Annotated in this window: 38 protein-coding genes, 1 tRNA gene and 1 pseudogene (1 of these 40 running past the window's edge); 28 read left to right on the top strand and 12 right to left on the bottom strand. The window is 71.5% G+C overall.

Features of this window, described 5'->3' with window-relative positions:
• Positions 1 to 335 carry the 5' end (the start) of an ArsA-related P-loop ATPase gene (locus tag ABZ453_RS15550; RefSeq protein ID WP_359015378.1) on the bottom strand. It extends 643 nt beyond the left edge of the window, so 335 of the gene's 978 nt are visible here — the first part of the coding sequence; its start codon is at positions 333 to 335; its stop codon lies off the left edge, out of view.
• 72 nt (positions 336 to 407) lie between these two features.
• On the opposite strand from ABZ453_RS15550, the gene ABZ453_RS15555 reads away from it, so the two are divergent.
• The 4 genes from ABZ453_RS15555 to ABZ453_RS15570 all read left to right on the top strand — a co-directional run bounded on the left by ABZ453_RS15555 (position 408) and on the right by ABZ453_RS15570 (position 2,788).
• A complete protein-coding gene (locus ABZ453_RS15555; RefSeq protein ID WP_003991873.1) occupies positions 408 to 566 on the top strand; it encodes a DUF4177 domain-containing protein in 159 nt (52 codons plus the stop codon).
• The gene (locus ABZ453_RS15560) at positions 566 to 1,030 is read left to right on the top strand and encodes a RidA family protein (protein WP_133044220.1); all 465 of its coding nucleotides are present in this window, start codon (positions 566 to 568) and stop codon (positions 1,028 to 1,030) included. The genes ABZ453_RS15555 and ABZ453_RS15560 overlap by 1 nt, the downstream gene beginning before the upstream one ends.
• Positions 1,031 to 1,091: 61 nt before the next feature.
• A complete protein-coding gene (locus ABZ453_RS15565) occupies positions 1,092 to 1,961 on the top strand; it encodes an NUDIX hydrolase (protein WP_359015381.1) in 870 nt (289 codons plus the stop codon).
• Positions 1,958 to 2,788 carry an MBL fold metallo-hydrolase gene (locus ABZ453_RS15570; protein ID WP_359015383.1) on the top strand — a complete coding sequence of 277 codons (831 nt, stop codon included), beginning with the start codon at positions 1,958 to 1,960 and terminating at the stop codon, positions 2,786 to 2,788. Before ABZ453_RS15565 ends, ABZ453_RS15570 begins: the two co-directional genes overlap by 4 nt.
• A 17-nt stretch (positions 2,789 to 2,805) precedes the next feature.
• Here ABZ453_RS15570 and ABZ453_RS15575 read toward each other — a convergent pair whose 3' ends face one another.
• Together ABZ453_RS15575 and ABZ453_RS15580 are read right to left on the bottom strand one after the other, a co-directional pair.
• Positions 2,806 to 3,624, bottom strand: coding sequence for a nucleotidyltransferase domain-containing protein (locus tag ABZ453_RS15575; protein WP_359015385.1), 819 nt, complete (start codon positions 3,622 to 3,624; stop codon positions 2,806 to 2,808).
• 36 nt (positions 3,625 to 3,660) lie between these two features.
• Positions 3,661 to 4,335 (bottom strand): Crp/Fnr family transcriptional regulator, encoded by a 675-nt coding sequence (locus tag ABZ453_RS15580; protein WP_058924095.1) that lies wholly within the window; start codon positions 4,333 to 4,335, stop codon positions 3,661 to 3,663.
• Between the two features lie 276 nt (positions 4,336 to 4,611).
• Here ABZ453_RS15580 and nth point away from each other — a divergent pair, with 276 nt between their 5' ends.
• The 3 genes from nth to ABZ453_RS15595 all read left to right on the top strand — a co-directional run bounded on the left by nth (position 4,612) and on the right by ABZ453_RS15595 (position 7,816).
• Positions 4,612 to 5,586, top strand: coding sequence for an endonuclease III (nth, locus tag ABZ453_RS15585; protein WP_359015388.1), 975 nt, complete (start codon positions 4,612 to 4,614; stop codon positions 5,584 to 5,586).
• Positions 5,587 to 5,824: 238 nt separating this feature from the next.
• Positions 5,825 to 6,520 carry a CoA pyrophosphatase gene (locus tag ABZ453_RS15590; protein ID WP_133044225.1) on the top strand — a complete coding sequence of 232 codons (696 nt, stop codon included), beginning with the start codon at positions 5,825 to 5,827 and terminating at the stop codon, positions 6,518 to 6,520.
• A gap of 96 nt (positions 6,521 to 6,616) precedes the next feature.
• A complete protein-coding gene (locus ABZ453_RS15595; RefSeq protein WP_359015390.1) occupies positions 6,617 to 7,816 on the top strand; it encodes a MarP family serine protease in 1,200 nt (399 codons plus the stop codon).
• A gap of 27 nt (positions 7,817 to 7,843) precedes the next feature.
• Here the strand turns inward: ABZ453_RS15595 and ABZ453_RS15600 are convergent, their stop codons facing one another.
• The 6 genes from ABZ453_RS15600 to ABZ453_RS15625 form a co-directional block, all read right to left on the bottom strand.
• Positions 7,844 to 8,026: a hypothetical protein gene (locus ABZ453_RS15600; RefSeq protein ID WP_133044227.1), complete on the bottom strand. Its 183-nt coding sequence runs from the start codon at positions 8,024 to 8,026 to the stop codon at positions 7,844 to 7,846.
• Between the two features lie 127 nt (positions 8,027 to 8,153).
• On the bottom strand, positions 8,154 to 9,107 hold the full coding sequence (locus tag ABZ453_RS15605; protein WP_359015392.1) for an alpha/beta hydrolase: 954 nt from the start codon (positions 9,105 to 9,107) through the stop codon (positions 8,154 to 8,156).
• Complete coding sequence (locus ABZ453_RS15610) at positions 9,104 to 9,619, bottom strand: phage holin family protein (protein ID WP_359015394.1); 516 nt, start codon at positions 9,617 to 9,619, stop codon at positions 9,104 to 9,106. The genes ABZ453_RS15605 and ABZ453_RS15610 overlap by 4 nt, the downstream gene beginning before the upstream one ends.
• 77 nt (positions 9,620 to 9,696) lie before the next feature.
• Positions 9,697 to 11,133: a Na+/H+ antiporter NhaA gene (nhaA, locus tag ABZ453_RS15615; protein ID WP_359015396.1), complete on the bottom strand. Its 1,437-nt coding sequence runs from the start codon at positions 11,131 to 11,133 to the stop codon at positions 9,697 to 9,699.
• A gap of 184 nt (positions 11,134 to 11,317) precedes the next feature.
• Positions 11,318 to 13,273 (bottom strand): acetate--CoA ligase, encoded by a 1,956-nt coding sequence (gene acs, locus ABZ453_RS15620; protein ID WP_359015398.1) that lies wholly within the window; start codon positions 13,271 to 13,273, stop codon positions 11,318 to 11,320.
• Between the two features lie 220 nt (positions 13,274 to 13,493).
• Positions 13,494 to 16,148 carry a SulP family inorganic anion transporter gene (locus ABZ453_RS15625; RefSeq protein WP_359015400.1) on the bottom strand — a complete coding sequence of 885 codons (2,655 nt, stop codon included), beginning with the start codon at positions 16,146 to 16,148 and terminating at the stop codon, positions 13,494 to 13,496.
• A gap of 332 nt (positions 16,149 to 16,480) precedes the next feature.
• On the opposite strand from ABZ453_RS15625, the gene ABZ453_RS15630 reads away from it, so the two are divergent.
• Positions 16,481 to 17,752 carry a hypothetical protein gene (locus tag ABZ453_RS15630; protein ID WP_359015402.1) on the top strand — a complete coding sequence of 424 codons (1,272 nt, stop codon included), beginning with the start codon at positions 16,481 to 16,483 and terminating at the stop codon, positions 17,750 to 17,752.
• Between the two features lie 15 nt (positions 17,753 to 17,767).
• Here the strand turns inward: ABZ453_RS15630 and ABZ453_RS15635 are convergent, their stop codons facing one another.
• A complete protein-coding gene (locus ABZ453_RS15635) occupies positions 17,768 to 18,748 on the bottom strand; it encodes an ATP-binding protein (RefSeq protein ID WP_359015404.1) in 981 nt (326 codons plus the stop codon).
• A 101-nt stretch (positions 18,749 to 18,849) separates the two neighbouring features.
• On the opposite strand from ABZ453_RS15635, the gene ABZ453_RS15640 reads away from it, so the two are divergent.
• On the top strand, positions 18,850 to 19,674 hold the full coding sequence (locus ABZ453_RS15640) for an oxidoreductase (protein WP_359015406.1): 825 nt from the start codon (positions 18,850 to 18,852) through the stop codon (positions 19,672 to 19,674).
• 339 nt (positions 19,675 to 20,013) lie between these two features.
• On the opposite strand, the gene ABZ453_RS15645 is transcribed toward ABZ453_RS15640, so the two are convergent.
• Complete coding sequence (locus ABZ453_RS15645; RefSeq protein WP_359015408.1) at positions 20,014 to 20,847, bottom strand: HAD family hydrolase; 834 nt, start codon at positions 20,845 to 20,847, stop codon at positions 20,014 to 20,016.
• Between the two features lie 575 nt (positions 20,848 to 21,422).
• On the opposite strand from ABZ453_RS15645, the gene ssd reads away from it, so the two are divergent.
• The 7 genes and pseudogenes from ssd to ABZ453_RS15680 all read left to right on the top strand — a co-directional run.
• Positions 21,423 to 22,535, top strand: coding sequence for a septum site-determining protein Ssd (gene ssd / locus ABZ453_RS15650; protein WP_359015410.1), 1,113 nt, complete (start codon positions 21,423 to 21,425; stop codon positions 22,533 to 22,535).
• Positions 22,499 to 23,731, top strand: a complete 1,233-nt coding sequence (locus ABZ453_RS15655) for a TadA family conjugal transfer-associated ATPase (RefSeq protein WP_359015456.1) — start codon at positions 22,499 to 22,501, stop codon at positions 23,729 to 23,731. Before ssd ends, ABZ453_RS15655 begins: the two co-directional genes overlap by 37 nt.
• Positions 23,724 to 24,584, top strand: coding sequence for a type II secretion system F family protein (locus ABZ453_RS15660; RefSeq protein ID WP_359015412.1), 861 nt, complete (start codon positions 23,724 to 23,726; stop codon positions 24,582 to 24,584). Before ABZ453_RS15655 ends, ABZ453_RS15660 begins: the two co-directional genes overlap by 8 nt.
• 94 nt (positions 24,585 to 24,678) lie before the next feature.
• On the top strand, positions 24,679 to 25,470 hold the full coding sequence (locus ABZ453_RS15665; protein WP_359015415.1) for a type II secretion system F family protein: 792 nt from the start codon (positions 24,679 to 24,681) through the stop codon (positions 25,468 to 25,470).
• A 105-nt stretch (positions 25,471 to 25,575) separates the two neighbouring features.
• Positions 25,576 to 25,785, top strand: coding sequence for a DUF4244 domain-containing protein (locus ABZ453_RS15670; protein ID WP_359015458.1), 210 nt, complete (start codon positions 25,576 to 25,578; stop codon positions 25,783 to 25,785).
• The gene (locus ABZ453_RS15675) at positions 25,772 to 26,143 is read left to right on the top strand and encodes a TadE family type IV pilus minor pilin (protein ID WP_359015417.1); all 372 of its coding nucleotides are present in this window, start codon (positions 25,772 to 25,774) and stop codon (positions 26,141 to 26,143) included. Before ABZ453_RS15670 ends, ABZ453_RS15675 begins: the two co-directional genes overlap by 14 nt.
• A 176-nt stretch (positions 26,144 to 26,319) precedes the next feature.
• Positions 26,320 to 26,610 (top strand): annotated as a pseudogene (locus ABZ453_RS15680) (Rv3654c family TadE-like protein); the annotation flags it as partial.
• Positions 26,611 to 26,650: 40 nt separating this feature from the next.
• Here the strand turns inward: ABZ453_RS15680 and ABZ453_RS15685 are convergent.
• Positions 26,651 to 29,110 carry a DEAD/DEAH box helicase gene (locus ABZ453_RS15685; RefSeq protein ID WP_359015419.1) on the bottom strand — a complete coding sequence of 820 codons (2,460 nt, stop codon included), beginning with the start codon at positions 29,108 to 29,110 and terminating at the stop codon, positions 26,651 to 26,653.
• Between the two features lie 161 nt (positions 29,111 to 29,271).
• Between ABZ453_RS15685 and bldG the strand changes: the two genes are divergently transcribed.
• From bldG to ABZ453_RS15745, 12 genes are all read left to right on the top strand, one after another.
• Positions 29,272 to 29,613, top strand: coding sequence for an anti-sigma factor antagonist BldG (bldG, locus tag ABZ453_RS15690; protein WP_003975386.1), 342 nt, complete (start codon positions 29,272 to 29,274; stop codon positions 29,611 to 29,613).
• Between the two features lie 118 nt (positions 29,614 to 29,731).
• Entirely contained in the window at positions 29,732 to 30,163 is a 432-nt protein-coding gene (locus tag ABZ453_RS15695) for an ATP-binding protein (RefSeq protein ID WP_359015421.1), read from the top strand.
• Between the two features lie 306 nt (positions 30,164 to 30,469).
• Positions 30,470 to 32,878, top strand: a complete 2,409-nt coding sequence (locus ABZ453_RS15700; protein WP_359015423.1) for a sodium-translocating pyrophosphatase — start codon at positions 30,470 to 30,472, stop codon at positions 32,876 to 32,878.
• 206 nt (positions 32,879 to 33,084) lie between these two features.
• Positions 33,085 to 33,681 (top strand): small secreted protein, encoded by a 597-nt coding sequence (locus ABZ453_RS15705; RefSeq protein WP_133044244.1) that lies wholly within the window; start codon positions 33,085 to 33,087, stop codon positions 33,679 to 33,681.
• Between the two features lie 43 nt (positions 33,682 to 33,724).
• Positions 33,725 to 35,254, top strand: a complete 1,530-nt coding sequence (locus ABZ453_RS15710; RefSeq protein ID WP_359015425.1) for a class I SAM-dependent methyltransferase — start codon at positions 33,725 to 33,727, stop codon at positions 35,252 to 35,254.
• Positions 35,255 to 35,435: 181 nt separating this feature from the next.
• The gene (locus tag ABZ453_RS15715; RefSeq protein ID WP_359015427.1) at positions 35,436 to 37,817 is read left to right on the top strand and encodes a protein kinase; all 2,382 of its coding nucleotides are present in this window, start codon (positions 35,436 to 35,438) and stop codon (positions 37,815 to 37,817) included.
• A 130-nt stretch (positions 37,818 to 37,947) separates the two neighbouring features.
• Positions 37,948 to 38,145, top strand: a complete 198-nt coding sequence (locus ABZ453_RS15720) for a hypothetical protein (RefSeq protein ID WP_359015429.1) — start codon at positions 37,948 to 37,950, stop codon at positions 38,143 to 38,145.
• A 258-nt stretch (positions 38,146 to 38,403) separates the two neighbouring features.
• Entirely contained in the window at positions 38,404 to 41,229 is a 2,826-nt protein-coding gene (gene topA / locus ABZ453_RS15725; RefSeq protein ID WP_359015431.1) for a type I DNA topoisomerase, read from the top strand.
• A gap of 144 nt (positions 41,230 to 41,373) precedes the next feature.
• On the top strand, positions 41,374 to 44,613 hold the full coding sequence (gene tmk / locus ABZ453_RS15730) for a dTMP kinase (RefSeq protein ID WP_359015433.1): 3,240 nt from the start codon (positions 41,374 to 41,376) through the stop codon (positions 44,611 to 44,613).
• 219 nt (positions 44,614 to 44,832) lie between these two features.
• A complete protein-coding gene (locus ABZ453_RS15735; protein WP_359015435.1) occupies positions 44,833 to 46,038 on the top strand; it encodes a DNA polymerase III subunit delta' in 1,206 nt (401 codons plus the stop codon).
• Between the two features lie 142 nt (positions 46,039 to 46,180).
• The gene (locus tag ABZ453_RS15740; protein WP_359015437.1) at positions 46,181 to 47,767 is read left to right on the top strand and encodes an alpha/beta hydrolase; all 1,587 of its coding nucleotides are present in this window, start codon (positions 46,181 to 46,183) and stop codon (positions 47,765 to 47,767) included.
• A 107-nt stretch (positions 47,768 to 47,874) separates the two neighbouring features.
• A tRNA-Thr gene (locus ABZ453_RS15745) sits at positions 47,875 to 47,951 on the top strand.
• Positions 47,952 to 48,192: the final 241 nt, after the last annotated feature.

Raw genomic sequence — 48,192 nt, forward strand, 5'->3', positions numbered from 1 at the left:
CCCGGGGCGATGGTGGTGGCGAAGTCGATCGCGCCGAGCTTCTTCAGCGCTCTGCCGGCACCCCCGAGCTTGTAGAACATCTGGAGATAGTCCAGAAGGGCCAGTTCGGGATCGATGGCGAGGGCGTACACCTCCCCGCCCCCGGGAGCGACGGCGATCTTCCGCTCCTCATAGGGCAGCGCTTCCGTCTCGAAGAGCTGCGCGATGCCCTGGCGCCCCTCGACCTCGACGAGAAGCGTCCGCTTCCCCTCGGTCGCGAGGGCCAACGCGAGAGCGGCGGCGACCGTGGTCTTTCCGGTCCCGCCCTTGCCGCTGACGACCTGGAGCCTGCTCACGTCTTCGAGCCTAACCAGTACGCCCGCGACCTACGCGGCGGCCTGTGGATAACAGCGGATACAGTCAGCCACATGACCAAGTGGGAATACGCAACCGTGCCGCTGCTCGTCCACGCCACGAAGCAGATCCTGGACACCTGGGGCGAGGACGGCTGGGAGCTCGTCCAGGTCGTGCCGGGGCCCAACAACCCCGAGCAGCTGGTGGCCTACCTGAAGCGGGAGAAGCAGTAATGGGCGCGGTCGAGGAGAGGCTCGCCGAACTGGGCCTGACGCTTCCCGAGGTCGTCCCGCCGCTGGCCGCGTACCAGCCGGCCGTCCAGTCGGGTGTGTACGTCTACACCGCCGGCCAGCTGCCGATGGTCGAGGGCAAGCTGCCCGTCACGGGCAAGGTCGGCGCGGAGGTCACGGCGGAGGAGGCCAAGGACCTGGCCCGCACCTGCGCCCTGAACGCCCTGGCGGCGGTCAAGTCCGTCACCGGCGACCTGGACCGGATCGCGCGCGTGGTCAAGGTCGTCGGCTTCGTCGCCTCGGCCGCGGACTTCACCGGCCAGCCCGGTGTGGTCAACGGCGCGAGCGAACTCCTCGGCGAGGTCCTCGGCGACAAGGGCGTGCACGCGCGCAGCGCGGTCGGCGTGGCGGTGCTGCCGCTGGACGCGCCGGTGGAGGTCGAGATCCAGGTCGAGCTCGTGCCGTAACGGCCGCTCTGACCTCGGGGGACCTCTCGAACATTCGCGCGCCACGGGATAGCCTCCGCCCATGGCGAATGGGCAGTGGTTTCCGCAGGACTGGCCGGAACGCATCCGGGCGCTCGCCGAGGGCACCCTAACTCCGGTCGTCCCGAAGCGCGCGGCGACCGTCATGCTCCTGAAGGACACCGCCGGCGGTCCCGCCGTCCACATGCTGCGCAGACGCGCCTCCATGGCCTTCGCCGGAGGCGCGTACGCGTATCCGGGCGGTGGCGTCGATCCCCGGGACGACGAGCGCCAGATCCGCTGGGCGGGCCCCACGCGCGCGTGGTGGGCGGACCGGCTCGGCGTCGACGAGGCGGCCGCGCAGGCGATCGTCTGCGCGGCCGTGCGGGAGACGTACGAGGAGGCGGGCGTCCTGCTCGCCGGGCCGTCCGCGGACTCGGTGGTCGGCGACACCACGGGCGAGGACTGGGAGGACGACCGCGCGGCCCTGGTCGCCCGCGACCTCTCCTTCGCCGAGTTCCTGGACCGCCGCGGTCTTGTCCTGCGCTCGGACCTGCTGGGCGCCTGGACGCGCTGGATCACCCCCGAGTTCGAGACCCGTCGCTACGACACCTGGTTCTTCGTCGCCGCCCTGCCGCACGGCCAGCGCACCCGCAACGCCTCCACGGAGGCCGACCGGACGGTGTGGATCCGGCCTCAGGAGGCCGCCGAAGGCTACGACAAGGGCGAGCTGCTGATGATGCCGCCCACCATCGCGACCCTGCGCCAGCTGGCCCCGTACGCCACGGCCGACGAGGCGCTCGCGGCGGCCCCGGGCCGTGACATGACCGCCGTACTGGCGCGGGCCCGGCTGGCGGACGGCGAGATCGTGCTGTCCTGGCCGGGCCACGACGAGTTCACCAAGCACATCCCGACCGGTGGAGCCCCCGCATGACCGACGCAGCAGCCCTCCCCGGCCGGCCCCGCGGCGGGGTCTCCTCCGGGCCCGCCACCGCCCGGGCCGTGAACGTGCTGGCGCCCAACGCCTCCCCGATGACCCTGGACGGCACGAACACCTGGATCCTCGCCGAGCCGGACTCCGAGCTCGCGGTGGTCGTCGATCCCGGTCCGCTGGACGAGGGCCATCTGCGCGCGGTCGCCGACACCGCCGAGAAGGCCGGCCGGCGTGTCGCGCTGACCCTGCTGACCCATGGCCACCCGGACCACGCCGAGGGCGCCGCGCGCTTCGCCGAGCTCACCGGCACGAAGGTACGGGCCCTGGACCCGGCGCTGCGGCTGGGCGACGAGGGGCTGGGCGCGGGGGACGCGGTCACCGTCGGCGGTCTGGAGCTCAGGGTCGTACCGACGCCCGGGCACACCTCGGACTCGCTGTGCTTCCACCTCCCGGCCGATCAGGCGGTCCTGACAGGGGACACCGTCCTGGGCCGCGGTACGACGGTCGTGGCGCACCCCGACGGCCGTCTCGGTGACTACCTGGACTCACTGCGCCGGCTGCGCTCCCTGACGGTCGACGACGGCGTCCACACGGTCCTCCCGGGCCACGGCCCCGTCCTGGAGGACGCGCAGGGCGCCGTCGAGTTCTACCTCGCCCACCGCGCCCACCGCCTCGCCCAGGTCGAGACGGCCGTCGAGGACGGCTACGGCACCCCGTCCGAGGTCGTCGCCCACGTCTACGCCGACGTCGACCGCTCCCTGTGGCCGGCGGCGGAGCTGTCGGTGCGCGCCCAGCTGGACTACCTGGAGGAGCACGGCCTGATCTAGGGCCTGTAGACAGGCCCTCAGGGCCGGGGCGTCTTCACCCCGTGCACGCGCGCGTACTCGTCGGCGAGCCACGGTCCGAGCTCGTCGACGTACGACCGCAGCACGGCCGGATCCCCGGTCGGCTCGTGGCCGAGCAGCGCCGCCGCGCGCATCTGCTCGGCCCGCTCGGGGTGGTACGCGGCGAACGCCTCCGCCATCTCCGCCAGCTCGCTGGTCCAGCCGCCCCAGCGGGGCATGACGAGCGTGAACCCGGTGCGCACGAGATGGCGTGACATGAACCGCACGAGGGGCCTTCGGGCCGCATCCGTGTCGTCGGCGTCCGCGATCCGCCGCCGCCAGCGGGGCAGCAGCTCGGCGAGGTCGCCGTTGGTCTCCCGGGCGAGCCGGGAGTCGGGCCGGTAGCGCGGCAGGTACTCGGCGAGATCCTCCCCGAGCAGCGGGGTGCACATACAGGCCACGAACCACCCCAGGTCGTACGTCTCCGCCGCGCTCAGCAGCCGCGCCCGGCCGTACAGCAGCGTGCCGACGCCGTCGATCTGCGGGAACTCCTTGTCGAGCGCCTCGCCCAGCGCCCGTACGGCGTCGTGGTCCGCGTCGGTCGGCTCCTCCCGCAGGGCGACCAGGAGATCCAGGTCGCTGCGTCCCACGCGCGCGGTGCCTCGCGGAAGGGACCCGTAGAGGTACGCGCTGTGCAGCCGCGCCCCGAAGAGGTCCAGCAGCCGGTCACGAGCGGCGGCGACGACGGGGCGGAAGGCGTGCGGAACGCGCCCGAGGGAGCCCTCGCGCTCGATGTAGCCCTGGGGATCGAGGCCCTTGGAGAGCACGTTGTCGGACATGGCTCCACTACATCAGCCGGAGCTCCCAAAGGAGCGTCAGCGAGACCGCTTGGCGAGCCTCTCCACGTCCAGGAGGATCACCGCACGCGCCTCCAGGCGCAGCCACCCGCGCTGGGCGAAGTCCGCCAGCGCCTTGTTGACCGTCTCGCGCGAGGCACCGACCAGCTGGGCCAGCTCCTCCTGCGTGAGGTCGTGGACGACGTGGATGCCCTCCTCGGACTGCACGCCGAAGCGGCGCGAGAGGTCCAGCAGGGCGCGTGCCACACGGCCGGGGACGTCCGAGAAGACCAGGTCGGACATCTGGTCGTTGGTCTTGCGCAGCCGCCGCGCGACGGCGCGCAGCAGGGCGCCGGCCACCTCGGGCCGTACGTTCAGCCAGGGCTGGAGGTCGCCGTGGCCGAGACCGAGCAGCTTGACCTCGGTCAGCGCGGTGGCCGTGGCGGTGCGCGGGCCCGGGTCGAACAGCGACAGCTCGCCGATCAGCTCGCCGGGGCCGACGACGGCGAGCATGTTCTCGCGGCCGTCGGGGGAGGTGCGGTGCAGCTTGACCTTGCCCTCGGTGACGACATAGAGCCGGTCACCGGGGTCGCCCTCGTGGAAGAGCGAGTCACCGCGCGCGAGGGTCACCTCACTCATGGAGGCGCGGAGCTCCGCGGCCTGCTCGTCGTCGAGCGCCGCGAAGAGCGGGTTCCGCCGCAGAACGTCGTCCACGAGTTCTCTCCTTGTCGACCTGCTCAGGGGATCTTGCTCCCCCTTGGTACCAGGGGTCCGTGTTCCCCATCTTGCCGGACGGTCCAAACAGTGTGATCTGTCACAAGGATGCCGCACAGGTGTCCCGGGGTGGGCGGCAGGGGTCCAATTGGCGGCCGATCCCCTGGGTCCGGGGCGGATGTCGGTGGCGGGCTCTAGGCTGGCCGGGTGTCCAAATCGCCGGTGAGAGCACAGGCCAAGGGAGCTGGGCGGGTGGTTGTACGTCGTGATTCCGCTATGGGCGAACAGAACTCCGGTGGCGGAAAGAAACCGGCAAAAGCGACAGAAGCAATTCCGGTGAAGAAGGCGGCCGCGAAGAAGGCCGTGAAAAAGTCGCCTGTGAAAAAGGCGGCTGTGAAGAAGGCGGTGGTGGCGCCCAAGAAGGCGACCGCCGCGGTGCCGGGCGCCCAGGCCGCGAAGACCGTCGCGCCACCGAAGGGCGAGTCGCACACCGCCCTCGTGCGCCGTGCCCGGCGGATCAACCGCGAACTCGCCGAGGTGTACCCGTACGCCCACCCGGAGCTGGACTTCGAGAACCCCTTCCAGCTGATCGTCGCGACGGTCCTGTCGGCCCAGACCACGGACCTGCGCGTGAACCAGACGACACCGGCCCTGTTCGCCAAGTACCCGACGCCCGAGGACCTGGCCGCGGCCAACCCCGAGGAAGTCGAGGAGATCCTCCGCCCGACCGGGTTCTTCCGGGCGAAGACCAGGTCGGTGATAGGGCTGTCGAAGGGGATCGTCGAGCAGTTCGGCGGGGAGGTGCCCGGCCGTCTGGAGGACCTGGTCAAGCTGCCCGGCGTGGGCCGCAAGACCGCTTTCGTGGTGCTCGGCAACGCGTTCGGGCGCCCCGGCATCACCGTGGACACGCACTTCCAGCGGCTGGTCAGGCGGTGGCAGTGGACCGCGGAGACCGACCCGGACAAGATCGAGGCCGCCGTGGGAGCGCTCTTCCCGAAGAGCGACTGGACGGACCTGTCGCACCACGTGATCTGGCACGGCCGCCGCATCTGCCACGCCCGCAAGCCCGCCTGCGGCGCCTGCCCCATCGCCCCGCTCTGCCCGGCCTACGGCGAGGGCGAGACGGACCCCGAGAAGGCGAAGAAGCTCCTCAAGTACGAGAAGGGCGGCTTCCCGGGGCAACGCCTCAATCCCCCGCAGTCCTACCTGGACGCGGGCGGCAGGCCGGCACCCCCGCTGGGCGCCGGATGACGGGCCTCGCCGTGCCCGCTCCCAGGAGTGGGGCTCGGGCGGTCCGGGCTTCGAGAGCATGCTTGAACCGGCGCTCTGCGGTGGGCGGGGACCGAGGTCGGGGTCCGGTCCGTTTCCGGGGTCCGGTCGTCGGGGACCCGGACCTGGGCTCAAGGGTGATTCGGGGTGATCTCAGGGTCGTGGCAGGAACGGGCGAGGGGGTCGTGGGCGTTGGACGGGCAGGACGACGGGGGTGGCGATGACGCGCACGAGTGATACGCAGGGCGGGGCGGTGACGATCAGCAAGGAGGGGCTGCCCGACTGGCTGGACCCGGTGGTGCGGGCGGTGGAGACGGTTCAGCCGCTGCAGCTGAGCCGCTTCCTGCCCCCGGCCGACGGGGCGGGCCGGCAGTCGGCGGTGCTGGTGCTGTTCGGCGAGGGAGAGCGCGGCCCCGAACTGCTGCTGATGGAGCGGGCCAGCTCGCTGCGCTCGCACGCCGGCCAGCCCTCCTTCCCCGGCGGCGCCCTCGACCCCGAGGACGGCGACCCGAAGGCCGACGGGCCGCTGCGGGCCGCTCTCCGCGAGGCCGAGGAGGAGACCGGGCTCGACCCCTCCGGCGTCCAGCTCTTCGGCGTCCTGCCCAAGCTGTACATCCCGGTCAGCGGCTTCGTGGTGACCCCGGTGATGGGCTGGTGGCGCGAGCCGAGCCCGGTCGGCGTGGTCGATCCGAACGAGACGGCGCGGGTCTTCACCGTCCCCGTGGCCGATCTCACCAACCCCGACAACCGTGCGACGACCGTCCACCCCAGCGGCCACCGAGGTCCGGCATTCCTGGTCGAATCGGCCCTGGTGTGGGGCTTCACGGCGGGCATCATCGACCGCCTGCTCCACTACTCCGGCTGGGAGCGCCCCTGGGACCGCGGCAAGCAGGTCCCGCTCGACTGGCGCTCATGACAGGGTGTCTGCCGTGCTGTGTCTTCCCGGGGGACGTTCCCCGGACCCCCGGCTGACCTGTGGTGACCGCGACATGACGAGGCGAGGCTCGAACCGGTGAACGTGCTGGACATCCTGTTGCTGGTCGCCGCCGTGTGGTTCGCGATCGTCGGCTACCGGCAGGGCTTCGTCGTCGGCATCCTGTCGGTGATCGGTTTCCTCGGCGGCGGTCTCGTCGCGGTCTACACGCTGCCCGTCATCTGGGACGCCCTGACCGACAACGCCGAGGTGAGCACCACCGCCGCCGTGGTCGCGGTCGTCGTCGTGATCGTCTGCGCCTCCGTCGGGCAGGCCCTGACCACCCATCTCGGCAACAAGCTGCGCCGGTACATCACCTGGTCCCCGGCCCGCGCCCTGGACGCGACCGGCGGCGCCCTGGTCAACGTCGTCGCGATGCTGCTGGTCGCGTGGCTGATCGGCTCCGCCCTCGCCGGCACGACGCTGCCCACCCTGGGCAAGGAGGTCCGTAACTCCAAGGTCCTCCTCGGCGTCTCCCGGGCGCTGCCCACCCAGGCGAACAGCTGGTTCGCGGACTTCTCCTCGGTCCTCGCGCAGAACGGCTTCCCGCAGGTCTTCAGCCCCTTCGCGAACGAGCCCATCACCGACGTCCAGCCGCCCGACCCGGCCCTCGCCAACAGCCCCGTCGCCGTCCGCGCCAAGCAGTCCATCGTCAAGGTCGTGGGCACCGCCCAGAGCTGCGGCAAGGTCCTCGAGGGCACCGGCTTCGTCTTCGCCGACCGCCGCGTCATGACCAACGCGCACGTCGTCGGCGGCGTCGACGAGCCCACCGTCCAGATAGGCGGCGAGGGCAGGACGTACGACGCCAAGGTCGTCCTGTACGACTGGCACCGCGACATCGCCGTACTGGACGTGCCGAAGCTGAAGGCGCCCGTTCTGAAGTTCTCACCCACGGACGCCAAGCGCGACGACGGAGCGATCATCGCGGGCTTCCCGGAGAACGGCTCGTACGACGTCCGTGCCGCACGTGTACGGGGACAGATCCCCGCCAACGGCCCGGACATCTACCACCGGGGCACCGTGCACCGCGATGTCTACTCGCTGTACGCGACCGTCCGCCAGGGCAACTCCGGCGGCCCGCTGCTCACCCCCCAGGGGGAGGTGTACGGCGTGGTCTTCGCGAAGTCCCTCGACGACCCCGAGACCGGATACGCGCTCACCGCGGACGAGATCCAGGAGGACATCGTCAAAGGACGTACCGCGAACCAGCAGGTGGACAGCGACAGCTGCGCCCTCTGAGGCGTGGTGCGGGGTGAGGAGAGGGCGTCAGCCTCGAGGGTGACGCAGCCGTACCGAGACCCAGCGGGCCCGGCGGCGCAGAATGCGCGGGATGCCCACCCGGAGATCCGTGCCCGCCAGTTGCGGCGCACCGCCTCGTTGGTGGGAGCTCAGACCATTGGCCGAGCGGCGAGTGCGTGCTGCGTCACTGTAGTCGTGCGTCCAGCCCATACCCCGACGTGTGCCCCTGCCCCAAGGTCGATAACCGTCACCAGAGCCCCCAATTGGCCTATGCGCCGGGCAAGTGGCTGTTCGTAGGACAGGTGTTCAGATCCGGATACCGGGCGCATCGGAGCCATCACCGATCGGGTTCGGGATCCTTCAGCCAGTTGACCAGTTCCGCGGTGAAGGCCGCCGGGTCCTCCTCGTGCGGGAAGTGGCCCAGACCGTCGAACAGGCGCCAGCGATACGGGGCTTCGACGTACTCGCCGGAGCCGGCCGCGCTGCGGGTGCGCATCACCGGGTCGAGGGAGCCGTGCAGATGGAGGGTCGGCACCCGCAGCGGGCGCTTCATCCGGCGGTTGAACTGGATGCCGTCCGGCCGGGCCATCGAGCGCACCATCCACCGGTACGGCTCGATCGAGCAGTGCGCCGTCGACGGGATGCACATCGCCCGGCGGTAGACGTCCAGCGTCTTGTCGTCCGGCACCTGCGGCCCGGACCACTCCCGGATCAGCTCGGCGACGAGGGCGCCGTCGTCGGCGGCCAGCTGCCGCTCCGGGAGCCACGGCCGCTGGAAGCCCCAGATGTAGGAACCGGCGCGCGTCTGGCGGACGTCCGCGAGCATCGCCGAGCGCCAGCGCCGCGGATGCGGCATCGAGGCCACCGCGAGCCGCCGTACCAGCTTGGGCCGCATCACGGCCGCCGTCCACGCCAGATACCCGCCCAGGTCGTGGCCGACCAGCGCGGCGTCCGGCTCGCCGAGGGAGCGGATCACCCCGGTGATGTCGAGCGCGAGGTTGGCCGGGTCGTAGCCGCGCGGGGTGCGGTCGCTGCCGCCCACTCCGCGCAGGTCCATGGCGACGGCCCGGTATCCGGCCTCGGCCAGCGCGCCGAGCTGGTGGCGCCAGGTCCACCAGAACTGCGGGAAGCCGTGCAGCAGCAGCACCAGCGGCCCGTCACCGGCCTCGGCGATGTGGAAGCGGGCGCCGTTGGCGGCGACCTCCCGATGGGTCACCTTCGTCCCGTCGGGGAGGGCGTCCGGTCGTACCACCGAAGCGGGTTGCGCCGAAGGCGTGGCGGGATCCGTCATGAGGACGAGCGTGCCACAGCCTCGATGGCCGCGGGAGCGCGGTCCTCGATCGCCGGGGTCTCGGGCCGCGGGTGCGGCTTGGCCTTCTGCAGGACGCCCGCCGACTCCTTCATGGAAGCGGCCACCTTCTGCGGTCCCTGGCTCTTCTTCGCCTTCTTGGCGAAGATCACGCCGACCAGGGCGAGCAGCCCGGCGATCAGCACGTTCGCCGCGAAGGACAGCAGGAAGCACCAGCCGAGGCTCCAGCCGCCCTGTCCGTTGTGACCGCCGGTCCAGGCCTGGATGCCGTACGCCAGCGCGAAGTTGAGCATCGGCAGCGAGAACACGAGGACCGCGGCGGCCACCGTGAACGCCCCGCCGCTGGTCGCACCCTTCTTGACGTCCTGCTTGAGCTGCGCCTTGGCCAGCGCGATCTCGTCGTGCACCAGCGCCGACATCTCGGCCGTCGCCGAGGCGAACAGCTGACCGATGCTGCGTTCGGTGCCGACCGGGCTGCCGTCGGGTGCGCTCATCGCGGTCTCCCTCTTCTGCCTGACTGCTGTGGACGGATCCATGTGTACGGACGATCCGTTTGTACCGTCCCGTCAGATCATGCCGGACGGCCGTCCTCCTCGCCCGCCCCGCCCGGCACTTCGACGGGCGCGCGTCGCTCGGCGGCCTTCTCCTCGGCGATCCGCCGGTGCTCGGCCGCCTTCCCCTCGTAGATCGCGGCCATGCGCAGGTGGTACGCCGGATCGTCCTGCTCGTAGATGTCCGGGATGCCGTCGAGGTCCTCGTCCCGCTCCTCGGCCTCGCACAGCCTGCGGTACTTCGCGTTGCGGATCTTCAGCAGAACGGTCGCCAGCACGGCCGCGATCAGGGACCCGGTGAGCACGGCGGCCTTGACCTCGTCGGTCAGTACGGCGTCCGAGTCGAAGGCCAGTTCGCCGATGAGCAGCGACACGGTGAACCCGATGCCGGCCAGTGTCGCCACCGCGAACACGTCGGCCCACTGAAGGTCCTCACTGAGCGAGGCCCTGGTGAAGCGTGCCGTCAGCCATGTCCCGCCGAAGATCCCGACCGCCTTGCCGACGACCAGCCCGAGGACCACGCCGAGCGTCTCCGGCTTGGTGAACACATCGCCGAGTGCTCCCCCGGAGACGGCGACACCGGCGCTGAACAGCGCGAACAGCGGTACGGCGAGCCCCGCCGACAGGGGCCGCACCAGATGCTCGATGCGCTCGCCGGGGGAGTGCTCCTCGCCCTCGCGGCGGTGGCAGCGCAGCATGAGGCCCATCGCGACACCGGCGATGGTGGCGTGGACGCCGCTGTTGTACATCAGCGCCCAGATGACGACGGCGAGCGGCACGTACACGTACCAGCCGTGCACGCCCTTGCGCAGCAGCAGCCAGAAGACGGCCAGCCCCACGACCGCGCCGCCGAGTGCGGCGAAGTCGATGGTGCTGGTGAAGAAGACGGCGATGATCAGGATCGCGAAGAGGTCGTCGACGACGGCGAGCGTGAGCAGGAAGGCCCGCAGCGCGCTCGGCAGCGACGTGCCGATGACGGCCAGGACCGCGAGCGCGAAGGCGATGTCGGTGGCCGTGGGCACCGCCCAGCCCCTGAGGGAGCCGTGACCGGCGAGGTTGGTGAGGGCGTAGACGAGCGCGGGTACGGCCATGCCGCACAGCGCCGCGACGACCGGCAGGGCGGCGGCCTTGGGGTCACGGAGATCGCCCGCGACGAGTTCGCGCTTGAGCTCGATCCCGGCGACGAAGAAGAAGACCGCGAGAAGGCCGTCCGCGGCCCAGTGCGCGACCGAGAGATGCAGGCCGAGGGCCGCGGGGCCGAAGTGGAAGTGGCTGACGCTCTCGTAACTGCCGTGCAGCGCGGGGATGTTGGCCCAGACCAGCGCGGTGACCGCGGCCAGGAGCAGCAGCACACCGCCGACCGTCTCGGTGCGCAGCGCGTCCGCGACGAAGGTGCGCTCGGGCAGCGAGAGCCGTCCGAGGACCTTGCGGGCGGTGGGGGTGCGGGGCGCGGCCACGGGGGAGACCTCCGGTCGGTGGGCAGGACGGAACGCTTGCCGACCAGACTTCCCGGCACACCTGAGGATCGAGCTTTGCTTAGTTTACCTAAAAGTGTGGCCCAGGGGAATCCGGCGATTCCCACGTTAGGCACGAAAAGGGCACCCGGCGCGCTCGGCGCCGGGTGCCCGCGTTTCGTCCAGCTCAGTCCTCGCTGGGTGCCGCGGGGAGCTTGGTCTGGATGAGGTCCATCACCGTGGAGTCGGTCAGCGTCGTGACGTCACCGAGCTGACGGTTCTCGGCGACGTCGCGCAGCAGACGTCGCATGATCTTGCCGGAGCGGGTCTTGGGCAGCTCCGCGACCGGCAGGATCCGCTTGGGCTTGGCGATCGGGCCGAGGGTGGTTCCGACGTGGTTGCGCAGCTCGGCGGCCAGGTCGTCGGTCTCGGCCGCGGTGCCGCGCAGGATGACGAAGGCGACGATGGCCTGCCCGGTGGTCTCGTCGGTGGCGCCGACGACGGCCGCCTCGGCCACGGCGGGGTGGGAGACGAGGGCGGACTCGACCTCGGTGGTGGAGATGTTGTGCCCGGACACGAGCATCACGTCGTCGACGCGGCCCAGCAGCCAGATGTCGCCGTCGTCGTCCTTCTTGGCACCGTCACCGGCGAAGTACCTGCCCTCGAAGCGGGACCAGTAGGTGTCGAGGAAGCGCTGGTCGTCGCCCCAGATGGTGCGCAGCATGGACGGCCACGGCTCGGTGAGCACCAGGTAACCGCCGCCGCCGTCGGGGACCTCGTTCGCCTCGTCGTCGACGACGGTCGCGGAGATGCCGGGCAGCGGGGTCTGCGCGGAGCCGGGCTTGGCGGCGGTGACGCCGGGCAGCGGCGAGATCATGATCGCGCCGGTCTCGGTCTGCCACCAGGTGTCCACCACCGGGGTGCGGTCGTGGCCGATGTTCTTGCGGTACCAGATCCACGCTTCGGGGTTGATCGGCTCGCCCACCGAGCCCAGCACCCGCAGGCTGGACAGGTCGAACTTGGCGGGGATGTCGTCGCCCCACTTCATGAACGTACGGATCGCGGTCGGCGCCGTGTACAGGATCGTCACCCCGTACTTCTGCACGATCTCCCAGAACCGGCCCTGGTGCGGGGTGTCCGGCGTGCCCTCGTACATGACCTGGGTCGCGCCATTGGCCAGCGGCCCGTAGACGATGTAGGAATGCCCGGTGACCCAGCCGACGTCGGCCGTGCACCAGTACACGTCCGTCTCCGGCTTGAGGTCGAAGACGGCGTGGTGGGTATAGGAGGTCTGGGTGAGGTAGCCGCCGGAGGTGTGCAGGATGCCCTTGGGCTTCCCCGTCGTACCCGACGTGTAGAGGATGAACAGCGGGTGCTCGGCCTCGAACGCCTCCGGGGTGTGCTCGGCCGGCTGCCGCTCCACCAGCTCGTGCCACCACACGTCCCGGCCCTCGCTCCAGGCGACCTCCTGGCCGGTACGGCGCACCACCAGCACGTGGTGGACGGTGTCGGCCTTCGCGACCGCCTCGTCCACGGCCGGCTTCAGCGCGGACGGCTTGCCGCGCCGGTACCCGCCGTCGGAGGTGATGACGACCCGGGCGTCGGCGTCCTGGATGCGGGTGGCCAGCGCGTCCGCGGAGAAGCCACCGAAGACGACGGAGTGCGCGGCGCCGATCCGGGCGCAGGCCAGCATCGCGACCGCGGTCTCCGGGATCATCGGCATGTAGATCGCGACCCGGTCGCCCTTCTGCACACCCAGCTCCAGCAAGGCGTTGGCCGCCTTGCTCACCTCGTCCTTGAGCTCGGCGTAGGTGATGGCGCGGCTGTCGCCGGGCTCGCCCTCGAAGTGGATGGCGACCCGGTCTCCGTGACCGGCCTCCACATGCCGGTCCACGCAGTTGTAGGCGACGTTGAGTTCGCCGTCCTTGAACCACTTGGCGAACGGCGGGTTCGACCAGTCCAAGGTCTCGGTCGGTTCCTTGGCCCAGGTCAGCCGGCGGGCCTGCTCGGCCCAGAAGCCGAGCCTGTCAGCCTTGGCCTGTTCATACGCCTCCGCCGTGACATTGGCGTTCGCGGCCAGGTCGGCGGGGGGCGCGAACCTGCGTTCTTCCTTGAGCAGGTTGGCCAGGCTCTCGTTGCTCACGGCATCTGCCTTTCCCAGGGTGTCCGTTGTGTCCCAGGCCACAGCTCATCAGACCCGGGGGCCCGATGACAAGGGCCGACCGAGAATTGGTTTAGACCTGTCGTCCGGGCTGGTCGACGCGGCCGCCCCGAGGGCCGTGGCCCGGGTCATCCCTACCCACGGAGGCCGGCCGGGCGGGGTTCAGCGATGTGCTGCCCTTCACACCCGCCCGGCGCTCCGGTCAGGCGGACAGATCCGTCACCCCCACATGGTCGAACACGTGCTCCTCACCCGTACCGGCCAGCAGATACGCCTGCGCCTCACCCACATGGAAGTACATCCCGTGCAGTTCCAGCTCCCCTTCCCGTACGGCCCGGGCCACCGACGGATGGGCGCTCAGGTGCTCCAACTGCTGGACGACATTGGTCAGGCACAGCTGCTCGATCGCGTCGGCCGGTGCCCGGCCGGCCAGCCGGGCCCACGGCCGGCCGTCGTCGGCCATCCGCTCCAGACTCGGCAGCCCGTGCCGCAGCCACCGCTGGAGCGGTGTCCGAGCGCCGGTGGGCTCGGAGTTGAGCAGCGCCTGCATGGCTCCGCACCCGGAGTGCCCGCACACCGTGACGGACCGCACGCCCAGGACGTCCACCGCGTACTCGATCGCGGCCGCCACCGAGTCGTCGCCGCTCTCCTCGCCGGACGGCGGCACGAGATTGCCGACGTTGCGCACCACGAACAGGTCACCCGGACCACTGGAGGTGATCATCGATGTGACGAGCCGTGAGTCCGCGCAGGTGAGGAACAGCTGGGACGGCCGCTGCCCCTCCCGGGCCAGTCGCGCCAGCTCTCCCCGCACCAGCGGCGCGGTGTTGCGCTGGAACGCGCTGATACCGCGTGCCAGTTGGTGACCTCCGGAGGCGCCGATGGTGTCGGCATCTCCGGACGCGCCGGGTGTGCGTGAACCGGATCCACTGGCAGCGGATCTACTGGCACCGGATCTGCCGGCGCCGGGTCTGCTCGCACCGGGGCGGTTCGGACCGGGGCCGTTCGGACCGGGTCTGCTCCGGTCGCCCGGATCGCCCTGGTCGCCCTGGTCGCCCGGATCGACCGACGCGCCAGGGGTGCCGGACTCGTCGAGGGCGTCGGACGTACCCGGGTGCGCACCGGGGGTGAGGGACGTGTCGGAGGCGCCGGACGCACCGGAGGGCGGTGCGGTCCGTGGGGGCTCGCACTGGTGGTTGCGCCAGGGGGTCCAGGGGCGGCAGCGGCAGCCGACGGAGGGAGTAGAGGCGGCGGTCGACGGGGCTGCCGGCTCCGTCCCGAGGCCGGGCCGAGGTGTTGGGGGCTCGGAGTCGCTCAACCCCGTGCGACGACCGGTGATGTCCGCGGTGCCGCCCTGTGCGGTGTGCGTGTTGTGCCAGTCCTGCAGTGACTCGTACGCCGCGTGGTCCATGAACGACCCGTCCAACTCCACGACGGCGTGCGCGCTGTGGGGTACGAGATGCAGGGCGCGGCTCAGCCGCGGTACCGCGAGGAACGTCAACTGGCCTCGGACATGTACGTGATGGACTCCTTCCTTCTCCTCGTGCGTGATGCGGGTGTGGGCGAGGCGCTGCATGGCGACGGCGACGGCCACGGCGATCCCCAGGGTCACGCCTTCCAGGACGCCGAAGACCACCACGCCGAGGGTGGTGACGGCGTACACCAGCACTTCGCGGTGGCGGGTCACCGTGCGGATGTGGTGCAGGGACACCATCTGGATGCCGACGGCCATCACCAGGGCGGCGAGTGCGGCGAGCGGGATGCACTCCAGGATCGGGACCATCAGCAGCGCGGCGATCACTACGAGAACGCCGTGCAGCATCGTGGAGTTCCGGCTGACGGCACCCGCCTTCACATTCGCCGAACTTCTCACCGCCACCCCCGCGACCGGCAGTCCGCCGAGTGCGCCGGAGACCACGTTGGCGGCGCCCTGTCCCAGCAGTTCGCGGTCGAGGTCGGAGCGGCCCACCCGGACTGTGAGGCCGGGGCGGGCGGCCGCAAGCTTGTCGACGGCGACGGCGCCGAGCAGCGACTGCACGCTGCAGACCAGGGTGGTGGTGAGCACGGCGGCGGTCAGGCCGAGCACCGGGCCCTCGGGCAGGCCGGCGAGGGCGTGGCTGCTCCAGGACGGCAGGTCGACCCTGGGCAGGGTGAGGCCGGCGAGCGAGGCGGCCGTGGTGGCGCCGGCGACGGCGACGAGCGGGGCCGGGATCGTGCGCAGCAGGCGCCCGGCCCGGCCGGGAACGCGCGGCCAGAGCAACAGCAGGGTCAGGGTCAGTGCGCTGACGGTCACCGAGGCGGGCTGCAGCCCCGCCAACTGGGCGGGCAGAGCACGCAGGTTGGCAAGGACGGAGCTCTGTGGGGTGCCACCGAGGACGATGTGCAGCTGGGCGACGGCGATGGTGACGCCGATGCCGGCGAGCATGCCGTGCACGATGGCGGGGCTGACGGCGAGCGCGGTGCGCGCCACACGCAGGCAGCCGAGGCCGAGTTGGGCGAGACCGGCGAGGACGGTGATGGCGCAGGTGGTACGCCAGCCGTAGCGGTGGATGAGGTCGGCGGTCACCACTGTCAGGCCCGCTGCCGGCCCGCTGACCTGGAGCGGGCAGCCGCCGAGCCGGCCGGCGACGATGCCGCCGACGGCGGCCGCGACGAGGCCTGCCTGGAGTGGTGCGCCGGTGGCGAGGGCGATGCCCAGGGACAGCGGGAGGGCGATCAGGAAGACCGCGATCGAGGCGGACACATCGGCGCCGGCGACGCGGAAGCGACGGTGCGGGCCGGATGGCGGGCTGTGGGGCGGGTGGACGCGCGGGGGCCGATTCGGGTCGGCGGCGCGGGTGGGGGCGCAGGCGGACATGGTTCCCGTCTCCTCCGGGGCAGCGCGGTCGCGGATCAGGTGGTCCCCGCCCGGGGCGGGGTCGGAACGCGGCCGTGGGTCACGGCGTACAGCGGGATGGATCAACGCTCGGTAAATGAATCGTAATTCAGAGTAAAGGACAGGCATAGACTTTTCTGGCAAATGGTGTATTAGCTCACCTGAATGAGTGAAGTGGTCATTTCATCGGCTTGTCGTACTAATTCCTTCTCGGCTCCGTGCGACCTTGGCGGCGCTGTCGGGCCCGCCCGGCATATCGCCAGAAAACGCCCTTACCGGCGTCGGTCTGAGAGAAGGAAGAAGGTGGGCGGAAGATGGCCGCCACCCAGAGGATCGCCACCGGAGCAGTGATCGCCGCAGCCTGCGCCGCGTCGCTCGCCGGCTGCGCGATCGGCACCAACAGCTCCAAGCCGGGTGCCTCCGGTCCCCAGAAGGCCAGGCCGGCCCAGGCGCCGGGCAGTGTGGTCCGACTGATCGGCGACGGCTCCACCGCGTACACCGGAGCGCAGCCGCACCTGCCCGGACCGGAGCGGCTCAAGCCCGGCCAGAAGCCCCCGCAGTTCGTCGTCTTCTCCTGGGACGGCGCCGGTGAGGACAGCCAGAAGCTCTTCTCGCACTTCCGCGAGGTGGCCAAGGCCAACCACGCGACGATGACGTACTTCCTCAGCGGCGTGTACATGCTCCCGGAGGACAAGCGCGACCTGTACAGGCCGCCGCAGCACTCGCCGGGGCGCTCCGACATCGGCTTCAACGACGAGAAGGGCATCGCCGACACCGTCAAGCAGCTGCGCCTGGCCTGGCTGGAGGGCAACGAGATCGGCACCCACTTCAACGGCCACTTCTGCGGCAAGAACGGCGGCGTCGGCGAGTGGTCGGTCGACGAGTGGAAGGACGAGATCGCCCAGGCGAAGCAGTTCGTGAAGTCCTGGAAGACCAACGCCGGGATGAAGAACGCGGCCCCGCTGCCCTTCGACTACGACAAGGAGCTGATCGGCGCCCGCACCCCCTGTCTGGAGGGTCAGCAGAACTTCGTGAAGGCCGCGAGCCAGCTCGGTTTCCGCTACGACACCAGCGGGGTGAACGAGCAGGTCTGGCCGAAGAAGAGGGAGGGCCTCTGGGACCTGTCGATGCAGCTGGTGCCCTTCCCCGGGCACTCCTACGAGCAGTTGACCATGGACTACAACTTCATGGTCAACCAGTCCGGCACCCGGACCCAGGGCGACCCCGCCAAGTTCGCCTACTGGGGCGACCAGATGCGTGACGGTCTGCTCGCCGGTCTCAAGCGCGCCTACGACGGCAACCGGGCGCCCCTGATCATCGGCAACCACTTCGAGTCGTGGAACGGCGGCACCTACATGCACGCCCTCGACGACGTCATCGAGAACGTCTGCAACGAGCCCGAGGTGCGCTGCGTCTCCTTCCACCAACTGGCCGACTGGCTGGACGCCCAGGATCCGCAGGTCCTCGCGAAACTGCGCGGCCTGAACGTCGGGGAGGCCCCGAAGCAGGGCTGGGCGTCCTTCCTTTCGGGCCGCCCGGCCCCGGCGCCGAAGGGCGTGCCCGGAGCGCCGGCGGCCAAGCAGTAGCCAACCCGAGGGCGGTCAGGCGGTTGCCGCCAGGCCGTCGCCCAGCACGAAGCCGGGGTCGACCTGAGCCGCCAGATCGGCCCCGGTGCGCGCGTTGCCCCATGAGTCGGCGTTCTTCAGATGGAAGTGCACCATCTGCCGGGTGTAGCTCTGCCAGTCACGCAGTTCGTACGTCGCGTCCGCGGCGACCTGAAGCGTGCGCAGGGCACGGCGGTTGACGTCCTCCAGCAGCTCGAACCGGGGCGGACGGCCCTTCTCCATGGCGCGTACCCAGTCCGAGTGCCCGACGGTCACCAGCAGGTCGTCCCCGACCTCGGCGCGCAGGAAGTCCAGATCGTCCTGCCCCTGCACCTTGTTGCCGACGACCTTCAGGACGACACCGAAGTCTCGGGCGTGCTCCTTGTACTGGCGATAGACGGAGACTCCCTTACGGGTGGGCTCGGCCACGAGGAACGTGATGTCGAAACGGGTGAACATGCCGGAGGCGAAGGAGTCCGAGCCCGCCGTCATGTCCACCACGACGTACTCGCCCTGCCCGTCCACCAGGTGGTTCAGGCACAGCTCCACCGCTCCCGTCTTGGAGTGGTAGCAGGAGACCCCCAGATCGGCGTCCGTGAAGGGGCCGGTGACCATCAAACGGACGGTGCCGCCATCGAGTTCCACCGGCCGGGCGCATGCCTCGTACACCGGGTTGTCCTCGCGCACCCGCAGCAGCCGTGAGCCCTCGCCGGGCGGCGTGGTTTTGATCATCGTCTCGGCGGAGGCGATGCGGGGGTTGGTTCCGCGCAGGTAATTCTTGATCAGGGGCAGCCGGTCGCCCATCGCGGGCAGCGCGGCGGCCTCCGTATCGTCCATGCCGAGGGCGGGTCCCAGGTGCTGGTTGATGTCCGCGTCGATCGCGACGACCGGCGCGCCACCGGCCGCGAGGTGGCGGACGAACAGGGAGGACAGGGTGGTCTTGCCGCTGCCGCCCTTACCGACGAAAGCAATTTTCATGTTCACGAAGAGTAGTCGTGGGATAGCTGTATGTGGCAGACGGGCGTGAAGAAGACCACTCATTCGTGGGGCACGCGCGCGGGGTGGCTACTGTCGTACTCATGAGTACGACAGGCGCGACCGCCGATCCGCTCGCCGCCCTGGGCTCGCTGCCCGGCGTGGCCGAGTCCGTGGAGTCCGTGCGCAAGGCCGTGGACCGGGTCTACGGGCACCGGGTCATGCGGCGCCGCAGCAACGAGATCACCTCCGAGGCGGCGCTGCGGGGCGCCCGCGGCTCGGCGGCGCTGTCCGGCGCCGACTGGGCACTGGAGGAGGTGCGTCGGCGCACCGACTTCAGCGGCGACGGGGACGCGCGCGTGATGGGCGCGGCCCTCAGGCTGACCGCCGAGGCCGGACAGCTGCTGTCCATCTGGCGGCAGTCGCCCCTGCGGGTGCTGGCCCGGCTGCACCTGGTGGCCGCCGCCGCCAACGGGGACGAGGTGGGGCGGCCGCGGCGGGCGGGCGAGTCCGTCGACGAGCCGTTGGTCGAGCTGCGGCTGCCGGACGCCGACGAGGTGCACGGCAGGCTTGAGGGCCTGTCCGAACTGATCATCGCCGGCAGCTCCGCCCCCGCCCTGGTGACGGCGGCCGTCGTGCACGGCGAACTCCTCGCGCTGCGCCCCTTCACCTCCCACAACGGCCTCGTGGCACGCACCGCCGAGCGCATCGTCCTGGTGGGCAGCGGCCTCGACCCGAAGTCGGTCTGCCCGGCGGAGGTGGGCCACGCCGAACTGGGCCGGGCGGCCTATCTGGGGGCGCTGGAGGGGTACGTCTCCGGAACGCCGGAGGGCATGGCCGCCTGGATCGCGCACTGCGGGCGGGCGGTCGAGCTGGGTGCGCGCGAGTCGACGGCCGTGTGCGAGGCACTGCAGCGCGGGGCGGCGTAGAAACTTTCCTTCGGAAAAGAGGTGCGGCGGTACGAGGATTCGTACCGCCGCTGGCATGCTCACCGGGTTACCAAGCGTCCTCGATATGTTGCCCATCAGGTCGGGAACTTCGCCCGTCACCTGGTGCGGCTGGCCCGTAATCGACGGGTCGACGTCGCGTGGGTGCCCGGTGTTCATGCTCGGTCCGTGGGGCCAAATGCGTTGTTTAAGGTGATCCTCTCGGATGTCCTTGGTCTCGCGGGCCGTAAACCCTTTGTACTCCAGGCGTGATGCAAGCGGAACCCCCGCCCGCGCTTCTTTACTTTTGGTCTCAAATCCGTTTCAAACGGGCGCCAGTCGTCACATGGGTGTCGCCCGTCGCCTGCTCGCGTACCAGACGAAGCCCGCAGTGGCCGCCGCCGCGCCGATCGCCGCGACCGCGACAAGGGCCGGACGGGGCGGTACCGAGAACGTGGGAATCCGCTGCTTGAGCCGGACCGGGCGGTGGAAGTCCAGAATCGGCCACCCGCGCGCGAGTGCCTCGCGGCGCAGTGCGCGGTCCGGGTTGACGGCGTGCGGGTGGCCGACGGCCCGCAGCATCGGCAGATCGGTCGCGGAGTCGCTGTAGGCGTAGCAGCGTTCGAGGTCGTACCCCTCGGACTCGGCCAGTTCCCTGACCGCCTCCGCCTTGGTCGGGCCGTACGCGTAGTACTCCACCTCGCCGGTGTAACAGCCGTCCTCGCCCACGACCATACGGGTGGCCACCACCCGGTCCGCGCCCAGCAGTTCGCCGATCGGCTCGACCACCTCGGCGCCCGAGGTGGAGACGATGACGACGTCGCGGCCGGCCGTGTGGTGCTCCTCGATGAGGGAGGCGGCCTCGTCGTAGATGATCGGGTCGATCAGGCTGTGCAGGGTCTCGGCGACGATCTCCTTGACCTGCTGGACGTTCCAGCCGCGCACGAGCTGGGAGAGGTACTCGCGGGTCCGTTCCATCTGGTCGTGGTCCATACCGCCGACGAGGAAGACGAACTGGGCATAGGCGGTGCGCAGGGCGGCTCGGCGGTTGATCAGGCCGCCTTGGTAGAAGGACTTGCCGAAGGTGAGCGTGCTCGACTTCGCAATGACCGTCTTGTCCAGGTCAAAGAAGGCCGCTGTGCGGGGCAACGAGTGGTTTTCCACGACCCCGAGCATAGGCGCAGCCCATTCGGCGTAAGGTGGGCGCGTGGGTTTGCCTGAGAGGGCTCTCGGGTACACCATGGAAGTCACGGATCGTTCGCGACCGTGCTAACCCGGTCCGGCTCCTCCCCCCCCGAGTCGGCCGTGGAGACGACCCCCGCTCTCCCCCCCGGCGGGGGTCGTCGCATGTCCGGGTGGGTTTTTCCTCTCTCTTCGCTCTCGTACGGCTGTCCTGGTGCCGCTGCGGGGGCTCATTCGCCATGCTCATGACCTGTTACTAAGAGTAGTCGTCGTGCTGCTCTGTGGATGTCGCACGTGGATCCGTGCAGGGGTCACCGGTATGGGTGACGGCCATATTCACAACCGCCGACTTGTCCACAGTTATCGACCAAGATCCACACGATTTCCGGGATCGCTGCACCGTGATTCCACCGCGTCCCGCACGGCCCGAGTTCATGACGGGTTCCGGTTAGTCGGGCGGGTTTGGCCGGTTCGTATCGGCCGTTCATATGGAGGCCGCTTGCCGGTTCTTCAGATGTTTGGGAATCGCGGGGCCGCAGGGGCCTTCGCGAAAGACACGGAGAAGGGGGATGGAGCACGTGACCGGAGCCGTCACACACGACCCACCGCCCGCCGTCCCGGGGCGGCAGGCCAAACCACTCATCGTCACGGAGGACGTCGATCTGCTCGACGACCTGCTGCGGCTGTGCGCCGCGGCGGGAGCGACACCGGAGGTCCACCACTCCGTACCGGAGCGCGCGGGCAGCTGGGAGGCCGCACCGCTCGTCCTGGTCGGCGACGACGCCGCGCGGCGGGTGCGCGGGGCCGCGCGCAGAAGGGGAGTGGTGCTGGTCGGCCGTGACCAGGACGACTCCGGGGTCTGGCGCCGGGCCGTCGAGATCGGCGCCGACCACGTCCTGATGCTGCCCGACGGCGAGCAGTGGCTGGTCGACCGCATCGCCGATGTCGCCGAGGGCGTCGGCCGACCCGCCCTCACCGTCGGCGTCATCGGCGGACGCGGCGGGGCCGGGGCGTCCACGCTCGCGTGCGCCCTCGCCGTCACCTCCGCACGCGAGGGACTGCGCACCCTGCTCGTGGACGCCGATCCGCTGGGCGGCGGACTCGACGTACTCCTCGGCGGCGAGAGCGCGGAGGGACTGCGCTGGCCCGCCTTCGCCGCCTCGCGCGGAAGGGTCGGCGGCGGCGCCCTGGAGGAGTCGCTGCCGGAACTGCACTCGCTGCGGGTGCTGAGCTGGGACCGAGGGGACTGCGTCGCCATCCCGGCCCAGGCCGTCCGCGCGGTGCTCGCCGCGGCCCGACGCCGCGGTGGCACGGTCGTCGTCGACCTCCCGCGCCGCATCGACGACGGGGTCGCCGAGGCCCTCGCCCAGATCGACCTCGGCATCCTCGTGGTCCCCGGCGAACTGCGGGCCGTCGCGGCGGCGGGCCGCGTCGCCTCGGCCGCCGGCATGGTCCTGCGAGACCTGCGCGTGGCGGTACGCGGCCCGTACGCACCCGGCCTCGACGACCGGGAGGTGGCCCGGCTGCTCGGTCTGCCCCTCGTCGGCGAGGTGCCGGTGGAGGTCGGACTGGTGCGACCCGGGGAGGGCAGGACACCGCCCGGAGCAGTCCGGCGCGGCCCCCTGGCGCGCTTCTGCAAGGAGTTCTGGGAGCGGGCGCTGATGGAAGCGGGTGCGGCGTGAGCGCCTCCTCGGGACTCCTCGACGGAGTCCGCCAATGGCTGGTGGAGAGCGGGGCCGAGCCGACGCCCGCGCGGGTGGCGCAGGCCCTGCGGGAACAGGGGCGGGTGCTGGGGGACGCCGAGGTCCTCGGCGCGGCAGAGCAGTTGCGGTCCGAACTGGTCGGCAGCGGCCCCCTGGAACCGCTGCTCGCCGATCCCTCCGTCACCGACGTCCTGGTGTCGGCCCCGGACCGGGTGTGGGTGGACCGCGGCGGCGGCCTGGAACTGACCTCAGTCGCCTTCCCGGACGCCGCGGCCGTACGACGGCTCGCGCAACGGCTCGCCGCGGTGGCCGGACGCCGGCTGGACGACGCCCGGCCCTGGGCGGACGCCCGGCTGCCCGACGGCACGCGTCTGCACGCGGTGCTGCCACCGGTGGCCGTGGGCTGCACCTGTCTTTCACTGCGAGTGGTACGGCCCCGGGCGTTCACGCTCGACGAACTGGTCGCGGCGGGCACGGTACCGCCGGGCGGGGACCGCGTGTTGCGGGCACTGATCGAGGCCCGGCTGTCCTTCCTGGTCAGCGGGGGCACGGGCAGCGGCAAGACGACGCTCTTGAGCACGCTGCTGGGGCTCGTCGGACCCGGTGAGCGGATCGTGCTCGCCGAGGACTCCGCCGAACTCAGGCCGGACCATCCGCACGTCGTCCGGCTCGAGAGCAGACCTGCCAACCAGGAGGGCGCGGGGCTGGTCACCCTCCAGGACCTGGTGCGGCAGGCGCTGCGGATGCGGCCGGACCGGCTGGTCGTCGGCGAGGTACGGGGGCCCGAAGTGGTGCATCTGCTCGCCGCGTTGAACACCGGCCACGAAGGCGGCTGCGGCACCGTCCACGCCAACGCCGCCGCCGACGTCCCTGCCCGTCTGGAGGCGCTCGGTACGGCGGCCGGGCTCGACCGGGCCGCGCTGCACAGCCAGTTGGCGGCCGCGCTGTCGGTGGTGCTGCATCTCGTACGGGACCGAGCGGGACGGCGCCGCATCGCCGAGGTGCACGTGCTGGAGCGGGACCCGTCGGGCCTGGTGCGGACGGTGCCGGCGCTGCGGTGGGGCGTGCGGGAGTTCGAGCGGGAGCGCGGCTGGGAGCGGCTGCGCGGGCTGCTCCACGGCGAGATGTCGGGAGGAGAGGGACACGGGGTGTCGGGAGGAGAGGGTCATGCGTGAGATCGCCATGGGGGCCGCCGTGTTGTGTGTCGGCGCCGCGGCACTGCTGCTGGGCGGCTGGCATTCCGGGGCCCGGCGGGCGCAGTTGCTGCTCGCCGAGGGCGGGGTGGTGGGAACCGGGCCACCGTCCTGGCGGGAGATGGCCGGGTGGCTGCGGCGGATGCGCGGACGGCTCGGGGCCGAATGGTGGGTGCTGGCCGCCGGGTTGGCGCTGGCGGTGCTGGGGACCTCGGTGCTGCCGGTCGTCGCGGGGGCGGCCGGGATGCCGTTGGCGCGGCGGATCCGGGTGGCCGGGCAGGTCCGCCGGGCACGGGAGTCACGCGGGAACGCGGTGATCGCGCTGTGCTCGGCGCTGGCCGGTGAGGTGCGGGCCGGGCGGCAGCCGGGAGAGGCGCTGCTACGAGCCGCGCGGGACTCCGGGGGACTCGGCGAAGCCCAGGCGGCGGTGCTGGCGGCCGCGCGGTTCGGCGGCGACGTGCCCGGCGCGCTCTCGGGCGCGGCCCGGCAGCAGGGCGCCGAAGGCCTGTTGGGGCTCGCGGCCTGCTGGCGGGTTGCCGTGGACCAGGGTGCGGGCCTCGCCGCCGGACTCGACCGGCTCGAAGCGGCGTTGCGGGCGGAGCGCGACCAACGTGCGGATCTGCGTGCCCAGTTGGCGGGCGCCCGCTCCACGGCACTGATGCTCGCGGGGCTGCCGGTGCTCGGCCTCCTGCTGGGCACGGCTCTGGGCGCCGACCCCCTCCACGTCCTGCTGCACAGCGGCGCGGGCCTTGGGTGCCTGGTGATCGGCGGCCTGCTGGAGGGGCTGGGGATGTGGTGGGCGCTGGGGATCGTACGGCGGGCGGGGGCTGTGTAAGGGCGGGGCTGGTGAGGAGCGCGGTGGTGAAGTCGGTCGTCGGACGGGTGCGGTGAGGGCGACGGAGTTGGACGGGACGGGGAGAGGGGTCGGTATGAGCGCGGAGGTTGTCCACAGGCTGGGGGTGACGGTGGGGATCGTGGTCGTCCTCGGGTGGCTGCTGCGGTGGCTGGAGGCGGTGCGGCGCGAGCGGAGAGTGCGTCGGCGGCTGGCCGGGCTGGTGTCCGCCGTGGAAGGAGCGGTGGACGCGCCTCGGCTCGAGGTCGGTGAGGTCGCACGGAGGTGGGCGCCGGTAGCCGGGGTGGTGGCCGCCGGGTGGGTGCTGGTCGGCGGAGTGGCCGGGGTGGCGGTCGGGTCGGTCGTAGGGGCCGGGCTGTGGTGGTGGCGCCGTCGGCAGGGTGCGGTCGCTGTCGCGGAGGCGGTCGCCGCGGCCAAGGCGGCCGGGCAACTACCGCTCGCCTCGGATCTGTTGGCGGCCTGCATCGCGGCGGGGGCCGCTCCGGTGGTCGCCGCGCAGGCGGTGGGCGAGGCCCTGGGCGGAGTGGTCGGGGACGCGTTGGCACGGGGTGCGGCCGAGGTACGACTCGGGGGTGAACCTGCGGAGGCATGGCGGAGGTTGGGCACTCTGCCGGGTGCGCAGCCCCTGGCGCGGCTCCTGGAACGGGCCGATGTGTCCGGTCTCCCGGCCGCCGCACCGGTGGCCCGACTGGCGACCGAGGCCCGCGCCGACTGGGCCCGCGCCGCGACCGAGCGGGCCAGACGCGCGGCCGTCATGGTCACCGTGCCGGTGGGGTTGTGCTTCCTGCCCGCGTTCATCGCGGTCGGCGTACTGCCCGTGGTGATCGGGCTCGCGGGCGGGGTGCTGGGGGGAGGAGGTGGTGGCTGACGGCCGTGCAGCAGGCAGGTAGCAGCAAGTAGTAGTCGAACAATTGGTCGAGCAGGCAGTCGAGCAATCAATCGAGCAACAGGAATGAACCTCACGGGGGTTGAGATGTGCAAGGCGGTACGGGCGCGGCTGCGCGCCCTGGTGTGCAGGGCGCGTGCGGTGCGGAGGGACGCGGGAATGGTGACCTCCGAGTACGCGATGGGGATCGTGGCGGCGGTGGCGTTCGCGGTGGTCCTCTACAAGGTGGTCACGAGCGGGGCGGTCAGTGCGGAGTTGCAGGCCATCGTGAAGCGGGCGCTCGATGCGCGGACGTGAACGGCGGGACGCGGACCGTGGGTTCGTGACGGCGGAGTCGGCCGTGGTGCTGCCCGTGCTGGTGATGTTCGCGACGGCGCTGGTGTGGGGGCTGCTCGTGGTGGCCGCGCAGATCCAGTGCGTGGACGCGGCGCGCACCGGGGCGCGGGCGGCCGCCCGTCAGGACCCGGCCGGCGCGGTCGTCGAGGCGGTCCGTGAAGCCGCCCCGCGCGACGCGTCGGTCACGGTCAGCCGGGAGGGCGACCAGGTCCGCGTCACCGTCGTGGCGAAGGCACCGGCGCTGCACGGGCTGCCCTTCGAGGTACGCGAGGAGGCCGTGGCGTCGGCGGAGGAGATGGTGGGGGTGAGGGGGCCGTGACCGGCGCGTTCGCTCGACGCCGACGGGGCGCGTCGGCCGCGCGGGAGCCGAGACACGGGCTCACGGTCGACCGGCGCTTCTGCGGCAGCTCAGCCGGGGACAGGTGCGGTGACCGCGATTTCCGTAGCCGCGGGCATGACGACCGTGGATCCGCCACCGTCTGGAGCGTCGGTGCCATCGCCGTGTTGTGCGTGGTGTTCGGGGTCGTGCTGGCCCTGGGGCAGGCCGTCGTGGTCCGGCATCGGGCGGCAGGCGGCGCGGATCTGGCGGCTCTCGCCGCGGCCGATCACTGGGCGGACGGCGGTGCGGCGGCCTGCGCCCGGGCCGACCGGGTAGCCAGGGCCCAGGGCGTGCGGCTCGTGCGGTGTGTGATCGTGGGCGAGATCTCTGACGTGACGGCGGCTTCGGGAACAGGCCCGTTCTCCGCGGAGGCCAGGGCACGGGCGGGGCCTGCGGAGCCGAACCCGGCGCCCACTCCTCCACCGGCACGCCGATCCCCCTCCGGCGTCACCCCGTCCGCCCGGACCCCAAGCCTCCACCCTCCGGCACCCCCACCGCCTCAGCCCCCGGCACCCCCACCGCCTCAGCCCCCGGCTTCTCCTCCGGCGCCCCCCGCAGCAGCACCGTGAGGAGCCGTACCGCCCCCCTCTTGTGGAGTGGGTCGTTGCCGTTGCCGCACTTGGGGGACTGGATGCAGGACGGGCAGCCGGCGTCGCACTCGCAGGAGGCGATGGCCTGGCGGGTGGCGGTGAGCCAGGTGCGGGCGGTGTGGAAGGCGCGCTCGGCGAAGCCCGCACCGCCGGGGTGGCCGTCGTACACGAAGACCGTCGGCAGGAGCGTGTCGGGGTGCAGGGGGATCGACACGCCGCCGATGTCCCAGCGGTCGCAGGTCGCGAAGAGGGGCAGCATGCCGATCGACGCGTGTTCGGCGGCGTGCAGGGCGCCGCCGAGGATCTCTGGGTTGATGCGGGCCTCGTCGAGCTGGTCCTCGGTGACCGTCCACCACACCGCGCGGGTGCGCAGGGTACGAGGAGGGAGGTCGAGTTTCGTCTCGCCCAGAACCTCGCCGGTGATCAGACGCCGGCGGAGGAAGGAGACGACCTGGTTGGTGACCTCGACGGAGCCGTAGCACAGGCGGCCCTCGCCCCAGGGGATCTCGGTGTCGGTCTCCAGGACGGAGATGGCGGTCGTGTCCCGGGCGACCGTCGAGTAGGGCGGGTTCGCCTCCGAGACCAGGGCGACGGAGTCGTCCAGGTCGAGGGAGCGGACCAGGTAGGTGCGGCCCTGGTGGAGATGGACCGCGCCCTCGTGCACCGTCGTGTGTGCCGCGCCCGCGTCCACGGTGCCCAGCAGCCGGCCGGTGCCCGCTTCGACGATCTGGACCGGGCGTCCGCCCTCGCCGCGGATGTCGGTGAGGTCGGCGGCCCGTTCCCGGCGGGTCCAGTGCCAGGCCTTCGTGCGGCGGCGCAGGAGCTTCGCGGCCTCCAGTTGGGGCAGCAGGCTCTCGGTCTCGGGGCCGAAGAGGTCCAGGTCCTCGTCGGTCAGGGGCATCTCCGCCGCGGCCGCGCACAGGTGCGGGGCGAGGACGTACGGGTTGTCGGGGTCGAGGACCGTGGATTCCACCGGCTGGTCGAAGAGGGCCTCGGGGTGGTGGACGAGGAAGGTGTCCAGGGGGTCGTCGCGGGCCACGAGGACGGCCAGTGCCCCCTGCCCGGCGCGCCCTGCGCGGCCCGCCTGCTGCCACAGGGACGCGCGCGTGCCCGGGTAGCCGGCGATCACCACGGCGTCCAGGCCGGAGACGTCGATGCCGAGTTCGAGGGCGGTCGTCGCGGCGAGGCCCAGCAGTTCGCCGGAGTGGAGGGCCTGTTCCAGGGCGCGGCGCTCCTCCGGGAGGTAGCCGCCGCGATAGGCCGCGACACGCCGGGCGAGAGAGCGGTCGACCTCGGCGAGACGTTCCTGGGCGATGACCGAGATCAGCTCGGCGCCGCGCCGGGAGCGGACGAAGGCCACCGAGCGCACGCCCTGCACGGCCAGGTCGGTGAGCAGGTCGGCGGTCTCGGCGGTGGCGGTGCGGCGGACCGGGGCGCCCTTCTCGCCCCGCAGCTCGGTGAGCGGGGGCTCCCAGAGGGCGAACAGCAGCTCGCCGCGCGGGGAGGCGTCGTCGGCGACCTCGACGACCGGGAGGCCGGTGAGGCGGCGGGCGGCGACCGCCGGCTCGGCGGCGGTGGCGGAGGCGAGGAGGAAGACGGGTGAGGCGCCGTAGCGGGCGCACAGGCGGCGCAGCCGGCGCAGCACCTGGGCGACGTGGGAGCCGAAGACACCCCGGTAGGTGTGGCACTCGTCGATGACGACGTACTTCAGCGACTTGAGGAAGGAGGACCAGCGGGGGTGGGAGGGGAGTATCCCGCGGTGCAGCATGTCCGGATTGGTCAGGACGTAGTTGGCGTACTGGCGGATCCACTCGCGCTCCTCGAACGGCGTGTCGCCGTCGTAGACCGCGGGGCGCACCGCATTTCCCAGAGGATGTGAAAGTTCCTTCACGGATCGGCACTGGTCGGCCGCGAGCGCCTTGGTGGGGGACAGGTAGAGGGTGGTGGCACCGCGGCCGTTCGGCGCCTCGGAGCCCTCCAGGAGGGTGGAGAGGACCGGTACGAGATACGCCAGGGACTTGCCGGACGCGGTGCCGGTGGCGACCACCACCGAGTCGCCGTCCAGTGCGTGCTCGGCGGCGATCGCCTGGTGGGCCCAGGGGTGCTCGATGCCGCAGGCCTGCACGGCCGCGACGACCTCCGAACGAATCCGGTCAGGCCAGACGGCATGCCGACCCTCGCGCGGGGGCAAGTGCTCCGTATGAGTGATGCGCGAAGCCCGGCTCGGCCCGGAGGCGAGCCGGTCCAGGATCGTGCCCGGTGCGAGCCGGGACACGGGGTCCGCCGGGGATCGATCGGATCGGTGATTCTTGGCCATCGGCACCGAGTGTGTCACTGGCGTGACGGACAATGGGACCAAGGCGTCGTGCACGTCTGCCGTAAGTGATTGAATGCCATCGCGGCTGGCGAACCGTTCCGGGGGCTCTGCCGAGGTGTCCCGAGGGGCGACCGCTCGAGTAGCAAGGTGCTGGAGGATCCGTGGACCTGTCCCTGTCGACCCGTACCGTCGGCGATCGTACGGTCGTCGAGGTCGGTGGCGAAATCGACGTATATACCGCGCCCAAGCTGCGCGAGCAGCTGGTCGAGCTGGTGAACGACGGGAGTTTCCACCTCGTCGTCGACATGGAGGGCGTGGACTTCCTCGACTCCACCGGGCTCGGCGTGCTGGTCGGCGGCCTGAAGCGGGTACGAGCCCATGAGGGCTCACTGCGCCTGGTCTGCAACCAGGAGCGCATTCTGAAGATCTTCCGCATCACCGGCCTCACCAAGGTGTTCCCGATCCACACCTCGGTCGAGGAAGCGGTGGCGGCGACCGACTGACCACCGCCCCATGGAGCGGGAAGGGTCCGCTCCCGGGACGGAAGATGTACCGACAGGGGGTCCGGGCTTTCGGCGGCCCGGTCCCCCCACAGCACGCCCGTAGTTCCGAGGGGGACGCATGGCCACCGTTGAACTCCGCTTCAGCGCGCTGCCCGAGCACGTCAGGACCGCCCGACTGGTGGCGGCAGCGGTGGCGCGCAGGGCCGGAGTGGACGAGGCCGTCCTCGACGAGGTCAGGCTCGCCGTCGGCGAGGCCTGTTCCCGCGCCGTCGGACTGCACCAGAGCGCCGGCATCACCACGCCGGTGCAGGTGAAGCTGATCGAGGAGGAGAAGCAGTTCTCCATCGAGGTCGGTGACGAGGCCCCGCGCTCGGTGCCCGGAGGCCGGGCACCAGGGTCGCTGGGTGACGACGTGGAGGCCGAGGAGGACGAGATGGGCCTCGCGGTCATCAGCGGCCTCGTCGACGACGTGGAGGTCAGTGCAGGGGAGAACGGCGGGTCGATCCGGATGACCTGGCCGACCACTCCGCCGGTCGCGGTACTCCCCTGACCCCACCCCCGTACCACCTGAAGATCACCTGAAGGGCCCTGCTGAGCAGGGCCCTTTCAGTTTTTCCGATCACCGTTGGAATTCGTGAATGAATTCACGATCAATGAGGTGATAATTCGATCAAGCGGCAATGCGGCCGTCAATGCCTTTGGGGCGTTACCTCTTTCGGGTTCCATGGCGTGACGTCGATCATTTGCTGAGGAGCATGTGAAGGCTAATTCCGTTTCCCGTGCTCTGTTTTGATCAGGTCGGGGTACCTAGAATCCGTCCACATCTTGAGCTCAGCCCAAGCGTCAAGGAGGACGAATGGCGGGGCTTTCTACCCCTCATGAGTTGGACCACCCCACAACCTTCGCAGCCGCAGTGCTCACCGACGACAACCGGATCATCGTGACGATCATCGGCGTCGTCGCGCTGGCCGCGCTCGTGGTCGCGGGCATCCTGGTGCGCCAGGTGCTGGCGGCGGGCGAGGGCACCGACAGCATGAAGAAGATCGCGGAAGCGGTCCAGGAAGGCGCCAACGCCTATCTGGGACGCCAGTTGCGCACGCTCGGCGTATTCGCCGTCGTCGTGTTCTTCCTGCTCTTGCTGCTGCCCGCGGACGACTGGAATCAGCGCGCAGGCCGATCGGTGTTCTTCTTGATCGGCGCCGCGTTCTCGGCCGCCACCGGCTATATCGGCATGTGGCTGGCGGTGCGCAGCAATGTGCGTGTTGCCGCGGCGGCCCGGGAAGCGACCCCGGCGGAGGGTGAGCCGGAAAAGGATCTCACCACCGTCTCGCACAAAGCCATGAAGATCGCTTTCCGCACGGGCGGCGTCGTCGGCATGTTCACGGTGGGGCTCGGTCTGCTGGGCGCCTCCTGTGTGGTGCTGGTGTACGCGGCCGACGCGCCGAAGGTGCTCGAGGGCTTCGGCCTCGGGGCCGCCCTGATCGCCATGTTCATGCGTGTCGGCGGCGGCATCTTCACCAAGGCCGCCGACGTCGGCGCCGACCTGGTCGGCAAGGTCGAGCAGGGCATTCCGGAGGACGACCCGCGCAATGCCGCGACCATCGCCGACAACGTGGGCGACAACGTCGGCGACTGCGCCGGCATGGCGGCCGACCTCTTCGAGTCGTACGCCGTGACCCTGGTCGCCGCGCTGATCCTCGGCAAGGCGGCCTTCGGCGACTCGGGGCTCGCTTTCCCGCTGATCGTGCCGGCCATCGGCGTGATCACCGCCATGATCGGCATCTTCGCGGTCGCCCCGCGCCGGGCCGACCGCAGCGGCATGTCCGCGATCAACCGGGGCTTCTTCATCTCCGCGGTGATCTCGCTCGGGCTGGTGGCGGCGGCCGTCTTCATCTATCTCCCGGCCAAGTACAGCGACCTCGACGGCATCGGCGACGCGGCGATCCGGGCCAAGGACGGCGACCCGCGCATCCTCGCGCTCGTCGCGGTGGCGATCGGCATCCTGCTGGCGGCCGTGATCCAGCAGCTGACCGGCTACTTCACCGAAACCAACCGCCGCCCTGTCATGGACATCGGCAAGACCTCGCTGACCGGCCCGGCCACCGTCGTCCTCGCCGGTATCTCGGTGGGACTGGAGTCGGCCGTCTACACCGCCCTTCTGATCGGCCTCGGCGTCTACGGGGCCTTCCTGCTCGGCGGTACGTCGATCATGCTCGCGCTGTTCGCGGTGGCGCTGGCCGGCACCGGTCTGCTCACCACGGTCGGCGTGATCGTCGCCATGGACACCTTCGGCCCGGTCTCCGACAACGCGCAGGGCATCGCCGAGATGTCCGGCGACGTCGAGGGCGCCGGCGCCCAGGTGCTCACCAACCTGGACGCCGTCGGCAACACGACGAAGGCCATCACCAAGGGCATCGCCATCGCCACCGCCGTCCTGGCGGCGTCGGCGCTCTTCGGGTCGTACCGGGACGCGATCACCACGAACGTTCAGGACGTGGGCGAGAAGCTGACCGGCAAGGGCGCCCCGTTGAGCCTGTCCCTGGACATCTCGCAGCCCAACAACCTCGTCGGCCTCATCGCGGGCGCGGCGGTCGTCTTCCTCTTCTCGGGGCTGGCGATCAACGCGGTGTCGCGGTCGGCGGGCTCGGTGGTCTACGAGGTGCGGCGGCAGTTCCGCGAGCACCCCGGGATCATGGACTACAGCGAGAAGCCGGAGTACGGCAAGGTCGTGGACATCTGCACCCGGGACGCCCTCCGGGAACTGGCCACGCCCGGTCTGCTCGCCGTGATGGCGCCCATCTTCATCGGGTTCACGCTCGGAGTCGGCGCGCTCGGCTCCTACCTCGCGGGCGCGATCGGCGCGGGCACGCTGATGGCGGTGTTCCTCGCCAACTCCGGTGGCGCCTGGGACAACGCCAAGAAACTCGTCGAGGACGGCCACCACGGCGGCAAGGGCAGCGAGGCCCACGCGGCCACCGTCATCGGCGACACGGTCGGCGACCCCTTCAAGGACACCGCGGGTCCGGCGATCAACCCGCTGCTGAAGGTGATGAACCTGGTGTCGCTGCTCATCGCGCCGGCGGTGATCAAGTTCTCCTACGGCGACGACAAGAACATCGGAGTGCGGATCCTGATCGCGATCCTCTCCCTGCTCGTCATCGTCACGGCGGTGTACATCTCCAAGCGGCGCGGCATCGCCGTGGGCGACGAGGAGGACAAGTCGGAGCGAGTGGCCAAGTCGACGGACCCCGCGGTGGTTTCGTAGGCGGTCTTACGACGGTCCGCATCAAGGGGCGGGCGGGAGACGCGTGTTGACGCGTCGCCCGCCCGTCCCCGTCTGTGCGCCCTGCTGTGTGCAGGCTCACGGTGAGCCTTCTCTCGCCTGGTGCAAATGGATTCAAAAGGGTCTCTAGTGGACGCCCGGCATGGGGTTGCCGTCTGTGTGGCGTGTATGTTCCGGGGCCGAGAGCCATGGAAGGGACCAAACCGGTGAACAAGAAGCTCGCGGCCGCACTGTCCGGCGGTGCGGTACTGGTACTGGCGCTGTCGGGATGCAGCAGCAGCAACAACAACGACAAGCTGGACTCCTGGGCCAAGCAGGTCTGCGACGGCGTACAGCCGCAGGCCAAGAAGATCGAGGCGGCCAACGCCGCGATCCAGAAGGAGACCTCGGACAACAGCACGCCGGAGCAGGTGCAGCAGACCGACGCGCAGGCCTTCCAGGACATGTCCGACGCCTACAAATCGATCGGGGCCGCGGTGCAGAACGCCGGGGCGCCGAACGTCGACGACGGGGCGAAGAAGCAGCAGGACGCGGTCAAGGAACTCAACGACATCTCCGCGTCCTACGCCTCGCTGAAGGCGCAGGTCGACAAGTTGGAGACCAAGGACCAGGCCAAGTTCGCCGACGGGCTCAAGGGCATCGCGACCTCGCTGGACAAGCTGAGCCAGAGCGGGAACGACGCGCTGAAGACGCTCGAGGAGGGCGAGGTCGGCAAGGCGATGGCGAAGCAGGAGAGCTGCAAGGCGGCCTCGGCGACGCCCTCCTCCGCGGCGACGGGGAGCTGAGCCGGGGCTGCGGACGGTCACCGCTGCCCGCCACAATGGGGGCGTGAGTATCTCCGGCCTGCCCGCCCTGCCCGCCCTGCCCGCGTCCGACCGTCCCGACGTCGCCGCCCGGCTGCGGGACGCCCTGCTCGGGGCGTCCTTCACCGCCGACGGCCTGCTCGACCTGCTCGGCGCGCCCGCGTACGCGGCGCTGGCGCGCAGCGAGACCGTGCCGGCGCTGCGGGCGACGCGCGGGGACACCCCGCTCGAGGTGCTCGTACGGCTGTTCCTGCTGCAGCAGCCCGTGCCGCACGCGCGCGTGGGGGCCGTTCTGCCGCTCGACGCCTGCCTGGAGAGCGGATGGCTCGTCCCGGCGGGCGCGGACGAGGTGGCCGCGACCGTGGACGTACGGCCGTACGGCGGGCCCGGCGGCGAGGACTGGTTCATCGTGTCCGACCTGGGCTGTGCCGTCGGCGGCGCCGGTGGCATCGGCAGCCGCGAGGAGGGCGTCGTCCTCGGCGTCGGCGGTGCCTCCACGACCCTGGCCGGCATCACCGTCCGTACGCCCGTCTCCAGCGCCCTGGACCTCGGCACGGGGTCCGGCATCCAGGCGCTGCACGCCTCCCGGCACGCCACGCGCGTGACGGCGACCGACCTCAACCCGCGCGCGTTGCACATCACCGCGCTCACCCTGGCCCTGTCCGGCGCCCCCGCGGCCGATCTGCGCGAGGGCTCGCTGTACGAGCCGGTGCGGGACGACGAGACGTACGACCTGATCGTCTCCAACCCGCCCTTCGTCATCTCGCCCGGCGCGCGGCTGACCTACCGGGACGGCGGGATGGGCGGGGACGATCTGTGCCGCTCGCTCGTTCAGGCTGCGGGGGACCGCTTGAACGAGGGCGGGTTCGCGCAGTTCCTCGCCAACTGGCAGCACGTGGAGGGGGAGGACTGGCAGGACAGGCTCAGGTCGTGGGTCCCGCGCGGCTGCGACGCGTGGATCGTGCAGCGCGAGACGCAGGACGTCACGCAGTACGCCGAGCTGTGGCTCCGGGACGCCGGCGACCACCGGGGCGACTTGGCCGAGTATCAGGCGCGGTACGACGCGTGGCTGGACGAGTTCGAGGCGCGCAAGGTGAAGGCCGTCGGCTTCGGCTGGATCACCCTGCGCAGGACGGGTGCCGCCGTGCCCTCCATCACCGTGGAGGAGTGGCCGCATTCGGTCGAACAGCCGCTCGGAGAAACGGTGCGGACGCACTTCGACCGCCTCGACTACCTGCGCTCGCACGACGACGCGGCCCTGCTGGAGGGGCGCTTCCGGCTCGTCACCGAGGTCGTCCAGGAACAGGTCGGGCTGCCCGGCGCCGAGGACCCGGAGCACGTCGTGCTGCGCCAGCACCGGGGTATGCGCCGCGCCACCAAGGTGGACACGGTCGGCGCGGGCTTCGCGGGCGTGTGCGACGGCTCGCTGAGCGCCGGCCGCATCCTGGACGCCATCGCCCAACTGGTCGGGGAGGACCCGGTGTTGCTGCGGGACCGGACGCCGGCGCAGATCAGGCTGCTGGTGGAACAGGGGTTCCTGGAGCCTGCGGAGTGACCGGCGTGCCGCACGTCGCTTCTGGGAAGAGCTCGCACCCCTGATGGCTCTGCGTCCGATCTGCCGCGATTTACGGGATTGGTGACGAAAAGTACTCCTGTCAGTGGTGCATGCGACGCTACTTTCTAGAGACAGGCTCCACGCGTCCTCGGGGGAGGCGCGCTGTCTCGGGGGAGGCGCCATGGCGGGGGACACGCCGGAACACGGCCAGGGCCGGATGATCAACGGACGGTACCGGCTGCTGCGCACGCTGGGCGCGGGCGGCATGGGCCGCGTCTGGCTCGCCCACGACACCGAGCTGGCCTGCGAGGTCGCGGTCAAGGAGATCGCGCTGCCGGACCTGCCGGTGGACGGGGACGAGACGGCGCAGCGCATCGCCCGGGCCCGCAGCGAGGCCCGGCACGCGGCGCGGCTGCGGGGCCATCCGCATGTGGCGACGGTGCACGACGTGGTGGTCCACGAGGGGCTCCCGTGGATCGTCATGGAGTACGTCCCGGACGCGGTCGACCTCCAGGCGGTGATCCGGAGTTCCGGCCCGCTGCCGTCCGTGCGGGTGGCGGAGATCGGGCTCGCCGTGCTCGACGCGCTCACCGCGGGCCATCGCATCGGCATCCTGCACAGGGATGTGAAACCGGCCAACATCCTTCTGGCGCCGGACGCTTCGGGCGACGCCTACGCGCGCGTGCTGCTCACCGACTACGGCATCGCCCTCATGCCCGAGTCCCACGAACCCCGGCTCACCGCGACCGCGGGCATCCTCGGCACACCCGGGTACCTCGCACCCGAGCGCGCCCGGGGCGAGCCGCCCACCCCGGCCGCCGACCTCTTCTCCCTCGGCGCCACGCTGTACGCGGCCGTCGAGGGCCGTGGCCCCTTCGACCGCCACGGCGACTACGCCACCCTGACCGCCCTGCTCGGCGAGGAACCGACCCCGCCGGCCCGCGCGGGCGAACTGGCGCCCGTGCTCCACGGGTTGCTGGTCAAGGATCCGGTGCGCAGGTCGGCGCCGGAGACGGTCCGCCCGGCCCTGGAGCGGGTGCTGCAACAGTCCGCGGCACAGGCACCGGCGAAGGGGTTCGGCCCACCCCAGGGATACGCGGCGGGTGCGGCGCAGGGCGGTCCGCCTCCGCCCGGGTACGGGGCGAACGCGGCGCAGGGAGGTTCGTCCCCGGCCGGGTACGCGGGTGGCGCGCAAGGGAGTTCGTCCCCGGCCGGGTACGCGGGTGCCGCGCAAGGGGGTTCACCCAGCTCACCTCCGCCCGGGTACGGTGCGGTGCCGCCCGGATACGTGGCGAGCACGCCCTCGCAGGGCAGCACGCCGAACAGCCCACCGCCGCCGGGGTACGTGGCGGGTGGGACGCCCGCGGGGTACGCGGGCGGTGCTACGCCCCCGGGATATGGCGCGGGCGGTACGCCTCCCGGATACGTCGCCGCCGGACCGTACGGCGAGCAGTCGCCCGTACCGCCGGGCGGACCGCACACGCCCGGGGCGCCGCAGACCCCCGACAACCCGCCGACTCCGCAGACGCCGGGCGGCCCGCAGGCCCCGGTGCCGTATCCGGGCTGGAATCCGTATGCGAGCAGCCCCACCGTCACGTACGCGGGCACCGGCGGCACCGGCGGCCCGGGGCAGAGCCCGGCGGCCGTACCGCAGCCCGGTGGCCCCCGGCGTTCCCGGCGGACCGTCGTCATCGTCGCCGCGGTGGCCGCCGTGGCGCTCGTGCTCGGGATCGGAGTGTGGGGCGCGGTGTCGCTGACCCGCCACGACAACAGCGCCCAGCCACGCACGAGTCCGTCGGCGCGGTCGTCCGCGCAGCCGGGCCCCACCGGGCCGGTGTACGTGTACGGCGAGCAGGTCGGCCTCACCAAGCCGTTGCAGGCCGGGGACTGCGTGAAGGCGGTGTGGTCGGGCGAGCCGTTCAGGTCGCCGCCCAACCTCGGGGTCGTGGACTGCGCGAACGACCTCCCCGAGGGCCAGGTGGTGGCCGTGGACTCCGCGGCCGACTACGCCGACGCGCGCGCCCACGGCGCCGACCGCTGCGCGCGCCAGAGCGAACCGCTGGCGCGGAGCCTCCCGGACGCGGGGTCCTACGCCGTCGTGCCCACCCGCCAGGGCTTCGGCGCGTCCGGCGGCGGTACGGCCTGTCTCGTCCTCGGCCGGCACATACCCATCGGGGGCGAGGTCGGGCGGTTCCGGGACGCCGGGATCGACATGGCCGCGGCCCAGATGAGCGTCGGCGACTGCTTCACCTACCTGGAGGAGAAGGACACCACACACACCTACCTCACCGACTGCGCACAGGCGCACACGGACCAGGTGATCGGCTTCGCCCGGGCCCCGGCGAACATGGACTTCACCGCGGGCACCAAGAACGCCGAGAAGCTCTGCACCAACAAGTTCGAGTCGACCTGGTCACCCGGCTCCGGCCGGGCGATCATCGGCTGGTGGAACACCAAGGAGAACTGGAACCAGGGCTTCACCACGGTGATCTGCACGATGGAGCGCGCCGACGGGGAAAAATCGACGGGACAGCTGACCCCGCCGCCGTCCGGCTCGGCGTGACGGTCCCGCTTGGCCAACGCATGGCGGTCCGGACTCCTGGCGTTCACTCTTGGTTCGCCCGCGCGTCTCGCGTCGCTGCGAGCGTCCGGGTCCAGCACCCCCGCACGGAACGGCACGGGAAGGACCCACCATGGAGAGCGGTCCGGCGATCTTCACCGGCACGGTGTTCGCCCTGTTCGGAGCCGCCCTGCTGGCCTGGGTCGCCGTTCGGCTGAGGCACCGGCGGCCCGTCGCCCTCGGTGTGAGCCCGGTCGCATCCGCGGCCCTCGCCACCGTCGCCGGCGCGGCCGCTGTCGCGGTCGGCGTCTGGTGCTTCGCAAGCGTCTGACGACGCGATCTCCCCGGCCGCGCGGAGATGGCCGGGAGTGACCGGTACGTGACATTCCGCCCGCTGCCCGAATGCCGCTGACAACTCCGTGCGGCAGGAATGGCGCGACTCGGGTTACCGTTCGAGTGGCCGTTGTGGGCTTTTCCCGTTTGACACGGGGGCGGGATGTACCGTCACACTCCGCAGCGTCACCATGACACGACCCCGGGAGGAACGCCTGGGGAGGCCCCAGCGTCGACCGGAGAGAGAAGAGCGAAGTTGTCCCCGACCAGCGAGACCGCACACGGCGGCCGCCGACTCGTCATCGTCGAGTCGCCTGCCAAGGCGAAGACGATCAAGGGCTACCTCGGCCCCGGCTACACCGTCGAGGCGAGTGTCGGGCACATCCGCGACCTTCCCAACGGCGCCGCGGAGGTGCCGGAGAAGTACACCGGCGAGGTCCGCCGCCTCGGTGTGGACGTCGAGCACGACTTCGAGCCGATCTATGTCGTCAACGCCGACAAGCGGGCCCAGGTGAAGAAGCTCAAGGACCTGCTGAAGGACTCCGACGAGCTCTACCTCGCCACCGATGAGGACCGCGAGGGCGAGGCCATCGCCTGGCACCTGCAGGAAGTGCTCAAGCCCAAGGTCCCCGTCAAGCGGATGGTCTTCCACGAGATCACCAAGTCCGCGATCCAGGCCGCCGTCGCCAACCCGCGCCAGCTCAACCAGAAGCTGGTCGACGCCCAGGAGACCCGCCGCATCCTCGACCGTCTCTACGGCTACGAGGTCTCGCCGGTCCTGTGGAAGAAGGTCATGCCGCGGCTGTCGGCGGGCCGCGTCCAGTCCGTCGCCACCCGGCTCGTGGTCGAGCGGGAACGCGAGCGCATCGCTTTTCGTTCTGCTGAGTACTGGGACCTGACGGGCACCTTCGCGACCGGCCGCGCGGGGGATCCGTCGGACCCGTCGTCGCTGGTCGCCCGCCTGCAGACCGTCGACGGCAGGCGGGTCGCGCAGGGCCGCGACTTCGACTCCCTGGGACAACTCAAGAGCGAGCAGGTACTCCACCTCGACGAGGCCAACGCTCACGCGCTGGCCGCCGCCCTGGAGCAGACGCAGTTCTCCGTCCGCTCGGTCGAGTCGAAGCCGTACCGCCGCTCGCCGTACGCCCCGTTCCGTACGACGACGCTGCAGCAGGAGGCCTCCCGCAAGCTGGGCTTCGGAGCGAAGGCGACCATGCAGGTGGCCCAGAAGCTGTACGAGAACGGCTTCATCACCTACATGCGTACGGACTCCACGACCCTCAGCGACACCGCCGTGGCCGCCGCCCGTGCCCAGGTCACGCAGCTCTACGGCGCCGACTATCTGCCGTCGAGCCCGCGGACGTACGCCGGGAAGGTCAAGAACGCGCAGGAGGCGCACGAGGCGATCCGGCCCTCGGGTGATCGTTTCCGCACGCCCGCCGAGACCGGGCTGACCGGTGACCAGTTCAAGCTCTACGAGCTGATCTGGAAGCGGACCGTCGCCTCCCAGATGAAGGACGCGACCGGCAACAGCGTGACCGTGAAGATCGGTGGCACGGCCGCCGACGGCCGGGACGTCGAGTTCAGCGCGTCCGGCAAGACGATCACCTTCCACGGCTTCCTGAAGGCCTACGTCGAAGGCGCCGACGACCCGAACGCCGAGCTGGACGACCGCGAGCGGCGGCTGCCCCAGGTCGCCGAGGGCGACCGGCTCACCGCCGAGGAGATCACGGTCGACGGGCACGCCACCAAGCCCCCGGCCCGCTACACCGAGGCCAGCCTGGTCAAGGAGCTCGAGGAGCGCGAGATCGGCCGCCCGTCGACGTACGCGTCGATCATCGGCACGATCCTCGACCGCGGCTACGTCTTCAAGAAGGGCACGGCACTCGTCCCCTCCTTCCTGTCCTTCGCCGTGGTCAACCTCCTGGAGAAGCACTTCGGGCGGCTCGTCGACTACGACTTCACCGCCCGCATGGAGGACGACCTCGACCGGATCGCCGCCGGTCAGGCGCAGTCCGTGCCGTGGCTGCGGCGCTTCTACTTCGGTGAGGGCGACGGCGTCGGCGAGGGTGGCGCGGCCGACGCCGGCAACGGCGACGGGGACCACCTCGGCGGCCTCAAGGAGCTGGTGACCGACCTGGGCGCGATCGACGCGCGCGAGGTGTCGTCGTTCCCGGTGGGCAACGGCATCGTGCTGCGCGTCGGGCGCTACGGCCCGTACATCGAGCGCGGCGAGAAGGACTCCGAGGGCCACCAGCGGGCGGACGTGCCCGAGGACCTGGCCCCGGACGAGCTGTCCGTCGAACTCGCCGAGGAGCTGCTCGCCAAGCCGAGCGGCGACTTCGAGCTCGGCGCCGACCCGGAGACGGGCCACCAGATCATCGCCCGGGACGGCCGCTACGGCCCGTACGTCACCGAGGTGCTCCCCGAGGGCACCCCGAAGACCGGCAAGAACGCCGTGAAGCCGCGTACGGCCTCACTGTTCAAGTCGATGTCGCTGGACACGGTGACGCTCGAGGACGCGCTGCGGCTGATGTCCCTGCCGCGGGTGGTCGGCACCGACGCCGAGGGCCAGGAGATCACCGCGCAGAACGGCCGCTACGGTCCGTACCTCAAGAAGGGCACGGACTCGCGTTCGCTGCAGTCCGAGGAGCAGCTCTTCACCATCACCCTCGAAGAGGCCCTGCAGATCTACTCCCAGCCCAAGCAGCGCGGCCGCGCCGCCGCCAAGCCGCCGCTGAAGGAGCTGGGCACCGACCCGGTCAGTGAGAAGCCCGTGGTGGTGAAGGACGGCCGTTTCGGGCCGTACGTCACCGACGGGGAGACCAACGCGACCCTGCGCTCCGGCGACAGCGTCGAGACCATCACCCCGGAGCGCGGCTTCGAACTCCTCGCCGAGAAGCGGGCCAAGGGCCCCGCCAAGAAGACGGCGAAGAAGGCTCCCGCGAAGAAGGCGGCCCCGGCCAAGAAGGCGACGGCCGCCAAGAAGACCGTGGCGAAGAAAACGACGACGGCCGCCAAGAAGACGACCGCCAAGACTGCGGCGAAGAAGGCCACGGCCGCCAACTCCGTGGAGGAATAAGGGCGTTCGGGACCCGGTCGGCGACGGCCGGAACCTTCACGTCCTGTTCGCGAAACGAACGCCCCGGTATCGCTTTGGTGTCGGGGCGCGCGCACGTGCGGCCGCGCGCCCCGGGCTGTCAGTCGGTCCCGATAGGCTGAAAGCATGACGCGAGCGGAGCAGCCAACGGCCCACCACCCGGCCCCCGACGACGCCCTTGTCGCGGACTCCCGCGAGCGCGCCGTCCGCGCCCTGCTGCGCCAGCCGCAGCTGAAGCGGCTGTGGAGCGCCCACCTCGTGGGGTCGGTCGGCGACACCCTCGCCCTCCTCGTCCTGGTCCTGCTCGCCCTGCAGGCGGCGATCAGCGAGGGCTCCTTCGGGGGCAGCTACCGGGGCGTGGCGTTCGCAGTGGCGACCGTTTTCGGGGTGCGGATCCTGGCGACGCTGCTCTTCGGAGCGGTCCTGCTCGGCCCGTTGACTTCGCTCACTTCGCAGGAGGGTCCGCTCGACCGCCGCTGGACGATGGTCGGCGCCGACGCCGTCCGGGTCCTCGCGCTCATCGTCGCGCCCCTGTGGATCGACTGGACGCCGGACAACGCGCTGGCGATCCTTCTGGTCACCGCGTTCGTCACCGGCGTCGCCGAGCGCTTCTGGACCGTCTCCCGCGAGAGCGCCGCGCCGGCCCTGCTGCCGGCCCCGCCGCTGGAGGGCGCGACGGTACGGCCGCTGCCGGACCACATGGATGCCCTGCGCCGTCTGGCGCTGCGCACGGCTTTCGTCGCGATCCCGCTCGCGGCCGCCGCGCTCGTCGTCGCCGGACTGCTCAACAATCTGCTGGGCTCCGGGATCGCCTGGTTCGCCCAGCACCAGGCGGCCCTCGCCTCGTACGTGGCGGCGGGCCTGTTCGCCGCGTCCCTGTCCGTGCTGACCTACCTGGAGCTGCCGGCCACGCGCACCCCACGCGCGCGTTCCCCGCTCGAGGGGCTGCGCCGCCCGCGCACGGGCGAGGGCGTCGACAAGGGCCGCACGGGCGCGATCCCGCTGCTGGTGCTCGCCTGCGCCGCCGTCGCCGGAGCGGTCTCCGCGTCCGTCGCCGTGGCGGTGCTGCACGCCAAGGACCTGCACGGCGGCCCGGTGCTGTACGGCCTGCTGGTGCTCGCCCTGACCGGCGGAGTCGTCGTCGGCATCCGTACGGCGCCCAAGGTGCTGGTGTCGCTGTCGCGGCGCCGACTGCTCGCGCTGGCCATCGCCTTCACCGGAGTCGCGCTGCTGGCCGCGGGTCTCGTCCCGGACGTGACGACCGTCCTGCTCATCCTCGCCCTGGCCGGCATCGGCGCGGGCGTGGCCGCCAACACCGGGCACACCCTCCTCGACCAGGAGGCCGAGGACTACCGGCGCGCCCGCACGACCGAACATCTGCACGCCGTCGTCCGCGTCTCCGTGGCGCTCGGTGCGGTCATCGCCCCGGCCGTGGCCGCGGGCATCGGGCCGCACCGCCTGGAGAACGGCAGGTTCGTCTTCGCCCACGGCGGCGCCGCCTTCACCCTGATGCTGGTCGGCGCGCTGCTGCTGCCGGTGGCCGCGCTGGTGCTGGCCAAGGTCGACGACCGCTCCGGGGTCCCGCTGCGGCACGACCTGCGGGACGCGCTGCGCGGCGGCGACGACCCGGTGACGGCACCCGCCACGAACGGCTTCTTCATCGCCCTGGAGGGCGGCGACGGCGCCGGCAAGTCCACCCAGGCCGAGGCGCTCGCCGAGTGGATCCGGGCCAAGGGCCACGAGGTCGTCGTGACCCGCGAGCCGGGCGCGACGCCGGTGGGCAAGCGGCTGCGGTCGATCCTGCTGGACGTCTCCAGCGCCGGGCTCTCGCACCGCGCGGAGGCCCTGCTGTACGCGGCGGACCGCGCGGAGCACGTGGACACGGTGGTGCGGCCTGCGCTGGAGCGCGGCGCCGTGGTCATCTCCGACCGCTACATCGACTCCTCGGTGGCCTACCAGGGCGCGGGGCGCGACCTGTCCCCGACGGAGATCGCCCGCATCAACCGCTGGGCGACCGACGGCCTCGTACCGCATCTGACCGTCCTGCTGGACATCTCCCCGGAGATCGCCCGCGAGCGGTTCACCGAGGCGCCGGACCGGCTGGAGTCGGAGCCCGCCGAGTTCCACGCGCGCGTGCGCTCCGGTTTCCTCACGCTGGCCGCCGCCGACCCCGGCCGCTACCTGGTGGTGGACGCCGGCCAGGAGCCCGAGGCCGTCACCACCGTCGTACGGCACCGGCTCGACCAGATACTGCCGCTGTCGGAGCAGGAGATCCGGGAGCGGGAGGAGGCTCGCAAGGCCGCCGAGGAGGAGGCCCGCCGCAAGGCCGAGGAGGAGGCCGCCCGCAAGGCCGAGGAGGAGCGGCTGGAGCGTGAGCGCCAGGAGCAGCTCGCCAAGCTGCGTGCCGAGGAGGAGGAGCGCAAGCGGCGCGAGCTGGAGGAGGCGCAGCGGCGCGAGGCCGAACGGCAGGCGGAGGAGGCCCGGCGACGGGCCGAGGAGGCCGCCCGGCGCGCGGAGGAGGAGCGGCAGCGGCTGCTCGCCGAGGAGAAGGCACGCGCCGAGGAGGAGGCCCGCCGCAAGGCCGAGGAGGAGCGGCGGCGCAAGCAGGCCGAGGAGGAGGCACGGCTGCGGGCCGAGGCGGAGGCGCTTCGACTGGAGAAGCAGCGCAAGGCCGAGGAGGCGCTGCTGCGGGCCGAGGAGGCACGCCGGCTCGCGGAGCAGGCCGCGGCCGCCGCGGAGGCGGGGCCCGAGCAGCCGACGGCGCCCGCGGTCGCGCCGGAGGCCTCGACCGTGCCGACGCCGGTGGTGACGCCGACGAACGCGTCGGGCGGACCGGCCGAGGAGACGGCCGTGCTGCGGCCGGTGCGGGAGGACGGTGCCGGGGGCGCCGACGCCGCCGCCGAGGGCCGTAAGCGCCCCGTCGGCGAGTCGGACTCCGAGGTGACGACGAAGCTGCCGCAACCGCCGGCGCCGACGGGTGCCGCCGACGACACGGCGGTGTTGCCGCCTGTGGTGCCGGGTGCGGCGGATGAGACTGCGGTGCTGCCGCCTGTGGTGCCGGGTGCCGCCGATGAGACGGCTGTGCTGCCGCCGGTGCGTGAGGAAGGGCCCGCGGACCGGGTGCCGCCGGGGTACTTCCGGGACGAGCGGGCGGGGGGTGCGCGGCCGGACGGGGGCGAGGAGCGTACGAGGGAGCTGCCCCAGGTCGACGCGGAGGGGGCACCTCGGCGCCGGACCCGGTCGGACTGGGCCGAGGAGACGCCGCTCGACGACCTGCCGTCACTGGCCGACGAACTGCTCGGGCCGCACGAGGACGAGTACGACGAGGACCCGGGGCGGGGCAGGCGCCGCGGCCGGGGGCGCTGAGGCTTCCCGCTTGGCCACCCGCGCAGGCAGTGCCTCTGCGCCCGCTCTGCCACCTCCGTCGTCCGTGCCTGACCGCGCACTCGGCGGCCCGTCGTCCGTGCCTGACCGCGCCCTCGGCGGCTCCTAGTGACTGCCCCCGCGCACTCGGCGTCCCGTTGTCAGTGCCGCCCCCCACAATGGAACCCGCAACACGAACCGTGGTGAAAGGGCGAGGGACGCATGACGGTCTGGGATGACCTCGTGGGCCAGGAGAAGGTGGCCGAGCAGCTGGACGCCGCCGCTCGGGACGCCGACGCGCTCGTCACCGCGGTCGCCGCCGACGCGCCCCCGCCCGAGGCGTCGAAGATGACGCACGCCTGGCTGTTCACCGGGCCCCCGGGAGCCGGACGGAACCAGGCGGCCCGGGCGTTCGCCGCCGCGCTGCAGTGCGTGTCGCCCGACCGCGCGCTCGGCGGATCACCGGGCTGCGGGTTCTGCGACGGATGCCATACGGCCCTGGTCGGCACGCACGCGGACGTCACCAGCGTCGCCGCCGTCGGCTCGCAGATCCTCGCCGAGGACATGCGGGACACCGTACGGAAGTCGTTCACCTCGCCGGCGAACGGCCGCTGGCAGATCATCCTGGTCGAGGACGCCGAGCGGCTGAACGAGAAATCGGCCAACGCCGTGCTGAAGGCGGTCGAGGAACCCGCTCCGCGCACGGTCTGGCTGCTGTGCGCGCCCTCCATCGAGGACGTCCTGCCCACCATCCGCTCCCGCTGCCGCCACCTGAACCTGCTGACGCCGTCGGTGGACGCGGTCGCCGACATGCTCGTACGGCGCGAGGGCGTGGAGCCGGCCGTCGCCGCGGCCGCGGCCCGCGCCACCCAGGGGCACGTCGACAGGGCCCGCCGGCTGGCCACCGACCCGGCGGCTCGTGAGCGCCGTGCCGCCGTGCTGAAGCTGCCGCTGCGGGTCGAGGAGATCGGCGGTGCGCTGAAGGCCGCCCAGGAGCTGGTGGACGCGGCCGCCGAAGACGCCAAGCAGCTCGCCGAGGAGATGGACGGCAAGGAGACCGAGGAGCTGAAGGCGGCGCTGGGCGCGGCTCAGGGCGGCCGGATGCCGCGCGGAACGGCGGGCGTGATGAAGGACCTGGAGGACAAGCAGAAGCGGCGCCGGACAAGAACCCAGCGCGACAGCCTCGACCTCGCCCTGACCGACCTCACCGCGTTCTACCGAGACGTCCTGGCCCTGCAGCTCGGCACGCGCGTGGCGTTGTCCAACGCGGAAGCCGAGGACGCCCTGGAGCGCCTTGCTCGCGGCAGCTCCCCGGAGTCCACCCTGCGCCGCATCGAGGCGATCGCCGCCTGCCGCGACGCCCTCGACCGCAACGTGGCCCCGCTGCTCGCGGTGGAGGCGATGACGATGGCCCTGAGAGCGGGCTGACCACCGGGCACCGCGCGGCACCCCGGGGCGGAATGGCGCACGACACTCCGCGACTGATCAACGGAGGTTGACCATGTAACTCGTACGAGGCACGGCGGGCACGCACGGCATCCGAGCGGCGACACACGGTTACGCTCGCCAGATGCACATCAGGCGCAGCCCCCGTCCCCGTTGCCCCCGAACCGCCGCCGCTTCTCTCCTCGCCACCGCCGCCCTCCTCGTCTCCGCCTGCTCCTCCGGAAGTACGACGAGCACGGCGGGCGGTCCCGCCGAGGCGGCCCTGGCCGCGCTGCCGCAGTCGACGCCGTCCGCGCTGACGCCGTACTACGAACAGAAGCTGAGCTGGCGCAGCTGCGGGGTGCCCGGCTTCCAGTGCGCCACGATGAAGGCGCCGCTCGACTACGCCAAGCCGGGCGCGGGGGACGTACGGCTCGCCGTCGCTCGCAAGAAGGCCACGGGCAAGGGGCGGCCGCTGGGGTCGCTCCTGGTGAACCCTGGCGGGCCGGGTGGCTCGGCGATCGGCTACCTGGAGCAGTACGCGGGGGTCGGCTATCCGGCGGAGGTGCGGGCGCGGTACGACATGGTCGCGGTCGATCCGCGCGGGGTCGCCCGCAGCGAGCCCGTCGAATGCCTCAGCGGACGCCGCATGGACGCCTTCACGCAGACGGACACCACACCCGACGACACGAAGGAGACCGACGAACTCGTCGACGCCTACAAGAAGTTCGCCGAGGGGTGCGGGACGCACTCCCCGGACCTGCTGCGGCATGTGTCCACGGTCGAGGCGGCCCGGGACATGGACATCCTGCGCGCGGTCCTCGGGGACCGGAGACTGACGTACGTGGGGGCGTCGTACGGGACGTTCCTCGGGGCGACGTATGCCGGGCTGTTCCCGGAGCGGGTGGGCCGGCTGGTGCTCGACGGCGCGATGGACCCCTCCCTGTCCGCCCGCCGGATGAACCTGGACCAGACCGCCGGTTTCGAGACGGCGTTCCAGTCCTTCGCGAAGGACTGCGTACGGCAGCCGGACTGCCCGCTCGGCACCAAGGGCACCACGCCGGCCCAGGTCGGCGAAAACCTCAGCGCGTTCTTCAAGAAGCTGGACGCCCACCCCATCCCCACCGGCGACGCGGACGGCCGCAAGCTCGGCGAGGCCCTTGCCACCACCGGCGTCATCGCGGCGATGTACGACGAGGGTTCATGGGGCCAGCTGCGTGAGGCGCTGACGTCGGCGATGAAGGAGAACGACGGCGCGGGCCTGCTGGTCCTGTCCGACAGCTACTACGAGCGCGACGCCGCCGGCCGCTACTCGAACCTGATGTTCGCCAACGCGGCCGTGAACTGCCTGGACCTGCCCGCCGCCTTCTCATCTCCCGACCAGGTCGACAAGGCGCTCCCCGCCTTCGAGAAGGCCTCCCCGGTCTTCGGCGAGGGCCTCGCCTGGGCCTCCCTGAACTGCGCGTACTGGCCGGTGAGGGCCACGGGCGAGCCGCACCGCATCGAGGCGAAGGGGGCGGCGCCGATCGTCGTGGTCGGCACCACGCGCGACCCCGCGACCCCGTACCGCTGGGCCCAGTCCCTCGCCCGCCAGCTCTCCTCGGCCCGCCTGCTCACCTACGTGGGTGACGGCCACACCGCGTACGGCCGCGGCAGCGACTGCATCGACTCCGCGATCGACACCTACCTGCTCGACGGCACCCCTCCGACCCAGGGAAAACGCTGCTCATAGCCCCGCCGCACGCCCCGGGAGCGCCCGCCCCGGGGCGTGGTCGGAGCACCCCCCGAAACTGTGTAGACTTACCGACGTTGCTGATCGCACCATAGTGCGGACGGCGCGCCGCCTTAGCTCAGATGGCCAGAGCAACGCACTCGTAATGCGTAGGTCTCGGGTTCGAATCCCGAAGGCGGCTCCATGGTGAACCTCAGGTCGGACCTTTGACCTGAGGTTTTTCTCTTTTATTGACCTTGAGATCCGGGCAAATCGGGCTTCTGCGGTCTGTGCATCGTAATGCGTAGGTCAGAGGTGCCGCCTCTGCGACGAGAACCCAGCTTTGAGCCTCTGGTCCGAAAATGAAGCATGACCCCTGGTCACCGCAGTGGTGACTGTGATGTGGTCATGCCGCTTCGATGGGGTCGAAGCGGACGGTGAAGCCC

It is taken from the genome of Streptomyces sp. NPDC005799 (assembly GCF_040630525.1).
Classification (GTDB): Bacteria; Actinomycetota; Actinomycetes; order Streptomycetales; family Streptomycetaceae; genus Streptomyces; species Streptomyces griseorubiginosus_B.

Excerpts from the sequence above, each read along its gene's own strand:
- ABZ453_RS15555 (WP_003991873.1), top strand. The coding sequence starts at position 408 with ATGACCAAGTGGGAATACGCAACCGTGCCGCTGCTCGTCCACGCCACG.
- ABZ453_RS15560 (WP_133044220.1), top strand. The coding sequence starts at position 566 with ATGGGCGCGGTCGAGGAGAGGCTCGCCGAACTGGGCCTGACGCTTCCC.
- ABZ453_RS15565 (WP_359015381.1), top strand. The coding sequence starts at position 1,092 with ATGGCGAATGGGCAGTGGTTTCCGCAGGACTGGCCGGAACGCATCCGG.
- ABZ453_RS15570 (WP_359015383.1), top strand. The coding sequence starts at position 1,958 with ATGACCGACGCAGCAGCCCTCCCCGGCCGGCCCCGCGGCGGGGTCTCC.
- ABZ453_RS15575 (WP_359015385.1), bottom strand. The coding sequence starts at position 3,624 with ATGTCCGACAACGTGCTCTCCAAGGGCCTCGATCCCCAGGGCTACATC.
- nth (WP_359015388.1), top strand. The coding sequence starts at position 4,612 with ATGGGCGAACAGAACTCCGGTGGCGGAAAGAAACCGGCAAAAGCGACA.
- ABZ453_RS15590 (WP_133044225.1), top strand. The coding sequence starts at position 5,825 with ATGACGCGCACGAGTGATACGCAGGGCGGGGCGGTGACGATCAGCAAG.
- ABZ453_RS15600 (WP_133044227.1), bottom strand. The coding sequence starts at position 8,026 with ATGGGCTGGACGCACGACTACAGTGACGCAGCACGCACTCGCCGCTCG.
- ABZ453_RS15605 (WP_359015392.1), bottom strand. The coding sequence starts at position 9,107 with ATGACGGATCCCGCCACGCCTTCGGCGCAACCCGCTTCGGTGGTACGA.
- ABZ453_RS15610 (WP_359015394.1), bottom strand. The coding sequence starts at position 9,619 with ATGAGCGCACCCGACGGCAGCCCGGTCGGCACCGAACGCAGCATCGGT.
- ABZ453_RS15625 (WP_359015400.1), bottom strand. The coding sequence starts at position 16,148 with ATGTCCGCCTGCGCCCCCACCCGCGCCGCCGACCCGAATCGGCCCCCG.
- ABZ453_RS15630 (WP_359015402.1), top strand. The coding sequence starts at position 16,481 with ATGGCCGCCACCCAGAGGATCGCCACCGGAGCAGTGATCGCCGCAGCC.
- ABZ453_RS15635 (WP_359015404.1), bottom strand. The coding sequence starts at position 18,748 with ATGAAAATTGCTTTCGTCGGTAAGGGCGGCAGCGGCAAGACCACCCTG.
- ABZ453_RS15640 (WP_359015406.1), top strand. The coding sequence starts at position 18,850 with ATGAGTACGACAGGCGCGACCGCCGATCCGCTCGCCGCCCTGGGCTCG.
- ABZ453_RS15645 (WP_359015408.1), bottom strand. The coding sequence starts at position 20,847 with ATGCTCGGGGTCGTGGAAAACCACTCGTTGCCCCGCACAGCGGCCTTC.
- ssd (WP_359015410.1), top strand. The coding sequence starts at position 21,423 with ATGGAGCACGTGACCGGAGCCGTCACACACGACCCACCGCCCGCCGTC.
- ABZ453_RS15660 (WP_359015412.1), top strand. The coding sequence starts at position 23,724 with ATGCGTGAGATCGCCATGGGGGCCGCCGTGTTGTGTGTCGGCGCCGCG.
- ABZ453_RS15665 (WP_359015415.1), top strand. The coding sequence starts at position 24,679 with ATGAGCGCGGAGGTTGTCCACAGGCTGGGGGTGACGGTGGGGATCGTG.
- ABZ453_RS15670 (WP_359015458.1), top strand. The coding sequence starts at position 25,576 with ATGTGCAAGGCGGTACGGGCGCGGCTGCGCGCCCTGGTGTGCAGGGCG.
- ABZ453_RS15675 (WP_359015417.1), top strand. The coding sequence starts at position 25,772 with ATGCGCGGACGTGAACGGCGGGACGCGGACCGTGGGTTCGTGACGGCG.
- ABZ453_RS15685 (WP_359015419.1), bottom strand. The coding sequence starts at position 29,110 with ATGGCCAAGAATCACCGATCCGATCGATCCCCGGCGGACCCCGTGTCC.
- ABZ453_RS15695 (WP_359015421.1), top strand. The coding sequence starts at position 29,732 with ATGGCCACCGTTGAACTCCGCTTCAGCGCGCTGCCCGAGCACGTCAGG.
- ABZ453_RS15700 (WP_359015423.1), top strand. The coding sequence starts at position 30,470 with ATGGCGGGGCTTTCTACCCCTCATGAGTTGGACCACCCCACAACCTTC.
- ABZ453_RS15705 (WP_133044244.1), top strand. The coding sequence starts at position 33,085 with ATGGAAGGGACCAAACCGGTGAACAAGAAGCTCGCGGCCGCACTGTCC.
- ABZ453_RS15715 (WP_359015427.1), top strand. The coding sequence starts at position 35,436 with ATGGCGGGGGACACGCCGGAACACGGCCAGGGCCGGATGATCAACGGA.
- ABZ453_RS15720 (WP_359015429.1), top strand. The coding sequence starts at position 37,948 with ATGGAGAGCGGTCCGGCGATCTTCACCGGCACGGTGTTCGCCCTGTTC.
- tmk (WP_359015433.1), top strand. The coding sequence starts at position 41,374 with ATGACGCGAGCGGAGCAGCCAACGGCCCACCACCCGGCCCCCGACGAC.
- ABZ453_RS15735 (WP_359015435.1), top strand. The coding sequence starts at position 44,833 with ATGACGGTCTGGGATGACCTCGTGGGCCAGGAGAAGGTGGCCGAGCAG.
- ABZ453_RS15740 (WP_359015437.1), top strand. The coding sequence starts at position 46,181 with ATGCACATCAGGCGCAGCCCCCGTCCCCGTTGCCCCCGAACCGCCGCC.